Origin of the sequence: Pontibacter mangrovi, from assembly GCF_006385705.1 — a bacterium.
In the GTDB taxonomy this organism is placed as follows: Bacteria; Bacteroidota; Bacteroidia; order Cytophagales; family Hymenobacteraceae; genus Pontibacter; species Pontibacter mangrovi.
Genome location: NZ_VFRQ01000002.1, coordinates 458976 through 516646, shown reverse-complemented (window position 1 = coordinate 516646; position 57671 = coordinate 458976). Strand labels below are relative to the sequence as shown.

The 57671-nt window shown below is 53.0% G+C and carries 51 protein-coding genes (2 of these 51 cut by a window edge); 29 read left to right on the top strand and 22 right to left on the bottom strand.

Translation table 11 applies throughout. The features are described from left to right. Together FJM65_RS05815 and FJM65_RS05810 are read left to right on the top strand one after the other, a co-directional pair. Positions 1–2125, top strand: the 3' portion of a protein-coding gene (locus FJM65_RS05815) for an AsmA family protein (RefSeq protein WP_140620365.1). The gene continues 884 nt to the left of window position 1, outside the view; 2125 of the gene's 3009 nt are visible here — the last part of the coding sequence; its start codon lies beyond the left edge, outside the window; it ends in the stop codon at positions 2123–2125. 179 nt (positions 2126–2304) lie between these two features. Beyond that, positions 2305–3102 (top strand): DUF4382 domain-containing protein, encoded by a 798-nt coding sequence (locus FJM65_RS05810; protein ID WP_239022847.1) that lies wholly within the window; start codon positions 2305–2307, stop codon positions 3100–3102. A 190-nt stretch (positions 3103–3292) separates the two neighbouring features. On the opposite strand, the gene FJM65_RS05805 is transcribed toward FJM65_RS05810, so the two are convergent. From FJM65_RS05805 to FJM65_RS05765, 9 genes are all read right to left on the bottom strand, one after another. Continuing rightward, a complete protein-coding gene (locus FJM65_RS05805; RefSeq protein ID WP_140620363.1) occupies positions 3293–3769 on the bottom strand; it encodes a DinB family protein in 477 nt (158 codons plus the stop codon). Positions 3770–3774: 5 nt separating this feature from the next. Further along, on the bottom strand, positions 3775–4176 hold the full coding sequence (locus FJM65_RS21490; protein ID WP_239022846.1) for a DUF6970 domain-containing protein: 402 nt from the start codon (positions 4174–4176) through the stop codon (positions 3775–3777). A 102-nt stretch (positions 4177–4278) separates the two neighbouring features. Further along, positions 4279–4659 carry a diacylglycerol kinase gene (locus FJM65_RS05795; RefSeq protein ID WP_140620361.1) on the bottom strand — a complete coding sequence of 127 codons (381 nt, stop codon included), beginning with the start codon at positions 4657–4659 and terminating at the stop codon, positions 4279–4281. A gap of 72 nt (positions 4660–4731) precedes the next feature. Beyond that, complete coding sequence (locus FJM65_RS05790; protein WP_239022845.1) at positions 4732–5049, bottom strand: peptide-methionine (R)-S-oxide reductase; 318 nt, start codon at positions 5047–5049, stop codon at positions 4732–4734. A gap of 122 nt (positions 5050–5171) precedes the next feature. After that, positions 5172–5573 carry a methionine-R-sulfoxide reductase gene (locus FJM65_RS05785; RefSeq protein WP_140620357.1) on the bottom strand — a complete coding sequence of 134 codons (402 nt, stop codon included), beginning with the start codon at positions 5571–5573 and terminating at the stop codon, positions 5172–5174. Positions 5574–5650: 77 nt separating this feature from the next. After that, the gene (locus FJM65_RS05780; protein WP_140620355.1) at positions 5651–6220 is read right to left on the bottom strand and encodes a pentapeptide repeat-containing protein; all 570 of its coding nucleotides are present in this window, start codon (positions 6218–6220) and stop codon (positions 5651–5653) included. A 110-nt stretch (positions 6221–6330) separates the two neighbouring features. Further along, complete coding sequence (locus tag FJM65_RS05775) at positions 6331–7350, bottom strand: hypothetical protein (protein ID WP_140620353.1); 1020 nt, start codon at positions 7348–7350, stop codon at positions 6331–6333. A 554-nt stretch (positions 7351–7904) separates the two neighbouring features. Beyond that, positions 7905–9302 (bottom strand): class II fumarate hydratase, encoded by a 1398-nt coding sequence (fumC, locus tag FJM65_RS05770; protein WP_140620350.1) that lies wholly within the window; start codon positions 9300–9302, stop codon positions 7905–7907. A gap of 566 nt (positions 9303–9868) precedes the next feature. After that, positions 9869–10585: a hypothetical protein gene (locus tag FJM65_RS05765; RefSeq protein WP_140620348.1), complete on the bottom strand. Its 717-nt coding sequence runs from the start codon at positions 10583–10585 to the stop codon at positions 9869–9871. A 320-nt stretch (positions 10586–10905) separates the two neighbouring features. On the opposite strand from FJM65_RS05765, the gene FJM65_RS05760 reads away from it, so the two are divergent. From FJM65_RS05760 to FJM65_RS05735, 6 genes are all read left to right on the top strand, one after another. Continuing rightward, the gene (locus FJM65_RS05760; protein WP_140620346.1) at positions 10906–13821 is read left to right on the top strand and encodes a CHASE domain-containing protein; all 2916 of its coding nucleotides are present in this window, start codon (positions 10906–10908) and stop codon (positions 13819–13821) included. Between the two features lie 164 nt (positions 13822–13985). Beyond that, entirely contained in the window at positions 13986–15365 is a 1380-nt protein-coding gene (radA, locus tag FJM65_RS05755) for a DNA repair protein RadA (protein WP_140620344.1), read from the top strand. Positions 15366–15552: 187 nt separating this feature from the next. Continuing rightward, positions 15553–16971, top strand: a complete 1419-nt coding sequence (locus FJM65_RS05750; RefSeq protein WP_140620342.1) for a TlpA family protein disulfide reductase — start codon at positions 15553–15555, stop codon at positions 16969–16971. A 194-nt stretch (positions 16972–17165) separates the two neighbouring features. Next, entirely contained in the window at positions 17166–18353 is a 1188-nt protein-coding gene (locus FJM65_RS05745; RefSeq protein WP_140620340.1) for a baeRF7 domain-containing protein, read from the top strand. A gap of 121 nt (positions 18354–18474) precedes the next feature. Next, a complete protein-coding gene (locus FJM65_RS05740) occupies positions 18475–19497 on the top strand; it encodes an SPASM domain-containing protein (RefSeq protein ID WP_140620338.1) in 1023 nt (340 codons plus the stop codon). Between the two features lie 31 nt (positions 19498–19528). Continuing rightward, on the top strand, positions 19529–20458 hold the full coding sequence (locus tag FJM65_RS05735; protein ID WP_140620336.1) for a mechanosensitive ion channel family protein: 930 nt from the start codon (positions 19529–19531) through the stop codon (positions 20456–20458). A gap of 56 nt (positions 20459–20514) precedes the next feature. On the opposite strand, the gene FJM65_RS05730 is transcribed toward FJM65_RS05735, so the two are convergent. The 6 genes from FJM65_RS05730 to FJM65_RS05705 form a co-directional block, all read right to left on the bottom strand. Further along, positions 20515–20853, bottom strand: a complete 339-nt coding sequence (locus tag FJM65_RS05730; protein ID WP_140620334.1) for a hypothetical protein — start codon at positions 20851–20853, stop codon at positions 20515–20517. Between the two features lie 119 nt (positions 20854–20972). Further along, positions 20973–21158 carry a FeoB-associated Cys-rich membrane protein gene (locus tag FJM65_RS05725; RefSeq protein WP_140620332.1) on the bottom strand — a complete coding sequence of 62 codons (186 nt, stop codon included), beginning with the start codon at positions 21156–21158 and terminating at the stop codon, positions 20973–20975. A 31-nt stretch (positions 21159–21189) separates the two neighbouring features. Further along, on the bottom strand, positions 21190–21993 hold the full coding sequence (locus FJM65_RS05720) for an inositol monophosphatase family protein (RefSeq protein WP_140620330.1): 804 nt from the start codon (positions 21991–21993) through the stop codon (positions 21190–21192). 2 nt (positions 21994–21995) lie between these two features. Next, positions 21996–23225: an Lnb N-terminal periplasmic domain-containing protein gene (locus FJM65_RS05715; protein WP_140620328.1), complete on the bottom strand. Its 1230-nt coding sequence runs from the start codon at positions 23223–23225 to the stop codon at positions 21996–21998. Between the two features lies 1 nt (position 23226). Further along, entirely contained in the window at positions 23227–23937 is a 711-nt protein-coding gene (gene rsmI / locus FJM65_RS05710; RefSeq protein ID WP_140620326.1) for a 16S rRNA (cytidine(1402)-2'-O)-methyltransferase, read from the bottom strand. Positions 23938–24071: 134 nt separating this feature from the next. Then, positions 24072–24326 (bottom strand): 4a-hydroxytetrahydrobiopterin dehydratase, encoded by a 255-nt coding sequence (locus FJM65_RS05705; protein ID WP_140620324.1) that lies wholly within the window; start codon positions 24324–24326, stop codon positions 24072–24074. Positions 24327–24437: 111 nt separating this feature from the next. Here FJM65_RS05705 and FJM65_RS05700 point away from each other — a divergent pair, with 111 nt between their 5' ends. From FJM65_RS05700 to rpiB, 8 genes are all read left to right on the top strand, one after another. After that, a complete protein-coding gene (locus FJM65_RS05700) occupies positions 24438–25295 on the top strand; it encodes an SDR family oxidoreductase (RefSeq protein ID WP_140620321.1) in 858 nt (285 codons plus the stop codon). Between the two features lie 82 nt (positions 25296–25377). Then, positions 25378–25674: a hypothetical protein gene (locus FJM65_RS05695; protein ID WP_140620319.1), complete on the top strand. Its 297-nt coding sequence runs from the start codon at positions 25378–25380 to the stop codon at positions 25672–25674. A gap of 82 nt (positions 25675–25756) precedes the next feature. Further along, positions 25757–25996 (top strand): hypothetical protein, encoded by a 240-nt coding sequence (locus FJM65_RS05690; protein WP_140620317.1) that lies wholly within the window; start codon positions 25757–25759, stop codon positions 25994–25996. Positions 25997–26093: 97 nt separating this feature from the next. Continuing rightward, entirely contained in the window at positions 26094–26789 is a 696-nt protein-coding gene (locus FJM65_RS05685; protein WP_140620315.1) for a metallophosphoesterase family protein, read from the top strand. Between the two features lie 439 nt (positions 26790–27228). After that, complete coding sequence (locus FJM65_RS05680) at positions 27229–33243, top strand: IPT/TIG domain-containing protein (RefSeq protein ID WP_140620313.1); 6015 nt, start codon at positions 27229–27231, stop codon at positions 33241–33243. Between the two features lie 186 nt (positions 33244–33429). Then, positions 33430–34704 carry a serine hydroxymethyltransferase gene (gene glyA / locus FJM65_RS05675; RefSeq protein ID WP_140620311.1) on the top strand — a complete coding sequence of 425 codons (1275 nt, stop codon included), beginning with the start codon at positions 33430–33432 and terminating at the stop codon, positions 34702–34704. Positions 34705–34737: 33 nt separating this feature from the next. Next, the gene (gene tatC / locus FJM65_RS05670; RefSeq protein ID WP_140620308.1) at positions 34738–35583 is read left to right on the top strand and encodes a twin-arginine translocase subunit TatC; all 846 of its coding nucleotides are present in this window, start codon (positions 34738–34740) and stop codon (positions 35581–35583) included. Beyond that, positions 35583–36020 carry a ribose 5-phosphate isomerase B gene (gene rpiB, locus FJM65_RS05665; protein WP_140620306.1) on the top strand — a complete coding sequence of 146 codons (438 nt, stop codon included), beginning with the start codon at positions 35583–35585 and terminating at the stop codon, positions 36018–36020. Before tatC ends, rpiB begins: the two co-directional genes overlap by 1 nt. Before the next feature lie 422 nt (positions 36021–36442). Here rpiB and FJM65_RS05660 read toward each other — a convergent pair whose 3' ends face one another. Continuing rightward, positions 36443–37849, bottom strand: coding sequence for a hypothetical protein (locus FJM65_RS05660; protein ID WP_140620304.1), 1407 nt, complete (start codon positions 37847–37849; stop codon positions 36443–36445). 196 nt (positions 37850–38045) lie between these two features. Here FJM65_RS05660 and rbfA point away from each other — a divergent pair, with 196 nt between their 5' ends. The 5 genes from rbfA to FJM65_RS05635 all read left to right on the top strand — a co-directional run bounded on the left by rbfA (position 38046) and on the right by FJM65_RS05635 (position 44469). Beyond that, positions 38046–38441 carry a 30S ribosome-binding factor RbfA gene (gene rbfA, locus FJM65_RS05655; RefSeq protein WP_140620302.1) on the top strand — a complete coding sequence of 132 codons (396 nt, stop codon included), beginning with the start codon at positions 38046–38048 and terminating at the stop codon, positions 38439–38441. Between the two features lie 22 nt (positions 38442–38463). Then, a complete protein-coding gene (locus FJM65_RS05650) occupies positions 38464–39273 on the top strand; it encodes a class I SAM-dependent methyltransferase (RefSeq protein WP_140620299.1) in 810 nt (269 codons plus the stop codon). Between the two features lie 102 nt (positions 39274–39375). Beyond that, positions 39376–40599, top strand: a complete 1224-nt coding sequence (locus FJM65_RS05645) for an ABC transporter permease (protein WP_140620297.1) — start codon at positions 39376–39378, stop codon at positions 40597–40599. 172 nt (positions 40600–40771) lie between these two features. Beyond that, a complete protein-coding gene (locus FJM65_RS05640; RefSeq protein ID WP_140620295.1) occupies positions 40772–43696 on the top strand; it encodes a DEAD/DEAH box helicase in 2925 nt (974 codons plus the stop codon). A gap of 332 nt (positions 43697–44028) precedes the next feature. Then, positions 44029–44469, top strand: a complete 441-nt coding sequence (locus FJM65_RS05635) for an SRPBCC family protein (RefSeq protein WP_140620293.1) — start codon at positions 44029–44031, stop codon at positions 44467–44469. Positions 44470–44473: 4 nt separating this feature from the next. On the opposite strand, the gene FJM65_RS05630 is transcribed toward FJM65_RS05635, so the two are convergent. Further along, on the bottom strand, positions 44474–45568 hold the full coding sequence (locus FJM65_RS05630; RefSeq protein ID WP_181163652.1) for a tetratricopeptide repeat protein: 1095 nt from the start codon (positions 45566–45568) through the stop codon (positions 44474–44476). Positions 45569–45719: 151 nt separating this feature from the next. Between FJM65_RS05630 and crtD the strand changes: the two genes are divergently transcribed. The 3 genes from crtD (at position 45720) to FJM65_RS05615 (ending at position 48630) form a co-directional block, all read left to right on the top strand. Further along, complete coding sequence (gene crtD / locus FJM65_RS05625) at positions 45720–47216, top strand: 1-hydroxycarotenoid 3,4-desaturase CrtD (RefSeq protein WP_140620289.1); 1497 nt, start codon at positions 45720–45722, stop codon at positions 47214–47216. After that, entirely contained in the window at positions 47209–47889 is a 681-nt protein-coding gene (locus tag FJM65_RS05620) for a carotenoid biosynthesis protein (protein ID WP_140620287.1), read from the top strand. The genes crtD and FJM65_RS05620 overlap by 8 nt, the downstream gene beginning before the upstream one ends. A gap of 129 nt (positions 47890–48018) precedes the next feature. Next, a complete protein-coding gene (locus FJM65_RS05615) occupies positions 48019–48630 on the top strand; it encodes a TetR/AcrR family transcriptional regulator C-terminal domain-containing protein (RefSeq protein ID WP_140620285.1) in 612 nt (203 codons plus the stop codon). Positions 48631–48709: 79 nt separating this feature from the next. Here FJM65_RS05615 and FJM65_RS05610 read toward each other — a convergent pair whose 3' ends face one another. Then, complete coding sequence (locus FJM65_RS05610) at positions 48710–48952, bottom strand: DUF6952 family protein (RefSeq protein WP_140620283.1); 243 nt, start codon at positions 48950–48952, stop codon at positions 48710–48712. 8 nt (positions 48953–48960) lie between these two features. Next, complete coding sequence (locus tag FJM65_RS05605) at positions 48961–49281, bottom strand: thioredoxin domain-containing protein (protein ID WP_140620281.1); 321 nt, start codon at positions 49279–49281, stop codon at positions 48961–48963. A 298-nt stretch (positions 49282–49579) separates the two neighbouring features. Between FJM65_RS05605 and prfA the strand changes: the two genes are divergently transcribed. The 3 genes from prfA to FJM65_RS05590 all read left to right on the top strand — a co-directional run bounded on the left by prfA (position 49580) and on the right by FJM65_RS05590 (position 52738). Beyond that, positions 49580–50656, top strand: coding sequence for a peptide chain release factor 1 (prfA, locus tag FJM65_RS05600; RefSeq protein ID WP_140620279.1), 1077 nt, complete (start codon positions 49580–49582; stop codon positions 50654–50656). Positions 50657–50828: 172 nt separating this feature from the next. After that, positions 50829–52199, top strand: coding sequence for a hypothetical protein (locus FJM65_RS05595; protein WP_140620277.1), 1371 nt, complete (start codon positions 50829–50831; stop codon positions 52197–52199). A 107-nt stretch (positions 52200–52306) separates the two neighbouring features. Continuing rightward, positions 52307–52738, top strand: coding sequence for a secondary thiamine-phosphate synthase enzyme YjbQ (locus tag FJM65_RS05590; protein ID WP_140620274.1), 432 nt, complete (start codon positions 52307–52309; stop codon positions 52736–52738). 111 nt (positions 52739–52849) lie between these two features. On the opposite strand, the gene FJM65_RS05585 is transcribed toward FJM65_RS05590, so the two are convergent. From FJM65_RS05585 to gpmI, 3 genes are all read right to left on the bottom strand, one after another. After that, complete coding sequence (locus FJM65_RS05585) at positions 52850–54352, bottom strand: M43 family zinc metalloprotease (RefSeq protein WP_181163651.1); 1503 nt, start codon at positions 54350–54352, stop codon at positions 52850–52852. Between the two features lie 114 nt (positions 54353–54466). Next, complete coding sequence (locus tag FJM65_RS05580; RefSeq protein WP_140620270.1) at positions 54467–55045, bottom strand: hypothetical protein; 579 nt, start codon at positions 55043–55045, stop codon at positions 54467–54469. Between the two features lie 10 nt (positions 55046–55055). Further along, positions 55056–56582 (bottom strand): 2,3-bisphosphoglycerate-independent phosphoglycerate mutase, encoded by a 1527-nt coding sequence (gene gpmI, locus FJM65_RS05575; protein WP_140620267.1) that lies wholly within the window; start codon positions 56580–56582, stop codon positions 55056–55058. 222 nt (positions 56583–56804) lie between these two features. On the opposite strand from gpmI, the gene FJM65_RS05570 reads away from it, so the two are divergent. Together FJM65_RS05570 and nadC are read left to right on the top strand one after the other, a co-directional pair. After that, positions 56805–57218, top strand: a complete 414-nt coding sequence (locus FJM65_RS05570) for a DUF4783 domain-containing protein (RefSeq protein ID WP_140620264.1) — start codon at positions 56805–56807, stop codon at positions 57216–57218. A gap of 66 nt (positions 57219–57284) precedes the next feature. Next, a protein-coding gene (gene nadC / locus FJM65_RS05565) for a carboxylating nicotinate-nucleotide diphosphorylase (RefSeq protein ID WP_140620262.1) crosses the window boundary here: on the top strand, positions 57285–57671 show its start. Its footprint extends 471 nt past the window's final position; 387 of the gene's 858 nt are visible here — the first part of the coding sequence; it begins with the start codon at positions 57285–57287; the stop codon falls past the right edge of the window.

Genomic DNA, 57671 nt, shown 5'->3' with positions numbered 1-57671 from the left:
GCTGAGCTTCGACGGCTACTTTAAAGGCCGCATGATCGATACGCTGATGCCGGGCTACGGCGTGGACCTGAAGGTGATGGAGGGCTATTTCAAGTACCCGGACCTGCCGGAGGCGGCCCGCAACATCAACGTGGACATGAGCGTGGCCAGCAAAGACGGTACACCGCAGAACACCGACGTCAACATCCGCCAGTTCCACATGGACCTGGGCAAGAACCCAGTGGATGCCAAGGTGATGATAAGCGGTCTGGAGACGATGAAGGTGGACGGCAACGTGAAAGCCAACGTGGACCTGGCCGAGCTCACCAAAGTATACCCGGTAGAAGGGATGACGCTGCGCGGCCTGCTGAAAGTGGACGCCGATGCTAAGGGCACCTACTCCGAAACCAGCATGCCGGTGATCGATGCCGACCTGAATCTGACCAACGGCTACATCAAGTCCAAGGATTTCCCGGCGCCCATCCAGAACCTGAACATGGTGACGAACGTGCGCAACACCACCGGCAACACCGACGATACCCGCATCAACATAGAGCGCTTTAACATGAGTCTGGACGGCGAGCCGCTGGAAGGCCGCATGCTGATAACAGGTATAGACAAACCCGCTTTTGATGGGCGCATCAAAGGTATACTGGACCTGACAAAGCTGACGAAGATCTTCCCGCAGGAGGGCATGACCGTGGCCGGCCGCATCAATGCGGATGTTACGGCCAAAGGCAAGCTGAGCGATATCGAGGAAGAGAAGTATAACAACGTGACGGCGAACGGCACCATGGCCATCAGCAACCTGAGTTATGTGAGCACCGACCTGCCGCAGGGGATGAAGATCAGCAAGGCCAACGCCACCTTCAACAACGAGCGCGTGAACCTGCAGAACATGAGCGGCCACCTCGGCAAGAGCGATTTCCAGGCCAGCGGCACGGTGTCCAACTACATCGGCTATGCACTGGCGGATAACCAGTCGCTGCGCGGCAACTTTAACCTTAAGTCTAACACGTTTGATGTGAATGAGTGGATGGTGGACGAAGCCGGCGCCCCTGCCGAAGATGTGGAGGAAGGCGTGGTGGAAGTGCCGAAAAACCTGGACCTAGCCCTGAACATTGACGCCAAGCAGGTGCTCTACTCCAACCTGAAGCTGAACAACGTGAGCGGACAGGTGCAGGTAAAGGACCAGGTAGCTAAATTGAACAAAGTAACTTTTAACACGCTGGGCGGCACTTTTGCCACCAGCGGCAGCTACAACACCAAAAACCTGCAGAAGCCGCTCTTCGACATGAAGCTGGATATCCAGAACCTGGGTTTTAAGGAGGCTTTCGATGCTTTTAATACGGTGCAGGCCTTTGCCCCTATCGCCAAGCTGCTGGAAGGTAAGTTTAACACCAACTTTGCCTTTGCCGGCGAGTTGGGCCAGGACATGGTGCCTATCTTCCAGACGCTGGACGGTGAGGGCGTGATCAAGGTGCTGCGTGCTGCCGTGGCCAATGTGCCGGTGGTGGAGAAGATCAGCAGCCTGACTCACTTTCAGGAACTGCGCAACTTCGTGATCGAGAACAAGATGATAGATGCGCGCATTATAGATGGTAAACTGGTGGTGAAGCCGTTTAACCTGAACATCGGCGATATCGACATGTCGGTGGGTGGCAGCACGGCCGCAAACGGCAACATGGACTTTACCACCGCCCTGAACGTGCCAACCGGAAAGGTGGGCCAGCAGCTCGGGTCTAGTTTGGCGGGCATACTTGGCGCAAACCAAAAACTGGTGAATACCGAGCGCGTTACCCTGAACCTGAGCGTGGGCGGCACCTTCAACGACCCAAAAGTGGCCCTGGCAGGCGGATCTGTAAAACAAAAAGCCGCCGACATAGTGGAGAATGTGGTGCAGGAGAAACTGAACGTGGTGAAACAGCAGGCTGATCAGCGCAAGCAACAACTGCAGGATAGTATAAATGCCGAGCTGAACCGCAAAAAACTGGACGCCGAGCGCCGGGCGCAACAGGAACTGGAGAAAAAGCGCAAGGAGGCAGAGCAGCAGATAAAGAAGCAGGCCGCAGATAAAGTAGGCGGTTTCCTGAAAGGGCTTACCAAGCCTGCCACGCAACAGCCGGACACCACTAATAAAGAATAAGCAAATTATACTTTATTAATGCTGGCAGATCAGCGTTTTACAGAAATCCAGCGGAGGGAAATGCTTCTGCTGGATTTTTATTTTTTAAGCACTATATATTAAAGTGAAACTTTTGCGCGTTTAGGGATGTAAAAGGAGCTTTTCCGAAAGCATAGTGTTTTTAACTAATGCAATTTAACATGATGAAAAAGAAGTTTTTTATCCCCCTAGTGTTGTGTGGCCTAATAGGATTTAGTTCATGCGATAGCAATGATGACAACGGTACAGGCACTGCCCGCATGGAAGTGCGTATGACCGATGCGCCCGGCGATTATGACGAGGTAAACGTTGAGATTGAGTCGGTGCAGATCCATGCTGAGGACGGTGACAGCGAAGACGGTTGGGTAACGCTGGATGAGATCCACCCGGGCGTTTACAACCTGCTGGATTTTGCCAACGGCAAAGACACTTTGCTGGCCAGCGCCGAACTGCCGGTAGGGCACATCTCCCAGATCAGACTTGTGTTGGGCGATGAGAACACGGTGAAGCTGAAGAACGGTGAGGTGATAAGCCTGAAAACACCAAGCGGCCAGACATCCGGTGTAAAGCTGCAGATCGACGCGGACCTGACGGACGATGTGACGTACATGGTGCTGCTGGACTTCGACGCGGCCAGATCGGTGGTGCCAAAGGGCAACGGCGGCTATAACCTGAAGCCGGTGATCCGCACCATTACGCAGGCTATTGCCGGTGGCATCAAAGGTTCGGTTACCCCAGCGGAGTATAAGCCGGCCATTTACGTAATCTCCGCGGAGAACGACACCATCGGCGGCTATGCCAGCGACAACGGCGACTTCCTGATCAAAGGCGTTCCGGCGGGTACTTACCGAGTGGAGTTCATCACAGAGTACGGTGAGCACAACAAAACGGTAGAGAACGTAAGCGTGTCGCAAGACCAGATCAAAGACCTGGGTGTAGTAATGCTGCCGCAGGAATAGTACGATCTTAAAAGTATAAACATAAAAAAGGGAGCTCCTCAACGTGGGGAGCTCCCTTTTTTGTAAGATGAGAGTGTAAGCTCAGCTGCATCTCCAGGTAAGTACATCTATACTTGCCATTGTTGTAAGCTTACAGCCCAGCTATAGAGGTCACGAGCGCGGACGCTCGCACCATCCTTTCAATTCACACCTAATACACCTGCCCCATCAGTTCGCGCACGTAGGTCACGTAGTCGGTGTTGGGTGGGGTGTGGCCGTTTTTGCGCAGGTCGGTGGCTACCTGGGCGCGGTGATAGGTGGCGTGGTTAAACGCATGCGTCAGGATGTCGAGCACGCGGGTGCTATACTTGTTGCCCTGGCTGTTGGTGTAATCGATCAGGCGGTTGAACTCGGCCTCGTCGGCATTGTATACCAGCTCCTTTATCTTATAGGATGCGTATTCGTGCAGCTTCTTCAGTTCCTCCAGCGTGTGCTCCTGCCATACTTTTACAGGGCTTTGCGTGCCGGTGATGCGGGCGATCCAGATAGCCTGCGCGTTCAGGGCGTGGCTGAACAGGCGGGCTGCGTTGGCTGGTACCTCGGGCAGGCTGCTGAACACATCCAGCATGGTTTGGTTAGCCCAGATATTATACTCTGATAGGTTTTTCAGTACGTCGTTTCCGGTCATTGTAATTAGCTTTCTCTTTTATCTTCCCAAATTATAGTTTCGTTTTGGCGCTGCTCAAAAAAGTCGGTGCAGCGGCCGTCGCCCCTACCTGTTATGCCGCCGTCGGGTTCACAAAGTACATTACCCTCCGCATCGAAGAGCTGGCTCGGCACATCACAGCAGCGGCCGGTGAGGAAGTACACCTCCTGCCCCCGGTAAGTATAACGGTAAATGGTGGCGGGCGGGTTGGCGGGCTCCTCCTGCTTCAGCTCCCCTATCAGCTTGGTTAGCCAGTCCGGGTTTTCCTGCGCTGCGGCTGTGGCTTTTGACCCGTTGCCTGGCGAGCAGGCCACTGCAATTATGGCTATAGCAAGTGCTGCCACCCATACGCTGGCGCTGGCAAGTATGCTATGTCTGTTTTCTTTCATAGAGATTGCAAGTTATTCATTTTTACCTAACATTGGATGTCGCGACATTGGATTGTGTTGGAAAGGCAGTAAAAAGGATGGCTTATGCGTACGTATGTGCGGCTAAAAGTATACTTGGGCAAACGCCAGCAGGTACGGCAGGAAAATGACTGTACCGATAATGGCGGCCGTGATGGCAGTGATGAGCACGGCGCCGGCAGCCAGGTCTTTGGCCTTGCCTGCCAAAGGGTTATACTTCGGCGACACCAGGTTTACCACCGTTTCGATGGCCGTGTTCATGATCTCAGCCGTTACCACCAGCCCCATACTTCCCACCAACAGGCACCACTCCGTTTTGGTCACATCAAAAGCGAAGCCTAAAGCGGCCACCGCTACCGCTGCCAGCACGTGCAAGCGCATGTGCGGCTCGGAGCGAACAGCTGAGCTTATCCCCCTAAGGGCAAACCGGAAGCTGTTGTAGCGTTTCTTAAAGTAGGTGCGCACGAATAATGCTGTTTATCGGCAAAGTATAAGTTTGAGGCTTTGTACGGTTTATACTTTAAAAGTATGCCGATGTTAAAGCTGCCCCGCCTCAAATGTAATGGATTTGGCATTAATGCAGTAGCGTACGCCGGTGGGGGTGCGGGTGTCGCGGAACAGGTGGCCCAGGTGCTGCCCGCACTGCCGGCAGAGCAGCTGCACACGGTGCCGGCCATAGCTGCTAAGCGGGCAGTGCTGCACGTGGTCTGCTGCCTGCGCCCAAAAGCTCGGGAAGCCGGAGCCAACCTCAAACTTATGCTTTGCCTCGAACAAAACCTGCGCGCAGCCGGAGCAAGTATAAAGGCCGCTCTCCTGCGCGCGCTGCGCCGGGTCTACTTTCTGGTTACGAACCAACAGTTAAGCGTTTAGATATTGAATCTATGTATGCGTGCAGGAGGCAGATCGAATAGAAAGCCTTTATACATAATAGAAAAGCCTATGCAGCTGCAGTCCTCTACATCAACCTAATCCCTTTATCACTGATTCTTCTCCAACTCCTCCACCGGCACAAACTTCATCGACAGGGAGTTTACGCAGTGGCGGATGTTCTTGGGCGTGAGGTATTCCCCTTCAAACACATGGCCCAGGTGGCCTCCGCAGTTGGCGCACACAATCTCGGTTCTTCTGCCGTCAGGGTCTGGCAGGCGCTTTACCGCACCCGTTATCTCATCGTCGAAGCTCGGCCAGCCGCAGTGCGACTCAAATTTATACTCCGATGTATAAAGCGGCGCGTTGCAGCGGCGGCACAAGTATACGCCTTCGGCTTTGTTGTGCTCATACTCGCCGGTGCCCGGGTACTCGGTGCCCTTATGTACAATAATGCGCTCCTCCTCCGGTGTCAGCTTGTTGTAGTCCGATGGGTCTTTTGCAATCTTCATAGGTCAATACGTTGGGTTGATGCTTGTATACGTGTGGTTGTAAGAACAGCGAACGCGGCACGAAGGTTTTGAGAAAGCTAGCTGATGCTGATGTCATACTTGTGCAGGAGCCCGACCGCTTCCGGCAGCGAGAACTTAGCTTTCCGGATGCGGTTGCTTTCAGGGTCTATCTGGTAGTTATAGGCTGTGCGGAGGTCAGCTTTCTCCAATATGGTCTGGTCGAAGGTGGCGTTGGCCAGGTCGCAGCTGCTTAAAGTAGCGCCTGTCAGGTCGGCTCCGGCAAAATCGGCCTCGCGCAGGCTGCAGTTGCTGAAGGTTGTCCCTTTCAGGCTGGTCTTGTAAAAGGACGATAGGTTGAGCTGGCAGTCCTGAAAGCGCACGGAGAGCAGGAATTTGTTGCAATCCTCGAAGTGCAGCCCAAGCAGCTTACAGCCCGCAAACTGCACCTCCCGAAAAGCAGTGTCGCGCAGGGTAGCCATACTTGCATCGCAGTTCCTGAACTCGCAGTCGATAAACACCAGCCCGGAAAGATCTGCGTTAAGAAAGATGCAGCCGTCGAACACGCAGTTTTCATACTCCCCTTTCGGAAAACCTTGTGTGGTATAGTCAATGCCTTTAAACGTCTCGCCTTCGGTGTATGCTTGCATGTTGCTTTCGTTTATACTTATGTTTTGCAAGTTAACAAGAAACAAAAAAGCAGCCCCCCGTAGGAGCTGCTTTTCCTTTTATCTGCCAAGAAGCAGCATATAAGTATAATTTACTCTTCCAGCTGCAGCGGATAGTCGCTGCAGCGCGCCTCTACCACCCTAAAGCTACCATACTGCGCCTTTAGCGAGGCATTCGGGTTTGCGTTCGTCGGAATGATATCCTGCTCCTTATGGTTGGTGCTTATCTCCAGCGCCTCTCCCAGCGAGCCGTTTGCCGAGGCCGAAAGTTTAAACATTGTGCCTGGTTTCATACCTTTTGCGGTAAAGATGGCGTTGCTGCTTTCGCCTTCCTTGGCGCGTACAGCCACATTGGCTGGCTTATCACCGGTATACTCCAGCCAAAGCGATTGCACGTTGTTAAAGCGTGCCTCGTCGCGGCGACCCACGCCCTCTACGCACAGCTGCAGCCGCGCCACTGCCCCGGAGCCGGCTCTGCGGCGGTCTGCCCCAAAGGTTACCACAGCCTTTGCTACGCCTGGTACATTGTCGAAGCTCAGAATAACGGCCGCCTTGTCGCCTTTTGCAGGTATTAGTTGCTCATCCAGCCGCTGTCCGGTTTTGCTGAACAGCTCCACCTTCGAGCCTGCCTCGTCTTCATCAATGTCGGTCAGCACCATGGTTTTCATGGTAACGCTGCCTACCGGTGAGAAGTCGAGTATCAGGCGGCCGCCCTGCTCGTTTACAGCTTCGCCAGATGCGTCTCCTACCGTCAGCAGGCCATACACGCCCAGCATCTGGGCATCAAAAGGGTTTATCAGATTGGTTGAGGGGGTGCTTGGGTCCAGCAACAGACCTTCCGTCTCCTCCAGGTACTTTCCGTTGTGGCCCCTCCTTTGCGCTTTCACAATCATCACGGCGCCGTCTTCTTCAATAATGTCTACTGCGCGCGGCAGCTCTCCGGAGCCAAAGTTCTGCACCAGGTTACAAGTAGTGGGGTCGTAGCCCACCAAGTCAGCTTCCTGCGAGGCTTTCATCGGTTCAACTAGCTCCTGCTCTTCTTCTGCGTTGCAGGCAAACAGGGATATACTGGCCAATGAGGCGGCGATAATTTTTGTACTGATTGTTTTCATATAATAGATCATGATTGGATAAAAGTTATAATTTTAATTTAGGATAATAGGAAGTATAGCGACGGTAATGACAACTGAGCATAGGTTGCCCTCTTATGGATTTGTCGCTTTATTTGCTTTTGGGGATGTTTTTACTGGTGTGGGATAAGCTAAAGGTGAAAAATTAGTAGATAGTATGGGAATACGGGCATCTTCTGCCGGTGGTTGTGGAATTGGACTATAAAATTAAAAGAAACTGTTTGCCTGGTGTTATAGGGCTTCTGGGCGCACTGCACCGGCAATGAGGAATGAGGAGGAATAGCAGCAAGTATAAAGTGACAGTTCATACTTTAAAAGCTGCTGAGAACGTTGCTTTTCAGCACAACTGCTACCTGTAGGGTGATGGAGTAACTGCCTGCAAAGTATAATCTCATGTCGGGTTACCGTTATACTTGCGGGATTTGGAAAGCATAAAACATAGGTTATTGCATCAAACAAAAAAGCAGCCCCCGCAGGAGCTGCTTTTCCTTTTATCTGCCAAGACGCAAAGTATGGCGTCTCTATAAGTATAAATCTTACTTCTTTAGGCTGCCGATCATGTCTTCTGGCTTCACCCACTCGTCGAACTGCTCGTTAGTGAGCAGGCCAAGGTCGATGGCTGCCTGGCGAAGCGTGGTACCTTCTTTGTGGGCTTTCTTCGCGATTTTGGCGGCGTTGTCGTAGCCGATGTGCGGGTTCAGGGCCGTTACCAGCATCAGCGAGTTCTCTAGGTTGTGCTTGATGCGCTCTCTATTTGGCTCGATACCCACGGCACAGTGCTTGTCGAACGAGTCGCAGGCGTCGCCGATCAACTGGGCGCTCATCAGCAGGTTGTAGATCATCACCGGCTTAAACACGTTCAGCTCGAAATGGCCGTTCATGCCGCCCACCGAAATGGCCACATCGTTACCGATCACCTGCGCGCATACCATCGTCATGGCCTCGGCCTGTGTTGGGTTCACTTTGCCCGGCATGATAGAAGAACCCGGCTCATTCTCCGGGATTGTGATCTCCGCGATACCGGAACGCGGACCGGAGGCCAGCAAACGGATATCATTAGCGATCTTCATCAGCGACACGGCCAGCTGCTTCAGAGCGCCGGAAGTTTCCACCATGGCATCGTGTGCGGCAAGCGCCTCAAATTTGTTAGGAGCCGTGCGGAACTCGTGGCCGGCATACTTCGAGATCTTCTTCGCTACCAGCTCAGCGTAACCTTCCGGGGTGTTCAGGCCGGTACCAACGGCAGAGCCGCCCAGCGCCAGGTCCTTCAGGTGGTCCAGCGTGTTCTCCAGCGCCTTCATGCCATACTCCAGCTGCTTCACGTAGCCGGAAAGCTCCTGGCCCAGCGTCAGCGGCGTAGCGTCCATCAGGTGTGTGCGCCCAATCTTCACCACATCCATAAACTCCTCCGACTTGGCCTTCAGCGTATCGTGCAGTTTCTTCACCATCGGCAGCGTGTGCTCCACCACTTTCTTGTAAGCGGCAATGTGCATGGCCGTCGGGAAGGTATCGTTAGAAGACTGCGACTTGTTCACGTCGTCGTTCGGGTGCACCTGCTTCTTTTCGTCGGTCAGTTGGCCGCCCAGCAGTACGTGGGCGCGGTTAGCTACTACCTCGTTCACGTTCATGTTAGACTGCGTGCCCGAGCCTGTCTGCCAAACCACCAGCGGGAACTGGTCGTTCAGCTTGCCCTCCAGTATCTCGTCGCATACTTTAGAGATGATCTCCGCCTTCTCCTGCGCCAGCACGCCCAGCTCCGCATTGGCCTGCGCGGCAGATTTTTTAAGTATGGCAAAGGCCTCAATCACCTCCTGCGGCATGTGCTGCCCCCCGATGGTGAAGTTTTGCTTTGAGCGCTGTGTTTGCGCCCCCCAGTATTTTTCTGCAGGCACCTCTACAGGGCCCATCGTGTCTTTCTCAACGCGAACTTGCATATCGATTTATGTTTAGTTTAAAGGATTACTCTGTACGTAGCAAAACTATAAAATATTCTGAAAAGAGGCTTTTAGGGGAAAGGTTTTCTCAGATAGCTCTACCCCTGCTTTGCCTGTTACCCCACCCCGGCCCTCCCCTAAGAACAGGGGAGGTATTCTTTGAGAACGATTGTCATCCCCCTACCCCCGGCAGGAGGGAACACAGCGCGATGCCAAAGGACGAGGCCTCCCGGCCTGGAGAGCACCGAAGTATGAGATGCAACTGTAGACTTGTAAGACTGAGGATGAACAGAAGCTAGAAAGTGTAGCTTGGTTCTAACTGCAGTAAGCAGACGCTAAAGCAGGAGAAGGCACAAGCGGACGCTTGCGCCATGGAAAGTATAAAGTATAGCGCAAGTATAAAAGCACAAGCGGGCGTCCCGAAATACGCCGGGATCTCCAACTTGCGCCAGGGAAGGTTGGGGAAGGTGTGGCTAAAATATAAACGGTATACGCCAATGCTCAAACAATTTCAGCTTACGCCAGAAGCCAATAAATCAGAATGAACTCCTGCCGGAAAGCTACAACTACCGAATTACCCGGTGCCCCGATCTCTCGGCCAGCAGCGCGATCATCTCCAGTTGCACGGGCTTCAGGTAGGTGGTGTTCAGGTTGGTGTTGTCGGAGAAAGTTATCAGGTACTCCCCTTCCGCGCCCAGAAAATGTATGCTTTCAATCTCCTGCATCTCATAAGCGCGTTGCTGCAGCAGCAGGTTCGTGATTTCAATTTTCTCTTCGCTGATCGCTACGTGCCAGCGCATGGCATACCAGCCGATGGCGGCGGAGAGCACCAGCATCAGCACTATCAGGATATTGTAGACCCGGTTGGAGTTCTGCCCTTCTACCTGCGCAGTGTAAGTTTTATACATGTCGTAGTCGTGGCCCAGCAGCGAGCGCTGCACCAGGCGCAGCGGCAAAGCGGCCAGCGTTAGGCCCATCAGCAGGCCCGGCGCAAACATGGCCCTGAAGTTAGGCGTGAGCACGTGCATATAGCTTTTTGACGCGTGCAGGATGCTGGAAACCATCGCCAACACTCCTGCGCTGAACACCGACAGCATACACGCAAAGACAAAGTATGCGATCATGAGCTTCAGTTCCTGCTTCTGCATGTACTTCTGCTCCTCTGCCGTTAAGGCTACAGCAGGCGGTGCCGGCGACAGGCGGCGCAGCGCATAGCGCACCACAGGCAGCAGTACAGCTACGGCAAAAAAGGCAATCAGCAGGCTTTTAAGTATCTCCAGCATACACTAAACAGAAAGCGGTAACGCTGCAAAGGTAACATGCTCCGCCCAATTTTCGATACGATGGCCCTTCTAAAGCGAAACCACTTAATATGGCCGTTCCATGAACCTGCGGTTATGGAAAATAGTATACCTTTAAACGCTTTATAAAATTATAGCGCTATTTCTCAAATGTATACCGCTAAAACCACGGATACTATTGAACCTTTTCCGATAGAAAATAGATTGGTTTTTTGTACATTTGAAGAAGAACGAAAGAAGGTGTCGGACGGAATTTGTGAGGGCGGCAGTACCTACTTTCTACTGTTTTTAACGCAACGCACATGAAATTCGCCAAACTGGCTGCCTTTGTCAGAGACTACTTTATCGCGATCTTCTCTTTTCTCCTCATCTTTCTGCTTACTATTTTTACCTATACAGAAACCAGGAAAAAAGGCGAAGAGCGCAGCGCCAAGCTCTTTGCGATTCGTGCCAACCAGGTAACGGAGGCCGTGGAGAAGCGCATGCAGGACTACATTCAGATTCTGGTGGGCGGAAAGGCTATGTTTACCTCTTCTGATACCGTTACCCGGGCAGACTGGCGCCATTATTACGAAGCCCTTAACCTGGAGGAAAACTACCCCGGCCTGCAGGGCTTCGGCTACACCCAGGTGGTGAGGCCCGAGGAAATGCAGGCGCATGTGCAGCAAATCCGGCGCGAGGGCTACGAGAGCTACCGCATTGAGCCAACCGGCGACCGCGAATTTTATACTTCTATCATATACCTGGAGCCATTTACGGGCCGCAACCTGCGCGCTTTCGGCTATGATATGTTCAGTGAGCCGGTGCGGCAGTCGGCCATGCGCATTGCCCGCGACACACGCCAGCCCACCCTGTCCAGCAAAGTGCGGCTGGTGCAGGAAACAGGCCAAGATGAGCAGGCTGGCTTCCTGATCTACCTGCCGGTGTACAAGAACAATGCGCAGCCGGAGTCTATACAGGAGCGGCAGCAGCTCATCAAAGGCTTTGTGTATAGTCCATTCCGGGCCAAAGACCTGATCACATCCGTCCTCACCGACGACTTTGACGACATTAACGTAGAGATATATGACGGCGCAGAGCCTACAAAAGACGGCTTGCTGTTTAGCACCAGCCCCACCCCATACTATGGCCAAAACAACCGAGATTTTGAGGTGCTGAACACTGTCAGCTTCGGCAACCATACCTGGCGGCTTTACATCACCAGCAAGGATAGCTTCGGCAGTTCAGCTGATTCGGAATTACCATACTTTATACTTTTGGGCGGCTTTATCATCAGTATGCTCATGTTCTTCATTATCTGGTCGCTTACCATTACCCGCCGCTCTAACCACCTCAAGCAGACCATTACCGATAACGCCACGGCCGCCCTGTTCATTATCGACTCTAAAGGCTGCATCACCTTTATGAACCCGGCCGCTGAGGAAATGATCGGCTATACGTTTGAGGAAGCAAAGAAGCGCACCCTGCACGACCTGGCACACTATAAGCACCTGGATGGCACGCCTTTCCCGGCGGAGGAGTGCCCGATCCGGAATGCGCTGGCTGTGGTGGAGCCGATGCGGGCCTACGAAGACGTGTTTATACGGAAAGACGGCAGCTTCTTTAACGTGTCCTGCGCGGTGCAGCCAATTGTGGAGAGCGGCAGCGAGAGCTTCGCCATCATAGAAGTGCGCGACATAACCGACGAGAAACAGGCGCACCAGGCCATCATAGAAAGTGAGGCGCGTTTCCGTACCATGGCCGATAATGCCCCGGTTATGATCAAGATCATGGACGAGGTCACCAACTTTATGTATGTAAACAAGCAGTGGCTCGACTTTACCGGCTGCACGTTTGAGCAAACCATCAACATGAGTTGGAAAGATGTAGTGCACCAGGAGGACATTGCGCGGAAAGAAGAAGTGACCCAACAGGCGATTGAAAGTCATAAAGCCTTTAGGATAGAGTACAGGATGCGCCGCTTTGATGGTGAATATCGCTGGGTGGTAGCCACTAACACGCCTCGCTTTGGGGCAAACGGAGAGTTTCAGGGGTATATCAGCTCCATCATCGACATTACAGAAATAAAGGAGGCTGAGCGGAAAGTGAAGCAGAACGCAGAGCTGCTGCAGAAGCTGTTCCTGGAAGTGCCGGCCGTGGTAGGCCTTGTACGGCATACTGATTTCCAGTATGTGCTGGCCAACCCGGAATACCGCAAACTGTACGGCAACCGCCCGCTGGTAGGCAAAACCATTTATGAAGCACACACCGAAGAAGAGGGCAAAGGCTTTTTCGACCGCCTGGAGGAAGTGTTCCGTACGGGTAAGCCATTTGTAGGCAATGAGGTGTCCACGGCTATCTACCTGAACAGCGGCGAAACCACGTATGCCTACTTTAACTTAGTATACCAGCCGCTGATGGACACACAGGGCGAAGTGGAGGCCGTGCTGTTGTTTGCCGTGGAGGTGACAGAACTGGTGAATGCCCGCAAGGCGCTGGTGCTGACGAACGATGAACTGAGCGGCAAAAACGATGAACTCCAGCGCATCAACAACGACCTCGACAACTTTGTGTACACCGCCTCCCACGACCTAAAATCGCCGATTGCCAACATGGAGGGGCTGGTAACGCTCCTGCGCGATATTCTGCAGGGCAAGCTGGATGGCGAGGATGCGGAGCTGCTGGATATGGTGCAGGTATCGATCAATAAACTAAAAGGCACCATAGCCGACCTGACCGAGATTACAAAGGTGCAGAAGGAGCTGCAAGCTGCCGTAGAGCCGCTCTCGTTTGAGCACATGCTGCAGGATATCACCACTGATCTGGCTACCACCATAAAAGAGTCTGATGCGGTGCTGACAACCGATCTGCAGGTAAAAGACATACTATATGCCCGCAAAAACCTGCGCAGCATTATCTACAACCTGGTAAGCAACGCCATCAAGTATAAAGACCCTGACCGTGCCCCGGAAATCAGCCTGAAAACCTATGAGGAGGACCAGTATGTGGTGCTGGAGGTGCAGGATAACGGCCTGGGTATAAAGAAAGAGCAGCAGCACAAGCTGTTTACCATGTTCAAGCGCCTGCACACGCACGTGGAGGGTACCGGTATCGGCCTATACATCGTGAAGCGCATTATAGAGAACAACGGCGGCAAAATTGTGGTTAACAGCGAGCTTGGCAAGGGCACAACCTTTAAAGTATACTTTAAGCAGGTGCCCGTAGCGCAGGAGGTATAGGTTGATGATTTGAAGATCGTTCCTTCCTCATACACTCTTTAAAATTCACCCGTTCGCAGGTCAATTATTCTTTAAAATCTGATCCTTCTGGGGCGCATTTTTGTTCTGATTAGTTGGTAACACCCTTCTGAAAACGAGCAATCAATAACGAACAACGACATTTCATGGCTAAAATAAAAACATCATACTTCTGCCAGAACTGTGGCGCCCAATCGGCCAAGTGGATAGGCAAATGCCCGGCCTGCGGCGAGTGGAACACCTATGTGGAGGAAGTAGTGCAGCGCGAGGAAGTAACGCCTACCACCGCCTGGAAAGTGGGCAGCAGCACCGCGCAGGTATCCAACAAACCCAAACCCATTGCCGATATCAGCTATCAGGAGCAGCAGCGCATCATCACCCAGGACCAGGAGCTGAACCGCGTGCTGGGCGGCGGCATTGTGCCGGGCTCGATGGTGCTGATCGGTGGGGAGCCGGGCATCGGCAAAAGTACGCTGATGCTGCAGATTGCCCTGAGTCTGCAGGGGCTGAAGGTGCTGTACGTGAGCGGCGAGGAGAGCGAGCAGCAGATAAAAATGCGGGCTGAGCGCCTGATGGCGCAAACTTCTGATGCATTTATACTTACCGAGACCGGCACGCAGAATATTTTTAAGCAGGTGGAGCAGGTGCGCCCGCAGGTGCTCATCATCGACTCCATCCAAACCCTCCACTCCTCTTTTATAGAGGCGGGCGCGGGCAGCGTGAGCCAGGTGCGCGAGTGCACGGCCGAGCTGCTGAAGTTCGCCAAGGAGAGCGGCACCCCTGTTTTCCTCATCGGCCACATCACCAAAGAGGGCAACCTAGCCGGCCCGAAGATACTGGAGCACATGGTGGACACGGTGCTGCAGTTCGAAGGCGACCGCCACATGACCTACCGCATCCTGCGCACCACCAAAAACCGCTTCGGCTCCACGTCAGAGCTGGGCATTTACGAGATGATGGGCTCCGGCCTGCGCGAGGTAAGCAACCCGTCAGAGATCCTGATCTCGCAGCGCGAGGACGCCTTTAGCGGCATAAGTATAGGCGCGACGCTGGAGGGAAACCGCCCGCTGCTGATCGAGGTGCAGAGCCTGGTGAGCCCGGCCACATACGGCACGCCGCAGCGCACCAGCACCGGCTTCGACGGTAAGCGCCTGAACATGCTGCTGGCCGTGCTGGAGAAGCGCGGTGGCTACCGCCTGGGCGCTCAGGACGTGTTCCTGAACATCGCCGGCGGCCTGAAGGTAGAAGACCCGGCGCTGGACCTGGCGGTATGTGCCTCCATCCTTTCCTCCTTCGAGGACATGCCGATTCCGAGCACGACCTGCTTTGCCGCAGAGGTAGGCCTGGGCGGCGAGGTGCGTGCCGTGAACCGCGTAGAGAACCGCATTACAGAGGCCGAGAAATTGGGCTTTACCGATATCTACATCTCCAAGTATAACAAGAAAGGCGTAGACCTGAGCAAGTTCTCTATCAACGTGCATGCCTATGGCCGCCTGGAGGAGGTGTTCTCCAGCCTGTTTGGGTAAGGTGAATAGGCTCTAACAAAGTATAAATTTGTATTTTCTGGTTAAAGAAAGAAAATCGCATCGCCCCGGAATTATTTGCCAGGGCGATGCTGTTAAGGGGCTTGTTGCTGCAGATGCTGCTACCGCCAAGTATGGCAGGCAAGCACGGGCAACAATCTGATAGCCAAAGAACTCGTTTAACCAACCCATGAGAAAGCTTCTCCTCCTGTCGCTGATGCTGACGCTGGTTTTTAGCCCGGCCTTTGCCCAGGGAACAGCAGTAATCAGCGGCAAAATCTCCAAACCGTTATCGGATGTGGTGGAGGTAGCGCTGCGGCCTAATCCGCTTGTGCCGGAAGAGTTAAAGCTGGAGGCAACGCTGGAAGGCAACAGCTTCAGGGTTGAAGTGCCGGTAAACCAGGCGGTGGTGGCCGAGCTGCTGCACGGCGACGAGGTGGTGCCAGTGTACCTGGAGCCGGGCTACGACCTAAACCTGAGCGCCAGCGGCGGCAAATTTCTGAAGACGCTGAAGTATGCAGGTACGGGCGCCAACGAAAATAACTACCTGGCAGCTTATACTTTGCGCTTTGAGGAGGAGGAAGAGTACCAGGCCCTGCCCGACAACATCAAGCAAGAAGAAGAGGAGTTTCTGGCTTTCCTGGACTACCGCCACAACGACCAGTTGGAAAGCCTGGAAAAGTATGCGGCCAAAAATGCTGTTTCGGAGCGGTTTAAGCACATGATGCTGGCCGAGGCGGAGTTTAGCTATGCCAACGACGTGATCAACTACCACCCGTTGCGCCAGCGGATACTGCAGGTGACGCTCACGAAGCCTTCGGCTGCTTTTTATACTTGCCTGCAGAAGCTGAACCTGCAGCGCCCGGAAAACCTGCTAAGCACCTCCTTTCATCGTTTTTTGCAGCACTATACAACCTATCTGGCACAGGAGGCTGGCTTTGATGAGAAGCACCCGCGGCATTACCAAAGCCGCTATGAGGCCGCTGCGCAAAAGCTGCAAGGGCAGGCAAAGCAGCTGGCGCAGGCGCAGGTGCTGCAGCAGTCCATCCGCAAAGGACATGCAAAGTATACCGAGCAGATGCTGCAGGACTTCCTCTCTCAAAAGCCGGACCCGGCGCTGACAGCCTACTTAAACAAGCTAAGCAACGGTAAAAGCAGCCTCTCGGCTGGCAGCCAGGCCCCTGACTTTGCGCTTGCAAGTATAACCGGCGACTCGGTGCGGCTAAGCGACTTTGCCGGAAAGCTGGTGTACCTGAACTTCTGGAGCAGCGACTGCGGCCTTTGCCTGGTGGAACTGCCGGCGCTGCAGCAGCTGACAAACAAGCTGAAGGGGCACCAGGCGGTGGTGCTGAACGTGGCTGTTGGCGCAGACGAGGCAAATTGGCGCAAGCTGGTGCAGGAAAAGGAATTGCAGGGTGTGCAGGCTTACCTGCCCAACGGGCTGGAGGCAAAGCTGGCAACGGATTACCAGCTAAAAGAGCTCCCTGCCTACTTCCTGATTGACGGTCAGGGCCGCTTTATTTCCGTAAAGGCCCGCCGCCCCGGCCACCCGGAGGCCCTCAACAACATACTGCAGCACCTGAAAGCGGCGCAGGCATCCTTAAAGTAATTTCGTTCACAGTTTATACCCCGGCCCGGCATGCATTCGCGTGCCGGGCTTTTTTTGTTGTGCGTGCCCGTAGCGTGGCTAAATAACCGTTGCTTGTTTTGCTGCGTACTTAATTCCTACACCGCTATGGGCTGCAGAGGCAGTGCAAAGCGGTGTTTAAACTATGTATACTCTACTTTTAATCATAAAATCCTATGGCATTAATCAATAAGAACGACATTGAGAAGCTGCTAAATGTGCAGAACAACACGCAGAATGCTTTGTGTATTTCTCTCTACATACCCACGCACCGTGCCGGCCACGAAACCCTGAACGGCCAGGACCACATCCTCTTTAAAAACAAGCTACGGGAAGCCCGAACCCTGCTGCAGCGCCACGATGTGCAGGAGGCGGAGATTGAGCAGTACATGAAGCCGGCGGAAGACCTGCTGAACGATAACGGCTTTTGGCGCCACCAGGCAGAAGGCCTGGCCGTGTTCATCACGAAAGGTTTCTCGGCGCACTATACCCTGCCCATCACCATGCCAGAGGTAGTGTATGTGCTGGATGAGTTTTACCTGACGCCGATCCTGCCGATCCTGAGCCAGAACGGCCGTTTCTTTATCCTGAGCCTTTACCGTGAGAAGGTGGCCTTTTACGAAGCGACCATCGAGACAATCAGGCCGATAGACATAAGCGCCTTTGTGCCGGAGACCATGAACAAGGCGCTGAAGTTTGATGTGAAGGGACACGACCAGGACTTCCACACCGGGACAACCACCGTTAACGGCACCAACATTGTGCACGGGCCGGGCAGCACCAAAGGCGACGAGGAGCACGAGCGCGTGCGGGAGTTTGTGATTGAAGTAGATAAGAGCATGCAGAAGATATTGCACGATGCACACGAGCCGCTGGTTTTGGCCGGTGTGGACCACTACTGCAGCCTCTACAGGCAGCACAGCAAGTATAAAAACATTGTGCCGCAGAACATCAACATAAACGAGAACGCCGATGTGGTGAACATGAACTCGCTGCACGAAAAGGCGCTGAACGTTGTGAAGCCGCTGATGCAGCAGAGCCATACAGATTCGCTGTCGCGCTACCAGAACGTGGCTGGCACCGGCGTAACCTCTGAGGACATTGCCACCGTGGCCGCCGAGGCGGTGCATGGCCGCATAGACACGCTTTTTATTACGCCGAGCCAGCCTGTTTGGGGCCGTTATAATGCCAAGAGCGCTGTAGCTGAGGTGCACAACGAGTACCAGCGCGGCGACCATGACCTGGTAAATCTGGCGGCCACCAAAACGCTTGCCCAGGGAGGCAAAGTGTTCGTGAACAGCTACAACGGCCTTTCGGAAAATACAGAGGGCGGTGCCAGCGTAAAGGCGCTCTTCCGGTACTAAGCGAGCCTCCTATTTGGCTGTTAGCAGCAGAAAGTATAATTTAGTGGGGTAGCCAGTGTGGCTGCCCCATTTTTCTTTGGGAATAACCATAGCTGGCTACCAAACCTGCCCCCGCGCTTATATGGCACTGCAACTCACCGATGGGTTAAACTTTTTATCGAAGCTGACGCCACTGCGCACTATAAATGCACTGCAGGTGGTGGCTAGTTACCTATACTCCAAGCTCACCGGCAAGGCTACGCACTGGGGCTACCCGCTTAGCATCTCGCTGGAGCCCACTACCTCCTGCAACCTGCGCTGCCCCGAGTGCCCCAGCGGCCTCCGCTCCTTCTCCCGCCCCACCGGCATGCTGCAGAACGAGCTCTTTAAAAGCACCATCGACCAGCTGCACCGCCGGCTGCTGTACCTTGTGTTTTACTTTCAGGGGGAGCCATACTTGCACAAGAGCTTTCTGGAGTTGGTAAAGTATGCCTCCGACCGCGGCATCTACACCGCCACCTCCACCAATGCCCACTTTCTGGATGATGAAACGGCCCGAAAAACGGTGCAATCCGGTCTGGACCGCCTGATCGTATCTATTGACGGCACCACGCAGGAGACCTATGCAGCCTATAGGGTGGGCGGCAAGCTGGAGAAGGTGCTGGAGGGAACACGCAACGTGGTGAAGTGGAAAAAAGAGCTGAAATCGCGAACGCCGCACATCATGTTTCAGTTTCTGGTGGTGCGGCCAAACGAGCACCAGCTGCAGGACGTAAAGGAGCTGGCACAGGAGCTGGGCGTGGACGAGGTGGTGTTTAAGACCGCCCAGATCTACGATTACCAACACGGCTCGCCGCTCATCCCTACCATTGATTATTACTCCAGGTACCGCAACAACGGCGATGGCAGCTACAGCATTAAAAACAAGCTCCTGAACCACTGCTGGAAGATGTGGCACTCCTGCGTGATCACCTGGGACGGGCTGGTAGTGCCCTGCTGCTTTGACAAGGATGCCGAGTACCGGCAGGGCGACCTGCAGCAGCAGAGCTTTGCCCAAGTATGGCGCGGGCAAAAGTATAACACGTTCCGGCAGAAGCTGCTGCGCTCCCGCAGCGAGGTGGAAATGTGCCGCAACTGCACGGAGGGTACCAAAGTATGGGCTTAGATTTTAGATTGAATTCAACTTGAACATATTTATGAAAGACATTAACGATGCAGTGGAGCTGCTATGGAGTAAGCTAGAGGCCTGGGGAGAGCACATTGTGCTCATGCTCCCGAACATCTTTGTGGCACTTGTGCTGTTGGTCATCACCTTTTACATCGCGGGTTTTGTGCGGAACTGGCTGGGCAAGTTCATCAACAGGTTCTCGCACAGCGCCGCCCTCAACAACCTTATACTTACCATGCTGCACATCGGCATGCTGATGATCGGCTTCTTCTTTGTGCTCAGCATCCTGAACCTGGACAGGGTGGTGATCTCGCTTCTGGCTGGTGTCGGTATCGTCGGTTTGGCCTTGGGCTTTGCTTTTCAGGATATTGCCGCCAACTTTATCTCAGGCACCATTATAGCAGTGCAAAAGCCTTTCGGGGTAGGCGACATGATCGAAACGAACGATTACTTTGGCGTGATCGAGCGCATCACCCTGCGTACGATAGACATCCGCAAAGTGACAGGCGAGCTGGTGCGTGTGCCTAACAAAATGGTGTTCGAAAACCCGCTTACCAACTACTCCATCCATGGCACCCGCCGCATAGACCTGGAAGTGGGCGTGTCGTATGCCGAGGATCTGGAGCAGGTGCAGCAGGTAGTGATTGAAGCGCTGCAAGACGTGAAAAACCGGGTAAAGACGCGGGACATCGAAGTGATGTACGATGCCTTCGGCGACAGCTCCATCAACTTTAAAGCCCGCTTCTGGGTAAGCTATAGCCGGCAGGTCGATTATGTGTCAGCCAAAAGCGATGCCATCATTAAAATTAAGAAAGCCTTTGACGCCAACGATATTCTCATCCCGTTCCCGATCCGGACGCTGGACTTTGCCATAAAAGGAGGCGAGAAGCTAAGCGAGGAGCTGCAGGCCGTAAACGCTGTGCTGAAAAACGGGCAGCAGCAGGGCGGGCAGAGCTGATGAAGTATACTTTGAGTAGCAGCAGAAAGGGCCGGTACTACACCGGCCCTTTCTTTTTACTTGTCTTTTTTATCCAGGTTCTTGCCCAGGTCCTCTACCTGTTTCAGGAAGGTGTCCACGTTCTCGTCGGCATAGGGGCCATAGGAGTTGGAGATGGTGCCTTTCAGGCCGTTGTTTGTCTCCAGCGCGTATAGTATCGACATGTCGTCCGGGTCGCTTTCGCCCTCAAAGCGGTAGTGGTCTACAATGCGTACCTGCTCGGGCGTGAAATAGTCTTTTTCCTCCATGGTGCACATTCTGCCGTCCTGACTAACTTTAAAGTCATACTTATAGCCATCTTTACGCAGGCGGTTCAGCACGTTCACCAAAGATCTTTCTTCAACTTTATCTTGCATAGTATACTGTTTTAATAAGTTCTCATACGTCTAAGTATAGAACTATACGCAAAAACAGAGTTTAGATACAAAATAACGCTCGGTAATAAGGCTGGGGAGGAGTTGAGGCGGCCAACTGGCTACACACTTGGCGTACTGGCTTTGCGCTTTTCCAGCTCCTGCTGTATCTTTTTCAGGTCGATGGTGGAGCAGCCGCCGCAGCTCTTGGCGCATCCGCTTTTGGCCGTAAAGGTTTGGTAAAGGATGCGCAGCATGTAGGCCACCGCTGCCAGAAAGATGAACAGGATAAGGATGTGCTGTATCATACTTTAGAAACCGTGTGAAAGTATAAAAAGTTTAGGACTGCGCCTTTTTCCAGAACTCGCCGATGGTTTGCTGCATTTCGGGGTGTACCTGGCTGTTGCTGGCCACAATCTCGCCCCCGAAAACATAATCGCCCTCTTCGGTAAATTTGCTGAGCCTGCCGCCGGCCTCCTGCACAAGTATGGCGCCTCCGGCCACATCCCAAGGCTTCAGGTTATACTCAAAAAAACCCTCAAAGCGGCCACAGGCTACATAAGCCAAATCTATGGCGGCAGAGCCCATGCGGCGCACCCCATGCGAGCGCGACATGAACGCCCCCAGCACCTGCAGGTACTGCTGCGTCAGGCCGAAATCATAGTATGGAAAGCCGGTAGCGATCAGGCTGTCTTTCAGGGCAGGTGCTCCCGATACGTGTATGGGAGTATCGTTGCAGTAGGCGCCGCCGCCTTTGTAGGCCCAGAAGCACTCGTCGCGGTTAGGGTCGTACACAGTGCCCAGCACCACCTCGTCGCCATCCAGCAGGCCCACGCTAACGCAGTAAGCCGGAAGCCCGTGCGTAAAATTGGTCGTTCCGTCCAAGGGGTCTACCACCCAGTTAAAGCGCTCGCCCTTTGTAGAGTCGGTGCCTTCCTCTGCTATAAAGCCGGCCTCGGGCAAGAGTTTCCGCAGGCCCTCTACCAGTTTCTGCTCCGCCTCTTTGTCTACGTAGGATACCAGGTCGTTAAAGCCTTTTTTCTCTACTTTGGAGCTGTCGAAGCTTTCGGACTCCTTCTGTATAAAAGCGCCGACGTTGCGGCAAAGTATGGTCAGGTTATTGGCTAGCTGTTTCAGGTTCATGGTTAGTTTGCTATACTTTGTGGAGGGGCAAGGGCTGCCGCCTTTTTAGAGAACCATACGGCGTAGGCGCCTCTAAGTATGGATGCCACCATAATCGGCAGAAACGCGGCATGGTACATTTGCGGCCACACCGGCCAGCCCAGCAACGCTATGGCCGTGATAGCGGTGGTAACCAGCATATACTTGCGCACCCACTCCCGTAGCACGTTGCGGCCCAGGAAAACCGAAACAACCGCATGGGTAGGTATGGCCCAGAGCAAATTAAAGTTATAAGCCGTAGCCTGGTGGTCGGTGGCGAACCAGAGCAGCAGGATAACGATACCCAATAGGCCCAGCAGCAGGAAGAACACCATGTCGAACACGCGGCTGCGGCGGCGCTTGATCATATCGGCAACGGTTAAGGCAACCACCACTGCCAGAAAAACCCAGAACACGAGTTGTGGCGTCAGCCAGCCGGCTTCAAGGGGCACCGATGGGTCGCGCTCAAAAATTACCTTCTGCTCCAGCGTGAGCGGTGCCGGCTGCCCGTTCTGGGCAATGGTGGCGTTGCCCAGCCCTTTGGCCAGGTAGTCCGGCAGGAACATGTACTGGTATGGCGTTGCCTCCTTGTCTATGCGGGCGCCCAAGGCAGTGTCTATCCCGAAATCGCCCCAGGGCTGCGGGCCCAGGTATAGGTCGATGAGGTTCCGGAAGCTGTAGTCTTTGTCAAACTGGCTGATGTTGAAGGCCAGCTGGTTCGGGAAAGTCGCCTCCAGGCCGTCGCGGATGCGGGTGGCGCAGTTGTCGAAGAAGAAGTCGTAGAGGTAGAAACGGTTCTCGGGCAGGTAGTTGTGCGTCAGGAAGTTCCAGTACTGCTGCTTCTGCTCCTCGGTTAGGTTCAGCTGCTGCTCAAACACAGAGCGGTTGTCCATGGAGTAGCTGTACACAAAGTCGCGAAAGTAGGCCACCGACAGCTTGTACCGGAGCTTGCCCTGCGCGAACTTGAGGTAAAAGTTGGGCTCGTTAAAGTCGAAGGTGCCGTAGTTAAACACCACGTCCATACCGTTTGCGGGGTCGTGCACCCGCACCGCGCTATGCCCGAAAATAGCGTACAGGTCTGGCCCCGGCGAGCAGGTAATGAGGCTGATCTTGGCCTGCGGCGACAAGGCTATACCGTCAAACTGCGCCCAGGCGGGCAACGTGCAAACGCTGAGCAGTAGGGCCAGCGCCAGTTTCTTTATAAATGCTTTCATGTTATTCTTTCTCGGCTTTTCCGCCTTTGGTGGCCCCGGAAACCACTACCACAAACTCGCCTTTTATACTTTTGTTGCTGAAGATCTCGATCAGCTCATCCAGGTTGCCGTTAATGGTTTCCTCAAACATCTTCGAGATTTCACGTGAAACAGAGGCCTCACGCTCGCCCCCGAAATACTCCTTAAACTGCGCAAGCGTTTTAAGCAGGCGGTGCGGCGACTCGTAGAAGATCATGGTGCGCTCCTCGCTGGCCAGGCTCTGCAGGCGCGTCTGGCGGCCTTTCTTCACCGGCAGGAATCCCTCAAACGTAAAGCGGTCGGTGCTGAAGCCGGATTTTACCAGCGCCGGCACAAAAGCCGTGGCTCCCGGCAGGCACTCTATCTTGATATCGTTTTTGAGGCACTCGCGCACCAGGTAAAAGCCAGGGTCCGATATGCCCGGTGTGCCCGCGTCCGAGATCAGCGCCATCACCTCCCCGGCCTTCAGGCGGTCTACCAGGTGGGCGGTGGCCTTGTGCTCGTTGTGCAGGTGGTGGCTGTGCATGCGCTTCTCAATGCCCAGGTGCTGCAGCAGCTTTCCGCTGGTGCGCGTGTCCTCGGCAAGTATAACGTCCACCTCCTTCAGCACACGGATGGCCCGCAGCGTAATGTCCTCCAGGTTACCGATAGGCGTCGGCACCAGGTATAAACTCGTCTTTTCCTGTTCCTGCATGGGGCAAAGATACGACTTAATTGCTTGTTGTTAAATTGCTGGTTGCTTGGTTTAAAGTATAACCGCCCAGTTTGGTATATTAGAAAATCAGCAGAGAAGGGGCAAACAGCCCAAAAACAATCAACAACTAACAATTATCCATTACTTGCCTTCATCCTGTCGTAAATCTCGTCGATCCGCCTGGCAAGCTTAAAGTCTTTCTCGGTTACGGTGTTGCCGGCGTCGTGGGTGGTGAGTTCTATCTCTACCTTGTTGTACACGTTGCTCCACCACGGGTGGTGGTTCAACTCTTCGGCTACTTCGCCAACTTTATTTATAAAAGCCAGCGCCTGCTTAAAGTCTTTAAATGTGAGGCTGCGCGTCAGTTTGTCGTCTTCTTCTTTCCACATAAGTATAAATCTTTAGGTACAACCAATGCTGTAAGTATACCAGCATAACCAGGCCAGGGTGCTGGCGTATAGGTTAAACAGTTTATTTATACCCGTAAACCTATAAAAGCTATGGATAACAAACCAAAATCTTTTCCGCCGCAGGAGATGGAGCAGCCGGGCAAGGAGCATAAAATGACCCCGGAGCCGGAAATAATACGCGACGGCTATAAAGGCAGCGACAAACTAAAAGGTAAAGTGGCCCTGATAACTGGCGGCGACAGCGGCATTGGCCGCGCCGTGGCCGTGCATTTCGCCCGCGAGGGAGCCGACATTGCCATTGTGTACCTCAACGAGGACAAAGACGCCAAAGAAACCAGGCAGCTGGTGGAGAAAGAAGGCCGCAAGTGCTTGCTGATCTCGGGAGATGTGGGCAAAGAGGACTTCTGCCGCGAGGCCGTGAAGAAGACCGTGAAGGAACTGGGCAAGCTGGATGTGCTGGTGAACAACGCCGGTGAGCAGCATGCCCAGGAGGACATCCGGGATATTACCGAAGAGCAGCTGAAACGCACCTTCGACACAAATATCTTCTCGATGTTCTACTTTGTGAAGGAGGCCCTGAACCACATGAAGAAAGGCAGCGCCATCATCAACACCACCTCCGTTACGGCCTATCACGGCAACAAGCTGCTGCTCGATTACTCCTCCACTAAAGGGGCCATACTTACCTTTACCCGCACCCTGGCGCAAATGGTGGCCGACAAAGGCATCCGGGTAAATGGCGTGGCGCCGGGCCCGATCTGGACGCCGCTCATTCCGGCTTCTTTTGATAAGGAACATGTGGAGAAGTTTGGCCAGAAAACACTGCTGAAACGAGCCGGCCAGCCCTCGGAGGTGGCGCCCGCTTACGTATATCTGGCCTCCGACGACTCCGCCTTTACCATAGGCGAGGTGATGCACATAAATGGCGGCGAGATGGTAACAACCTAAACCAAAGCAGCCAGAAAAGAGTAAAACCAGGTATAAGCGCCTTTGAAACAAAGCGCAGTGTTAACTAAAAAAGAAAGCTGTTATGGCTGAAGATAAAGAAGATAAACTAAAGAACCAGCTGCCCGACAAGCGAGGCTTCCGGGAACTGGACGACGATACAGGAGAAGCAGAAATGCGTGCCGGCCACATCATTCCGGGCGCAGACCCGCCTAAGAACGAGCACCAGCGCGGCGGCTTCGGTAACCGCGACGGCAAAGAAGGCTACGGTAGCGACACCGCCTCCGAAGGGCCAAGCGCCACTGGCGTAAATGACTTTGCCGACGATGGCATCCAGCCACCAGACAACATGCGCACCGAAGAAGAGGGCCGCGGCTCCTGACCAAGTATAAACCAAGTATAAAAGTATGGCCGGCAAGTATGCTTAGCCGGCCATACCTTACATTTAAAAAAAGGAGGACATCATGCCATCATACAAGCACACACAACCAAGCTCTGAGAACGAAGGAAAGCCAAGCGGACGCGGACAGGAAAAGGCAGCGGGCGGCAAGCCTGTAGACCCTAACCAAACGCGTGCAGAGCACGAAGAACTGAAGAAGAAACATACAGAAGGCCCTGACAAGGCGGCGGGGAAAAACACCATGACAAACAACCCGAACCGCAACACGCAGAAGCCTGAGATTGACAACAACAAGTATAACTGAGATCTGAAATAGCACTTACAGAAATAGCACCTGTACCGCGGGTGCTATTTCTGTATTATCTTTGCCTGCCCACTTAGGCTGTGCCATACATTACTATATGCCCCGCTACGCCCTTACAGACATACATGGCTGTGCCCAAACCCTGAAAGCCATGGTGCACGATCAGCTTCGGCTTACCAAAAAAGATGAACTATACCTGCTCGGCGACCTGGTGAACAAAGGCCCCGACTCAAAAGAGGTGCTGGATTTTATACTTCATCTGCAAAAGCAGAAGTACCAGGTGCACTGCCTGCGCGGCAACCACGACCAGATGCTGCTGAAAGGTATAACAAAAGGGCCCAAGCACCTTAGCCTTACCCCCACCGAACAAGAGCTGCTGCTGGAAAGCTTTAAGATAAGCAGCGTGCAGCACCTTCCTGAAAAGTATGTGAGTTTCCTGAAAAGCCTTTCCTATTACCTGGAGCTGCCGGATACTTACCTGGTACACGCAGGCTTCGACTTTAACCAAGACGACCTTTTTTCGGACAAAGAGGCCATGCTCAACATCCGGGATTACAAACCTGATTGGGAGCGCCTTGGGAACAAGAAGCTGCTGCACGGCCATACCCCCACCCCCCTGCATGCCATTAAGAAAGCCGTAACGCACAAAAGCCAGAAACTGAACCTGGACGCCGGGTGTGTCTACTACAAAAATGCCGCCTACGGCAACCTCGTAGCTTTAGACCTGGATGCGCAGGAGCTCTTTGTGCAGCCCAACATCGACAGGCCTTACCCGGTTGCCCGCAAAGGGTAAGGTTGCGCTTTGCACATATTCCTCATTAACAGGTGTTTATGGTGTAACAGCGTTTTTTGGATTATTTTTCAGTTAGTGTATGTAAACTTTGTATTTTTTTATTTTTACTAAGATTGAACTCATTTAGGATGGTATCGTAAGTGTCTCAAACAATAAAATAGGACTGAATTGTTATCCAATGTTAAGAAGCAGGAGGAGAGTTAAAAAAGATGAAGGCCCCCCAGCTTTGTTTCTGCCGCAGAATACAATAACTAATATAGTGTCACATCTATATATTCAAAAAAAGCTTATATACATATTTCCAGGCATATTCAGGAAATTAGATTAAAAATTAGATAACTAAATTGCCCAAATGATAGATAAATTATCTTATTTTGTGGCAATTACGAATCATTTAAAATAGCACAGGAAAATTTTATTATATTATTACACTTAAGCTATGGCACAACTCTACGCTCCCCCTTTTACACGATTCCTCCGGTCACTGCTGTTGCAGTGTGTTTTCCTGCTTGGGATAGTCTCCCTCAGCTTTGCGCAAACAACCAAAACTTACGACGGTCCCTGGCGCAACAATACGGCCGCGGATGTCACAACCTCCGGCCTGAGCATCGACGGTGCAGACCTGGAGACTGACGGCAGTGGCGGCTCCGCACAGCTCAGAACAACGACGGCTTTTGTAAACATAAAGCTGAGAAACGCTGATGGGACCTTGGCAACAGGCTTTAAGGTAAGCTACAGTGCAGAGTTGTCTACTACCCGCGGGGGCAATGCAACAATGCAGGTGCAATACAGCACCGATAACGGCGCCACCTATACCTCAGGGAATTCAAATGCACTGACACTTGAGGTTATCCGCGATAGTGTGTATCTGCCAGGAAATGCCACAGACGTTAAGTTCTCCTTGAGCAGCGTAACGAATGCGTATGCGTTCTTGGATGCCATTGAGGTAACGCAGGCTCCAGAGATTTCAGGCTTCACGCCAGACCAGGGAGTGCCGGGCACACCGGTTACCATCACAGGTAACATTTTTAACGGTGTTTCAGAAGTATACTTCGGAGATGTGCTGCAAAATACTTTTACTGTAAATACGGCGGGCACCGAAATTACGACAACCGTGCCAACCGGCGCTTCTACTGGTTTTATCAAACTGGTTACGCCATATGGCGATGAGGCGACTTCTGCCACGGAATTTGTAGTGCCAGCTCCTGTTATTTCAGGCTTCATGCCTGCCGCAGGTGGCGCCGGCGATGTTATCACCATTACGGGCCAGTATTTTACCGGCGCAACGAGCGTAGCATTTAACGGTGTAGCAGCCACGCCAACCTCTGTAACAGACACAGAAATTACCGTAGCCGTGCCTGCAGCCGCCACCGATGGCAAACTTACAGTAGTTACCCCTGCCGGCTCCGACGAAAGCGAAACAAGCTTTGATGTGCTGGCGCCAACCATTACAGCATTTTTACCGAGTGAAGGTGGCCCAGTGGGTACCTCTGTAACCTTGCAAGGTAATTACCTGGCCTCTGTTACAAAAGTATACTTTAACGGCGTAGAGGCGCAATTCACCATTACAGATAATAACATCGCTACTACAGTGCCACTTGGCGCCGGCACCGGCTATATTACCGTGAAAGCCCCTGCAGGCAACGGGCAAAGCGACATAATGTTTAATGTTCCGGCTCCTACTATTACAGGCATTGCCCCTACTGCCGCTGGCCCTAACATGACCCTTACCATTACAGGCACAAACCTATCGGGCGTAACGCAGGTGGTGTTCCTGGGAGATAGTGAAGGTGCAACAGATGACAGAACAGTAGCAGTTACGGCTATACCTGCCACAGATGACCAACTGACAGTAGCCGTGCCGGCTGATGCCAGCACAGGCAAGATACAAGTAGTAGCGCCGGAGGGAAAAGAAGACACAAGTGATGAAGTCTTTACCTTTGTGCCGGCACCGGTTATTACCAGCGTTACCAACACACAGGATGCGCTGGAAGTAGCAGATGCAAGAACCTATGGTATTGTAGGAGACGAAATCACGATTACAGGTGAGAACTTCGGAACAGCTACGGAAGTGGTATTCGGCGGCGTTACGCTTACCGCAGCGGCGACAGAATTTACGGTTAGCCCTGAAGGCACAGCGATTACATTTAACATTCCGACAGGAGCTACAACAGGTGCCGTAACTGTAAAAACACAAGGCGGAACTGCCACCTGGAACGGGCCATTTGAAGTAGTGCAAGCGCCGGTTTATACCAGCATGGATCCTACAGAAGGTCCTCTTGGAAGACAAATCACCATTACCGGTGAGAACCTGAAGTATGTAAGCGAAGTTGTTTTCCCGGGTGCCGACGGTGCGGAAGTGCCAGCAACGGTCTTCTCCGCCTCCAGCGACACAGAGCTTCTGGTTACCGTGCCGGACGGAGCAGTAACAGGTCCGCTTCAGATCACGAACCCTGCAGGTTCTGTTACTACGACAGATTCCTATACCGTTATCCTGATCCCGGTTATCGAGAGCTTTGACCCGGTGCTGGGAGTTGCCGCCAACACCGTAACTATCACAGGCTACAACTTTACGGGTACTACAGCCGTGACTTTCGGCGACAGTGCTCCAATAACAACTGCCTACGACGCAGACACGAATCCAGGCGGTTTTAATGTAGTATCAGATGCAGAGCTGACGGTGCAGGTGCCAATCGACGCGACTACAGGGGTTATCACAATAACAAATGCGGAAGGTTCTGGCAGCAGCGAAGAAAACTTCACCATCATCCAGACTCCAACCATTACGGACATAGACCCTGTTAAAGGCAAAGTAGGTGACCAGGTGGTAATTACCGGGACAGAGTTTATCGGTGAAGGCATTGTGGTTACGTTCCTGGGCACAGGAACAGGAGATGAGGTAGTAGCTGCAACGTTCGACATGAACTCTCCTACACAGATTACAGCCACAGTGCCTACCGGTGCTGTAACAGGTCCGTTAATGGTAACCAATGCCGCAGGTACCAGCGAACCTAGTACTGAGAGCTATGAGGTAGTGACGGTGCCGGAGATCACCAGCTTCAGCCCAACACAAGGCAAAGTAGGTGACGAAGTAGTGCTTACTGGCTGGTTCCTGAACCAGGTAGAGGGCGTGCAGTTTAACGGTACAGCAGCAGAGTTTACGCTGAACCCAGATAACACTATCACAGCAATCGTGCCGGTGGGTGCTACAACAGGCAAACTCAGCCTGGTAGAGGGTAATGAAACTGTTTTCACAACAGAAGCAGACTTCACTGTTTTCCCTGCCCCAATTATTACTTCTTTCGACCCAACGGAGGGAGTAGCTAATACCCTGGTAACCATTACAGGTGAAAATTTCCAGGGCTTGTCTAAAGTAACCTTCCTGGGAACAGAGGCAGAAGGTGACGAGTATGATGCAAACCTGACAGCTGTGGACCTGGCGACAGTTTCTACAGAGTTTATGGTGCCTGTGCCAACCGAAGCTGTTACAGGTAAAATACAGGTAACAGCGGCAGGTGGTACCGCTACCAGCGAAGCAGACTTTGTAGTGCCAGCTCCTACTGATATTACATTTGAGCCAACTACTAGCTATGCAAACCAGCAGGTAACGATCAGAGGCCGCTACTTAGAAAATGCCAGCGAAATAACATTCAATGGAAGGCCTGTTGCAAACATAGGGATTGTTATAGACGAATTGGAAGACGGAACCGGAAACTTTACCGGGTACCAAACTGTAACTGTAAAAGCACCATTTGACGCCGGAACAGGTCCAATAGTAGTAACAACCCCTGCCGGTAAAGGTACCAGCGAAGATAACTACACAGTTATTGAGCCAAACATCATAAGCTTAACTTCAGAGGAAGGTACAGCTAAAGGGTATGCAGGCAGTACAGTTCTAACGATTACAGGTCAGAATCTAAGCTCATACTATAACGGAACCACATCTAGTGTGGAATTGAAAGCGCCGACTGTAACATTTCATGGGAATGAAGGTTCTGTTGCAACAGCTACACCGGCAGAGGGAAGCTATTCTGATACGGAAGTAACGGTTGTGATTCCATCTACTGCGAGAACGGGCACAATGACAGTAGCATCCGGTAGTGGAATAAGTAATCCAGTGGCAATCGAGATTCTGAAGCCTACTATCTCATCTGTAAATCCAACGGCTGTTTATGCAGGTGAATGGGTTGATGTAACTGGTACAAACTATATAGAGCCAATAACTGTCAATTACGGAGGAATAGATATTCCTTTGAATGATGTTGATATTGTTAGTGAAACATCGCTAGCTTTTATAGCTCCAGTTGTGGATGTTACGACGTCTAATGCTTTAACAATTACCACACAAAGTGGTTCAACCGATTCCTATGCTCTAACAGTATATAAGCCTTTAGTCTCTAACCTTAATAAAAATAGAGTATACGCTGGTGTAAACACTGTCACTATATCAGGTACTAGATTAGATGAATATTATCAGCAAACAAGATCAGGCGGCGAAGTAAGAAGAACTGCTCCTTCAGTCACATTCGCTAGCACAAATGGTAATCGTATAAATGGCACTATCTCCAGCGCGACTTATAGCACCACTGAAGAAGGAACGGATATAGTAACCGTGAACGTACCGGCTGGAGCTGTAACTGGTAACGTAAGAGTGTCAAGCCTAAGCGGCACCGGCGAGTCAACGCAAACGCTGACCATCATCGGCGCGCCGACCATTACTGGTTTCTCAGTAAGCGGCGGTGTGGTAGGCACAACGTTTACAATTACGGGTACCAACTTCGATGAGGCTACTGCTGTTGCATTTACTGGAAGCGCATCAACAATACCAGCTACATACACAGTGCTGTCGCCGACAGAAATTCAGGTGACGGTACCAAATGACGCGCTTGCAGGCCAAATTGCAGTAACTACGCCATATAATGGTGGAACTACAGTAACAAGTAACGAAAGCTTCAGAGTAGTATACGCGCCAGTATATAGCTCCTTTAGCCCTGCATCAGGACCGAAAGGAACGGAAGTAACCATTTCAGGTGAGAACCTGTGGGACGTAGATGGTGCGCTGGAAGTATACTTTAAAGGACACGGCGGCGCAACTATCCCGGCAGCAGACGCAGACAAGATTGACCTGGCTGCCACAGTAACAAGCTACGATGAGGTAGGCGGTACCTGGGTGAAGGTAACGGTGCCAGACGATGCTATTTCTGGAACTGTGACTTTAACAAACGCAGCAAATACGACAGAAGCAGGAGCCTTTGAGGTGACAAGCCCGGTAATCGTGCGCTTTGAGGATGCAGATAACGTTGAGATCACCAGCAGTAATCCGGCGCGCATTAAAGAGACTGTATTTGCAAAAGGCTATCAGTTGCAAGACATAGGGGTAGCAAAAGTTGGAAGCATTACCGCCAGCTTCCTGGAGAGTGATGTAAACACCCTGGAGATGCTGGTGCCAAGATCCGCCACAACCAATACGGTTTCCATAACGGCGGCCGAGGCAAACGAAGTAAGCTCAGAACTGCTATACATCCAGCAGCCGATCATTACGGTTACGCCAAACAGTCTTAGCTTTAAAGCGAAGGCCGGAGAAAATTCAGCAGCGCAATCTTATACAGTAAGCGCTCAGTACCTGCCAGTAGGGGAAAACCTGAACATTGCAGTGGCGTCTAAGACCGACTACTACTATATTACAATGGACTCGACTGATACCACAACCTGGGCTAAGACAGTGACAGCGCTGACTACCGATGGAAATGGAACAGTTGCAGAAACAATAGTGTACGTAAGGGCACAGCCGGCAGAAGACGTTGCCACAAACCTGAGCGGCACGATTACCAACAGCAGCTATTCAGTGTATAGATCAACAGTAGCCCTGAACTCTATAATTACACCGCTGCCAGTAGAGCTGATGTCATTTGATGCGGCGCTGCAGAAGCGCAACGTGGTGCTGCGATGGGTAACAGCCTCTGAGGAAAACAACTCGCACTTCGAAGTTGAGATGTCCACAGATCCGAAACAGGGCTTCGAGAAGATAGGTGTGGTAGAAAGCAAAGTGACCAACAGCGTGCTCAGAACAGATTATACGTTTACGCACAAACTCGGCAATGCCAGCGGCACCATCTATTTCCGACTGAAGCAGGTAGACCTGGACGGAACGACTGACTACAGCAAAGTGATTGCCATAAACGTGAAGGCGCTGGAGCTGGTACAGAAGCTACTAGTAGCGCCTAACCCGATCAACTTTAACTCTAAAGTATACATTACAGCCGAAGTTAGCGGAAAGGCAACCCTGACGCTGCACAGCATCACTGGCCAGCGTGTGTACAGAGCAAGCCTGGAGTTGGAAGAGGGAGAAAACGAAGTGCAGCTGCCTGTTTACGACAAGATAACCAAAGGCATGTATGTGCTGACGGTAGAGCTAAACGGACAAACCTCACAAGTGAAAGTGATAAAAGAATAGCAAGTAGATAGAAGCTATACTACAAAGGCCCGGTGCAATAGTACCGGGCCTTTGTTTTTAAATCTGAAAAACGCAAAGAACAGGAAATCTAGCTGCAGGGCCTGCTTCGTATATAAACTTCTGAAACATTGGTTTATTCCGGCGCATACTTTAATTTTGAGCGCTCACTAAATCCAACCAGAACGAATGCAAAAAGATACAGCCATATTTGACCTGATTGCTAAAGAAAAAGCCCGCCAAATGCATGGCATTGAGCTGATTGCCTCTGAGAACTTTGTGTCGGAGCAGGTAATGCAGGCCATGGGCAGCGTAATGACGAACAAGTATGCCGAAGGGCTGCCGGGCAAGCGCTACTACGGTGGCTGTGAGGTGGTAGACCAGTCGGAGATGCTGGCTATTAACCGGGCAAAGGAGCTTTTTGGAGTGGAGTGGGTAAACGTGCAGCCACACTCCGGCGCGCAGGCAAACGCAGCGGTGATGCTGGCGGTGCTGCAGCCGGGAGATAAGATATTGGGTTTCGACCTGTCGCACGGTGGCCACCTGACGCATGGCTCGCCTGTAAACTTCTCAGGTAAACTATATAACCCTTCTTTCTATGGCGTAGAGCAGGAAACAGGGTTAATCGATTTTGATAAAGTAGTAGAAACGGCTCGCCGCGAGCAGCCAAAGCTCATTATCTGCGGCGCCTCTGCCTACAGCCGCGACTGGGACTATAAAAAGCTGCGTCAGGCTGCTGATGAGGTTGGCGCTCTGTTGCTGGCCGATATCTCCCACCCTTCCGGACTTATCGCGCGCGGCCTGCTGAACAACCCGTTTGAGCATTGCCATATCGTAACCACCACGACGCACAAAACGTTGCGTGGCCCACGGGGCGGCATGATCATGATGGGCAAGGATTTTGAGAACCCATTCGGGCTGAAAACGCCTAAAGGTGAAATACGCATGATGTCATCGCTGCTGGACGGCGCCGTTTTCCCGGGTACGCAGGGCGGGCCGCTGGAGCACGTGATCGCAGCGAAGGCGGTAGCATACTTTGAGGCTCTGTCTGATGATTACCTGGGCTACGTGAAGCAGGTGCAGCAAAATGCACAGGCAATGGCTAAGGCGTTCCTGCAGCGCGGCTACGACATCATCTCCGGTGGCACAGACAACCACATGATGCTGATTGACCTGCGTTCTAAAGGTATAACTGGCAAGTTGGCCGAGAATACCCTGGTGCAGGCAGACATCACCATCAACAAAAACATGGTGCCGTTTGATGACAAGTCGCCATTCGTTACCTCGGGCATGCGTGTGGGCACGGCAGCCATTACAACCCGCGGCCTAAAAGAGCAGGATATGGAGCGTATCGTGTCATACATCGACACGGTGCTGGCTAACCATGGCGATGAGAGTAAAATAAAGAGCGTGCGCAGCGATATCAACAACTGGATGCAGGAATATCCGCTTTTCGCTTATTAATAAGAACAGAACGTATAGGAGGAACCGCTTTTGATGGACCAACCGTTTTTGGAGGAAAAAGAGCCGCAGGAGATGTCCTTTGTGGACCATCTCGAAGAGTTAAGATGGCATATCATCAGGGCGCTAGGCTCCATCTTTGTATTTGCTACCGCAGCTTTTCTGGCGAAAGGCTTCGTGTTCCACGACATTATACTTGCCCCCTCACGCACTGACTTCTTAAGCTACAGGGTGATGTGCGAAGTAGGCCAAAGGTTGGGTTCAGAGGCGCTGTGCTTTGACGAGATGGGCTTTACCATCCAGAGCCGGCAGATGAGCGGGCAGTTCACGATGCACTTGCTGGTGTCGGCGGTGATAGGTTTGGCCTGTGCCTTCCCGTATGCGTTTTGGGAGATATGGCGCTTTGTGAGGCCTGGGCTCTACCCGCAGGAACGCAAAAACTCACAGGGAGCCGTATTCTTTGTGTCCATACTTTTCGTGATGGGCCTGCTGTTCGGATACTATGTGGTTTCGCCGATCTCCATCAACTTTTTGGCGGGCTACCAGGTTGACCCCAGCATTATTAACGAGTTCGACCTGTCGTCGTACGTTTCCACCCTTACCACCCTCTGCCTGGCTTGCGCCTTTATGTTTGAGATGCCCGTCATCGTCTTCTTCCTGACAAAGGCTGGCCTGATTACGGCAGAAACCATGAAGCTGTACCGCCGCCACGCGCTGGTGGTTATATTGGTAGTGGGTGCCATCATCACGCCGCCGGATGTGGTGAGCCAGCTATTAATTTCCCTGCCGCTGATGCTGCTTTATGAGGCCAGCATCCATGTATCGCACTCGATACGTAAAAGTGACCTGAAGCGACTTAACGAACAAAACAACGAATCCTAATGGCTCTTAAAATTGCAATTGGCGGCGACCATGCCGGCTATACTTACAAGAACATGCTGAAAGAGGTGCTGGCCGAGATGGGGCACCAGGTTCAGGATTTTGGGCCGGGCTCTGAGGCTTCCGTGGATTACCCGGACCATGTGCACCCGCTGGCCAAGGCGGTGGTAAACAAAGAGGCCGATTATGGTATCCTGATCTGCGGAAGCGGAAACGGCGTAGCCATGACGGCAAACAAATACCAGGAAATCCGGGCGGCCCTGTGCTGGCTGCCGGAGCTGGCAAAGCTGGCCCGCGAGCACAACGACGCCAACATACTGTGCATCCCTGCCAGGTTTGTGTCAGAGGACGTGGCCAAAGAAATGGTAAGAGCCTTCCTGAGCACAGCGTTTGAGGGCGGCCGCCACCAGAACAGAGTAAGCAAAATTGCCGCCTGCTAAGCTGCGGGAAAGTATAATTTTTATATAACAGAAAGGCCGCTCTTGTATAGGGCGGCCTTTCTGTTTCAGAAAAAACTATAGAGCCGTTGCAGCCCCTTTTATACCAATATCAGTTGGTACGTACGCAATATTCTTGATAAGGCTACAGGCAGACGCCCCTCCTTATAAGAGTTAGAGGTGGGTTTATAAGCTGTAGGTAAGCTATAGAAATGAAGCAGGCGCATCATTCCATTTGTCTAGACCTATACCACTATCAGTTAGTTCGTGCGCAGTGCCTATTACAAATTTACAGGCTGATTCCCCTCCTCTGGACTAGCCAAAACGAGAGTTTTGAGCTAGCGAGCGTAGCTCATAGGGGTGGGTTTTAGACTTTAAATAAACTGTGGAACCAATCCATGCGCAATAATCAATCAAGATTAGTATTATGGTTGCTTTAGCTGGTAAACCCCAGCGTCTTCCGTTTCCTCATACTTGCCAAAGATAGTGGGCAGCTTGTAAGAGAGCTCCGGCATCAGTCCCGCCTTATCGACCAGGTACTGCGGCATTTCGTTGCGGAAATTCTCGTGCAGTTGCAGCACCGCCTGGTATTCGTTTAGCTTGCCGAAGTGCCGTTGCGCCAGCTCCCAGTTAAGGTATGGCGTAACAGGCTTGTTTTGCATATAGTAGCGGATGTCGTTGCCCAGCACCAGCACCGTGCTGTGCTGCACCGGCAATTGCACCTGCTCAGGCAGCAACAGCGGCGACTCATCCATCTGCAGCACCTGGTTGATGCCCAGCACAAGCCGGTAGCGCAAAATCAATACTCCGGCCAGCATTACCATAAATACTGTGTTCAGCATCCACCCTTTACGGCCGGAGGTAAAGAAAAACTCCCCGAAATAAGCAATGGGCGGAAGAATGATCACAAAAGTAGCCACCGTGATCTCGTCGCGGGTGAAGATGACCAGCATGCTTGCCACCAGCCACACCCACATGAGCTGCTGAAACTTAACCTGAAACACAAGCCGCTGCGGCAGCGAGGCCGCGCTCAGCAGCGAGAGCAGGAGTATGATACCCGGGATCGTCATGATTTTGGCTACGTCCGACGGAGGGCGCAGAAAGGCCACCTGCAGTTGCCACGGGCGCAGCAGGTGGAGCTGCAGGAACTCCTGCCCGGTATTGGTATACAGGTAGAAAGTCATCAGCACGGCATACGGGAAGGCAAAGCCGCACAGCATTAGCATGGCGCTCCGAAAGGTGTTGGACGCAAAAAAGATGACCGCGAAAACCCCTACCAACAGAAATACGGCCAGCGGCAGGTAGCACATGGCAGCCAGGCCCAGCATAAACCCACCTATAAACAAGCGGTTGTTCTCAAAGCCCTCTCTGGAGAGGGTGATGATGTAGGGTAGTGAAAGTATGAGGAACGTGTTGCCGATAAGCAGCGGGGTAAGCATGTTAAACTCAAAAGAGAGGCTGCCCAGCAGCAGGTATAGCAGCGCCGGCAGGTAGTTCTTGCTGGCGTATACTTGGTGCCGGTTCAAGGTATTGTTGAGCAGGAGGGCCTGAAGCAGGAGCAGCCCCAAGGCCGTAAGCCTGTACGCCATAAAAGAGCGGCCGGCCAGCAGATCCAGCAGCCAGAACACCAGCGCCGAGATAGGAGCCGTGTTATCGTAGATGTCGCGGTACATGGCGTGGCCTTCTGCCAGCCGCTCCCCCACCAGCATGTGCAGCAGCTCAGGCGCCGTGCCCGGAAAGCCTAGCAGCAGCAACGGCAGCTGTATTCCGAGGAACAGCAGCACCAGCAAAAAAATACGGGAAGGCAGTATACTACGGAAGTAACTAATCAAGGAAAGACAGAGTTATAGAAAACGGTAATATAAAAAAGCCGCCGGGCAAAGTATAATGGCGGTGCCGTGCAAGCGCATCCAGGCAAATAAGCAAAAGCCTTTGCCTCAGAGGCGTCTGCAAAAAGCGCCTGACCCGAAATGAGTGAGGCACTTTTGGGGTAAAAATGCGAAATTAATATGATATTTGCATCTTCGTATGGAAAGTAAAAGACAACAGAAATTCTCGCGCCTGATTCAGAAAGAGCTGGCCGACATCTTCCAGAGGGAGGTGCCGCACCTGTTCGGGGGCGCTTATATATCGGTGAGCGTCGTGCGCGTATCGCCAGACTTGGGTGTGGCCAAAGTATACCTGAGCATCATGATGGCTAAAAACAACGAGGAAGTGCTGCAGGAGGTGCGGCTCAACGTCAAAACCATCCGGCACCAACTGGCCCAGCGCATCAAGAACCAGGTACGCATCATCCCGGAACTGATCTTCTACCTGGATGACACGGCCGAGTATGCAGCCAAAATCGACAAGTTATTTGAGAACATCGACATCCCGCCGGCGCGTGAGGACGACGAGGACGACGAAACATACCCTAACAAGTAGGCACTAGCCGCACAACACCCTTATGCAGTACGACCCTATTAAGCGGGCGCTCGGCAATGTGTTTAACAAAACGCCTTTCCTGCGCCGCATCTTCTATAACCTGCTGGACCTGCTGCTGCTACGCGCCTGGCACGTGCACAAAGAGCTAAACGAGTGGGCCGCCAACCGGCGCAGCGAGGAGCAGCACATCCTGGATGCCGGCTCCGGCTTTGGGCAATATACCTATAAGCTGTCGGGCATGAGCAGCAAATGGCGCGTGCTGGCCGTTGACGTGAAGGAAGAGCAGGTATCGGACTGCAACCGGTTTATGCGGGCCATCGGCCGCCAGAATGTACTGTTTAAAATAGGCGACCTGGTAAAATTCCGGGAGCCCGAGAGCTATGACCTTATCCTTTCGGTGGATGTGATGGAGCATATTCTGGAGGATGTGGAGGTGTTCCGTAACTTTCAGGCCTCACTGCGGCCGGGCGGCATGCTGCTTATCTCTACCCCATCCGACCAGGGCGGCTCCGATGTGCACGGCGACGACGAGACTTCCTTTATAGAGGAGCACGTGCGCGACGGCTACAACATCAGAGAAATAGAGGATAAATTAAAACTGGCTGGCTTTAGCAAAGTAGACGCGCGCTACTCCTACGGCAAACCGGGGCAGGTCTCCTGGCGGCTCTCTATGAAGTACCCGCTGCTGATGCTGAACGCCTCTAAAATTTTCTTCGTGCTGCTGCCGTTCTACTACCTGGCCACCTTCCCGGTAAGCCTGGTGCTGAACTGGATGGACGTAAACGGCAAGCACCCCTCCGGTACCGGCCTGATCGTAAAAGCGTGGAAATAATTTAATTGTTGGATTGCTGATTGTTAAATTGTTAACTCAAGATGTGTAATAATGAACGTTTAACCTTCAAGCAATCACCAACAAACAATTAGCAATTAAAAGATGAACGTACCTTTTCTGATAGCGAAACGATATTTTTTCTCTAGAAAGAAGAGGAGCATCATTAGTATCATCTCCAACATCGCGATGATCGGGGTGGCGGTTGGCACGGCGGCGCTCATCATAGTGCTGTCGGTGTTCAATGGCCTGGAAGACCTGATCCGCGAAATCTACTCCAGCTTTGACCCGGACCTGAAGATAACCGCTGCGGAGGGCAAGTCCTTTGAGACTGATACCGAGTTCATGAACCGGATTAGGCGCACGCCAGGCGTGGCGGTGGTATCGGAAGTGATAGAAGACAATGCCCTGCTCCGCTACAATGACCGCCAGATGGTGGTAAAGGTGAAGGGCGTGAGCGAGAATTTCTTTGAGCAGAACGAGATCGACTCCTCGGTGGTGGAAGGCTCCAGCGATTTATACTTTAAAAACGCCTACCGTGCGCTGGTAGGGCGCGGTGTGCAGTATCAGTTGTCCATCAGGCCCACCAATCACCTGGTGGCAATGCAGTTTCTGTATCCCAAAAACGTAAAGTTCAACCCCCTAAACCCGGAGGGCTCCTTTAACAGCCTGAACATTATGCCCGGCGGCATATTCGCTATTGAGCGGCAGTACGACGACTCGTATGTGTTTGTGCCGCTTAACTTTGCCGAGGAGCTGCTGGACTACGGCCGCCGCCGCACCGCGCTGGAGCTGAAAGTGGGGTCAGGGTACCGGATTGAGGAGGTGAAAAAGGAGCTGCAGCAGCTACTGGGCAACGGCTTTAAGGTGCAGAACTCCGATGAGCAGCACACAAGCCTGCTGCGCGCCGTGAAAGTCGAGAAGCTGTTCGTGTTCATCACCTTCGCATTTATACTTGGCATCGCCTCCCTCAACATCTTCTTCTCGCTCTCTATGCTGGTGATAGACAAGAAAAAAGACATTGCCATACTTGCCTCTATGGGTGCTACGGCCAAAACCATCCGCAATGTGTTTTTGATGGAAGGCGCGTTGGTAGCCTTTATCGGGGCTTCTTACGGGCTAACGCTGGGCATGCTGGTGTGCAACATGCAGCAGACCTTCGGCTTGGTAAGTATGGGCATGGCCACCTCGGTGGTAGAGGCCTACCCTGTAAAAATGGAGGTCAGTGACTTTGTGTTTACCGGTATAGCCATTGTTGTCATCACACTGTTGGTGTCCATCAGGCCAGCCAACAAAGCGGCTGCCATGTCGGTTACCGAGAACATATAGCGCTCCTCCCCTTGCTGTAATACAATTCCGAAAACCCGTAAACATCCGAGCGGCAATCCTGTTTATCCCGGAAACTACGCCAACCTCTCCAAAGTGCAAGCCAAACCCCGCAGGTTTGATAGGAATTATGCGGCGTAATGGTTAAATTTGGAGTCCGAAAAATGTCTTTGGCATGAATGTTTATACCACGCAGCCTTTTCAGGTAATCTATTCACTTTTCGAGCACGAATACCTGGGTTACCTGTTCGAGTCATTTGTGGTACAGGTTAACTCCAAAGGGCATCTTACCCTGCAGCACCAGAACATCTCGGCTAAAAACGCGGCCGAGTTTGCGGCGCGCCTCGATGCAGATGACTTTAAGCTGATTCCGCTGATAGACCAGGTGCAGCAGGACGCGGTGCTGAAGAAGTTCTCGCCGAAGAAGAAAATGTCGGCGGCAGACTTTTTCCTGAAAGTATACGACCCCGAAAAAGGCGACAAGGCGCTGCAGGAGGCAATTGCCCATTACGTGCAGAGCCGCATGGGCAAGATTCTGGAGCTGCTCCGCCACAACAAGATGACCTTTATTATGGGCAAGGACGGAGACCCGGCCTGGCGCAGGATTGAGATTGCGCCGGAGCGGGCTACGGTGCTGTTCCATTTTATGCGCAACGCCGATAACACGCACTACTTCCCCACCATTAAGTATAACGGCGAAAAGCTGGACTTCCAGTACAAGAACGCGGCGCTGGTGTGCCACGAGCCGGCCTGGCTGCTGCTAAACGAGAAGATCTACAGCTTTGAAAAGAATGTGGACGGCAAAAAGCTGCAACCTTTCCTCAACAAGAAGTTTATCGCCATACCTCGCTCCATAGAGGAGAACTATTACCGCAAGTTTGTGGCCCCGCTGGTAGAGCAGTTCGATGTGAATACCAGAGGCTTCGACATCAAGTCAGAGAAATTTGTGCCTAGCCCATACCTTACCTTCTCGGAGATTGCCGGAGCGGATGCCCCTGCTGTTCGGAGAAATGAGGCGGAGCAAGCCGATGCCGAGGGCAAAAAGATACTTTTCGACCTTGCGTTTAAGTATGGCGATTACATGGTGCAGACGCAGGAGGCCCGGCGCGTGAGCGTAAGTATGGAGAAAACGCAGGACTCCTACATTTTCCATAAGCTGATACGTGACCTGAACAAGGAGAAAGAGTATGTAAAGGAGCTGAACAAGCGGGCACTGGAAGTAAAAAACGGGCAGGCAGTGCTGGAGAAAAGTGCAGCCTTCTCGTGGCTCAACAGCAACCTGCAGGAACTGCAGGGCATGGGCTTTACCGTGCAGCAGAGCCAGCGCAACAGCAAAAGCTATTTTATAGGCGAGATAACGCTGGATGTAGGCATCACCGAGAAAAACGACTGGTTCGATATCTACGGCACCGTGCGCTTCGGCGAGTTCACTATTCCGTTCATCAAGCTCAAGAACCACATACTTACTAAAAACAGTGAGTTTATACTTCCGAACGGGCAGGTGGCCATTATTCCGGAGGAGTGGTTTACGCAGTACATAGAGCTGTTTGCCTTTGCCGAGGGCGAAGAGCACCTGACGCTGAAGAAGCACCACATGGCGCTGGTAAACGACCTGCAGAACGGCAACCTGGCCACCGTGACCATGAGCCGCAAGCTGGAGAAACTGCGCGAGTTCGAGACCATAGAAGACCAGCCCCTGCCGGCCGGCTTTGTGGGAGAGCTGCGCCCGTACCAGAAGGCCGGCTACAACTGGCTGCACTTTGTGCAGAACTATAAGTTTGGCGGCTGCCTGGCCGATGATATGGGCTTGGGTAAAACCGTGCAGACGCTGGCCATGCTGCAGCACCGCAAGGAGAACGGGGCTGAGTCGGCCTCGCTGTTGGTAATGCCTACCTCGCTGGTGTACAACTGGATGAACGAGGCACAGAAGTTTACGCCTAGCCTGCGCATCCTAAACTATACCGGCACCTACCGCGACAAAAACGTGGAGCTGTTCTCGGATTATGACGTGATCCTGACCTCCTACGGTATTGTGCGCCTGGATGCGGAGCTGCTGCAGAGCTACTATTTCGACTACATTATTCTGGACGAGTCGCAGGCCATCAAAAACCCGGACTCCAACACCTCGCGCTCGGTGCGGGCGCTCAAGTCGCGGCACCGGCTTATACTTACCGGCACGCCGGTGGAGAACAGCACCATGGATTTGTGGTCGCAGATGTCGTTCATTAACCCTGGGCTGCTGGGCAACCAGCACTTTTTCCGAAACGAGTTCCTGAAACCGATCGAGAAGGAGAAGGACGAGCAGAAGACGCGCCGGCTGCACGCGCTCATCAAGCCGTTTATACTTCGCAGGCACAAGTCGCAGGTGGCACGGGAGCTGCCGGCCAAAATAGAGCATACCGCCTTCTGTAAGATGACGGAGGAACAGGAGCATGCCTATGAGGAGACGAAATCGTTCTACCGCAACAAAATCCTGACGAGCCTAGAAGAGAACGGGCCGGGCAACACGCAGTTTATGCTGTTGCAGGGCCTCACCAAGCTGCGCCAGATAGCCAACCACCCGCTGATGACGGACCCTGGCTACGAGGGCAGCTCCGGCAAACTGAAGGAGGTGCTGCACAAAACCACCGATGTAGTAAGCAAAGGGCACAAGGTGTTGATATTTAGCCAGTTCGTGAAGCACCTGGAAATTATCAAAAATGCTTTGGACAAGCGGGAGATAAAGTATACATACCTGGACGGCAACACCAAAAATCGCCACGAGCAGGTAGAGCGCTTCCAGAACGACCCAAGCATACAGGTGTTCCTGATCTCGCTGAAAGCCGGTGGTGTGGGCCTAAACCTAACCGCTGCAGACTATGTGTTTATACTTGACCCTTGGTGGAACCCAGCCGTGGAGGCGCAAGCCGTAGACCGCGCGCACCGCATCGGGCAGCAGAACACGGTATTTACCTATAAGTTTATTACCAAGGATACCGTGGAGGAGAAAATACTGGCGCTACAGAACCGCAAAATCCAGCTCGTAACCGACCTTATCAGCACCGATGAAGCCGTTATCAAGAGCCTGACGAAAGAGGATATCGATAACTTGTTGAGTTAAATTGTTGAATGGCTCAATTGTTAAATTGTTGAGCACACAAGTATAAAACGCCGCTGCAAAGTATAAATGCAGCGGCGTTTCTTTTTCCGGGGAAGTATAACTTTAGCGCCTGAAGGAGGTTAAAAGGAGTAGCAAGTATAAATTCCTCCTCCATCGACAGGTCGCAGACCTCGAACTTGTTTCGGGGAAGGGACAGGGGTGGTTTGATCGAGTGCTGGAGGATCGCGAATCTGGATATTCGCTTCTTTAACCTTGGCACGGAAGCAACTTCCGCGGCAGGTGAAAACTTTCGTTACTGAGGTCAACAATCCAACAATAAAACAATTTAACCCATGCAGCTCCACCTCAGAACCTACGTCAGCCAGGACTACCTGCAGGTGTTCCATGCGTTTGATGAGCGGCTGTTCCGGAAGCTGTCTCCGGCTTACCCGCGGCTGAAGCTGCTGCGCTTTGATGGCTCGGAGCCCGGCGATGTGGTGGAGGTAGAACTGCAGACAGGCATCAAATCCTTCCGCTGGACCAGCCTGATCACGGAGAGAAGTATAACCGACACTGCGGCATATTTTGTAGATGAGGGGCAAGAACTGCCGCCACCGCTAAAAGTATGGCACCACAAACACCTGGTCTCCAAAAACGGCAGCGGCGCCGTCATTCACGACATCATCACCTTCAGCACCGGCCTTAAACCGTTGGACCTGCTGCTCTACCCGCTCATGAAGCTGCAGTTTGGCATGCGGAAGCCGGTTTATCAGCGGGAGTTCGGGAAAGTATAAGGTCTTACTCGCCAGCCGTTAAAGAAATATTATCTAGCTTGGAGCGATGGACGTAGCTATCTTTCGAAATAGGCTGCCCGTTTTCGTTGAACCATGCGACAAAGGCATCGAGCTGTGCCTGGTTCTGCTCCAGCCAGCTATTATACTGCTCAGGGTTGCCGGCCTGCAGCAGCCAGTAATTGTAAGCCTCCAACTGCTGCTCGTTTAGCAAAGTCTGCTGCCACTGAAAAAGCGGGTTATCAAAGCGCGTATTAATCTCGTTTTTGTAGAAGTTCTGCACAAAGCTTGTCCTGATCTTGTTAAGCGAGGCCAGGTCGATTTGCCGGGTGCCCGCGGCAGACATTGCCAACGTTGTTTCGTAAGCCACGGTGCCGAACGGCAGGTTTAATGAGGAGCCCTTTTTGCTGAACCCGATGATGTTGTTCTTGCTGAAGCTCACAGACATGGAGGTGTCTGAAGTATACTTTATCTCACTTTTATAGGTGTCGTAAAGCAGCTTGCTTATTTCGGTGCTTCTTTCAGAGTTAGGCTCCAGTACCCGGAAAAGCTCGCCGTACAGCATGCCCCATACTTCCTCCTCGGAGCCCAGGAAAAGCTTTGCGGCCCAGTAGTAGTTAGACGGATGCAGCGGCGCCGCGGCTATTCCTGCCTCAAAGGTGGCCAGCGCCTGCTCGTTCTGCTCCTCTTTCAGCAGCACAATGCCCTTCTCCAGGTATAAGGGGCCGGAGGAGGGGAACTTCTTCAGGCCGGCCTCATAGGTTTTAAGCGCCTTGTCGCGGTTACCCATCATGTCGTAGCTGTTGCCGCGGAGCTGGTAAACCTGGTCAAAGGCCTTTTTGGTCTTTATAAGCTTCTTTGTGGCATCCAGGGCTTTAGAGTAATCTTCTTTGAGGTAATAGGCCAGCGCCAACTCATACTCAATATTTGGGTTTTTAGGGTCTAGCACAAGCGCTTCTTCCAGCGTGGCGATGGAGGCGTCGTAGTTGCCTTCATCCATCAAGGCAATGGCTTTTTGTACCAGTTCCTTCGGGCGCTCGCTCTGCGGAAAGGCAGGAGCGGCGGCAAAAAGCAGGAGCAGGAATAAGAGTTTGTGTTTCATAGCGTGTATAACCGTTAATATCTTGGTAATAAATATAGAAGAAAATATATACATTATGGCAAAGCAGCGGCTATTTATGTAGCATGTATAAAAACCTTTCCCCCACCCCATCAGTTTACAGCACACAGAGCTAAAAGCAGTATATTAGGGTATGAGGAAAGCAGCCGTTATTGGGGCAGGAATTGGAGGCATCGCCACAGCCGTGCGCCTGGCCGTGAAAGGCTACGAGGTAACGGTGCTGGAGGCGAACCACACGTTTGGCGGCAAGATGCACGAGTTCTGGCTGGGCAAGTATCGGTTTGATGCCGGACCCTCCCTGTTCACGCTGCCGCACCTGGTGGATGAGCTGTTCACGCTGGCTGGCCGCACCCCCTCCGACTACTTCCGCTACTCCCGCCTCGACCCGATTACCCACTATTTCTGGCCCGATGGCAGCCAGGTAAAGGCGTGGGCCGATACCGGGAAATTTGCCGAAGAAGCGGAGCAGCAGCTGGGCGTGCCGAAGCAGGCTGTGCAGGAGGCGCTGCAGAAAAGCGCCCGTCTCTACAAAGGCACGGCTGATACGTTCCTGCAGAAGTCGCTGCACCGGCTGGATACTTACCTGAGCCCCGACGTGCTGAAAGCGCTGGGCTGCCTCTCCGACCTCGGCCTAACCACCACCATGCACCAGGCTAACGCCAATGAGTTCTCCGACCCGCGCTTTGTGCAGCTGCTCGACAGGTTTGCCACTTACAACGGCTCCGACCCGTACCAGGCACCCGGCACGCTCAACATCATCCCGCACCTGGAGCACAACATCGGCGCTTTTTACCCGGAGGGCGGCATTTATAGTATAGCGGCCAGCCTGGTAAAGCTGGCCGAGGAGCTTGGCGTGGAGTTTAAGTATAATGAGCGGGTGGAGCGCATCATCACTGAAAAAGATAAAGCTGTAGGCGTGGAAACCGACAGCGGCAAGTATAAAGCCGATGTGGTAGTGAGCAACATGGATGTGGTGCCCACGTACCGCCGGCTCCTGCCCGACCAGCCTGCGCCGGAGAAAACGCTGCGGCAGCCGCGCTCCAGCTCCGCGCTCATCTTCTACTGGGGCATCAAAAAGGAATTTGAGCGACTGCACGTGCACAACATCTTCTTCAGCCAGGACTATAAAGCCGAGTTTGAGCACATCTTCAAGTACAAAACCGTGAGCCCGGACCCGACGGTATACATCAACATTACCTCCAAGGCAGACCCGCAGGACGCGCCCGAAGGCGGCGAGAACTGGTTTGTGATGGTGAACGTGCCGCACAACCAGGGGCAGGACTGGGCGCAGCTAACAGTGGATACCCGGCAGGCGGTGCTGCAGAAGCTGAGCAGGATGCTAAAGACCGATGTGGAGGCGCTGATAGAAGAGGAGCAGCTGCTGGACCCGCTGCTGATCGAGAGCCGTACCTCGTCGTTTGGCGGGGCCTTGTACGGCAGCAGCTCGAACAACCGCATGGCCGCGTTTCTGCGTCACCCCAACTTCAGCTCCAAACTCAAAGGCTTATACTTCTGCGGCGGCAGCGTGCACCCCGGCGGCGGCATTCCGCTGTGCCTGCTCTCCGCTAAAATCGTGGGCGAGCTAGCCCCTGCCCCTTCACCCGCTAAACCTCATCAACGCCATGCCTGACACCCCTACTGCGCCCACCCTAGCACCCGTTGCTACAAAGTATAAAAAGTATGCGCTGCCGCTGGCCATGGCTATACTCTTTATCTTTCATGCCGTTGGGTTCTGGGGGCTGATGTTCAGCGGTAGGCCGGCGTACTTTCAGGAGCTCACGCCCATGAACCTGCTGCTCACCAACACGCTGCTCTTCGCCTTTCTGCGCCGCTGGGATGCCGCTTTCATACTTTTTGCCGCAGTGGTGTTTGCCGTAGGCTTTTTCTCGGAGGTGGTGGGGGTGCACACGGGGCTGCTGTTCGGAAACTATACTTATGGCGCGGCGCTGGGCACCAAACTATGGGACGTGCCGCTGCTCATTGGCCTGAACTGGCTGATGCTGGTCTATACCACCGGCCAGATTAGCAACTACACCCGCCTGCCGTGGTGGGGCAAAGCCATACTTGGTACCATGCTGATGCTGGTGCTTGATTATTTTATTGAGCCCGTGGCCATGGCGTTCGACTTCTGGGACTGGCAGGGAGGGCATGTGCCGCTGAGCAACTACATCGGTTGGTTTGTGGTGGCGCTAGCGCTGCAGGCATACTACCAGTGGGCACCTATCTATAAAACAAACCGCCTCGCCCCTTACGTGTACCTGGTGCAACTACTGTTCTTCCTGAGCATTTTTATACTACTGTAGCCTGCTACAGCACAAGCGGGTAGGGTTTCCCGAAACCGAGAAATAGCTTTTAGTATTGGTTGTAAAAGTGTAATTTTACAATTATGCAAACTGCGACGCACCACATACGGAGCGCAGTTCAGAAAAGACATGATGATACCAGAGACAATTTTAGAGCGGCTTCACGAGGTTTTCAGGAGCGAGGGGATAGAGCGGAATTCGGAAGAGGAGTTGATGCAGCAGCTAAGAATCTCGGAGGGTGAGTACAGGCAGCTGTTTGCCAACAGAGCGGACATGGTGCAAAAGGTGGTGCTGCACGATCTCAGCCTGCAGGAGGCCCGCGACGATGAGCGCATCCGCTACGCCAAAAACCCTGTAGAGAAAATCATCCTGCTGCTTCAGCACGGCATCCAGGACCTGAAAATGGTCAACCCGGCCTTTATCATAGACCTGCAGCTGCACTACCCGCAGGTATGGGAAATGGTGCTGCAACACCTGGAAAGCTACAACCACGACCTCGACCTTAGGATCGTGAACGAGGGGGTAGTGCAAGGCTACTTCCGCAAAGACATTAACCTGCAGTTGGTGGCCAAAATTATCATCGAGCAGTTCAACATGGTCATTAACCCAAACATCTTTCCGCCGGAGCGCTACAACCTGGGTGAGGTCTTCCGCAGCGTGTATTTATACTACGTGCGCGGCCTCTGCACCGATAAAGGCGCCAAGTTGGCAGAAGAATACTTCGCTAAAAACAATATCTAACAAAAGTATAGAAAGCATAAAAAGCGGCGGCCAAAGTATAAGCTTTGGCCGCCGCTTTTTATAGTATGTTGCTCAGGTGTTAGCTGATGGACACGCGCACTTTCTGCGTGTACTGGCGCAGGGCCGTTTTAAAGTCGGTGCCGTTATCCTCCATCTCGTTCAGTATCCAGATGGCGGCCAGCACATGCGTCAGTTGCTCGCCTTCGTCGTCGCCCCCTACCTCAATGGCAGGCTGTTGCTCGTCTACAATGGCGGCCTCTGCGGCCATCAGCTCGTCCAGTTTGTGGTTTTCTACCAGGTTCTTTATTGCAGGTATCTTCATGTTTATACTTAGGCGTCTAGTTTATGGATCAGTTCACGAACGGCGTCTTCCTTGCTGGCGGCCACAGAGTCTACGAATTGGCCGTTCTTGAAGATGGCGAAGGTAGGCAGGTTGTTAACATTGGCCAGCTTGCGCGCCTCCGGGCTTGTCTCGGCGTTCACATCCACAAAAGCCACGTTCGCAAAAGCCTCGTCGTCAGACATGCGTTTGAACTTTGGCGCAAACAGGCGGCAGCTGCCACACCAGTCGGCAAAGTATTTCACCACCACTTTCTGGTTCGAGTTTAATACATCTTTAAAATCGTTATCAGTTGCTACTATAACAGCCATATTTCTTCTTTTTGTGATTTACTTGATCAGATTCTATCCCTATTAAACTACTGTCAAAAGTAAATGTTTCAGCCGAAAGTATGGCAATAGCTTCGATAGATTTAATTTATCCGTTTATAGATGCTGGCTATAATCACAGCTTCTACTTATCCGCATGGCCTCTGAAACTATACCTGTGGCTTTAAAGTTATAGCATAGAACAGATTAAGGCGGCAGATTTATACTTATGCGGCAAAAATGGATGGCAGAATCTAGGAGCCAATTTTGTATCTTTGCAGCCTAAAACCAGAGAAGCACGATGTTAGATAAGTTAGAAGCCATAAATGAGCGTTTTGAGGAGGTAAGCCAGTTGCTTATCCAGCCGGATGTGGCCAGCGACATGAAGAAGTTCAAGGCGCTGAACAAAGAGTATAAGGATCTGGACAAGATCGTAACCGAATATAAAAAATACCTGAACATCCTGAGCAACATCGACAACGCCAAGCAGGTGATTGCCACGGAGAAGGACGAGGATTTCCGGGAGATGGCCAAGGAAGAGCTGGACGAGCTGATTCCGCAGCGCGACGAGATGGAAGACACCCTGAAGGAGCTGCTGATCCCGAAAGACCCGAACGACAGCAAGGACATCATCATGGAGATTCGTGCCGGAGCGGGTGGCGACGAGGCCTCTATCTTTGCCGGCGACCTGTACCGCATGTACAGCCGCTTCGCCGAGAAGCAGGGCTGGAAAATGGAGCTGATGGATGCCACCGAAGGTACATCGGGTGGTTATAAAGAAATTATTGTGGGCGTATCGGGCGAGGACGTATACGGCAAGCTGAAGTTCGAGTCGGGTGTGCACCGCGTGCAGCGCGTGCCGGCCACTGAAACGCAGGGCCGTATCCATACTTCCGTAGCCTCAGTGGTGGTGCTGCCGGAGGCCGAGGAGTTTGACGTGGAGATCGATATGAACGACATCCGTAAGGACCTCTTCTGTTCGTCAGGCCCGGGTGGCCAGTCGGTAAACACGACTTACTCTGCCGTGCGCCTGACGCACCTCCCAACCGGTATCGTGGCCCAGTGCCAGGACCAGAAATCGCAGCTCAAGAACTACGATAAGGCGCTGGCGGTGCTTCGCTCGCGTATTTTTGAGGTGGAGCTGGCCAAGAAGAACGAGGCAGAGGGCGCCCAGCGCAAGAGCATGGTAGGCGGCGGCGACCGCTCCGACAAGATCCGTACCTACAACTATCCGCAGGGCCGCGTAACCGACCACCGTATCGGCTACACCGTGTACAACCTGCCAGCCGTAATGGATGGCGGCATCGACGACTTTGTAGAGCAACTGCGTATTGCCGAGAACGCCGAGCGTTTGAAAGAAGGCGCCGCAGCAGAGTAAGCTGTTAGCTAAAGTATAAAGCAAAGGATGCAGTGAAGCAAGTATAGCGGCGCTGCATCCTTTTTCTTTTTAATTGCTATATTGTTGAATGGCTAAATTGCTGTTCAGCTAAGTATAGCTATACTTTATCATCGTATTTATACTCCCAACAACCAATAACGAATAACTAAAAGTGAGATACCTGCTCGCCATACTGCCCCTCTTGCTGCTACTGTCGGTGTTCGGCTGTGAACCGAAGGAGGAGATGATCACCACGGATCCGAACGCGGTGCTGGCTTTTTCGGCAGACACCGTACTGTTTGACACCGTTTTTGTGAGCCGGGGCAGCGTAACCAAGCGCCTGAAAGTATACAACCGCAACGAGAAGGCCGTGCGCATCAGCGAGGTTACCTTGGCTGGGGCGGGCAGTTCTCCTTACCAGCTGACCATAGATGGGGTGCAGGCGCCGCTGGCGAACAATCTGGAACTGCGCGGCGGAGATAGCCTGTACGTGCTCGTGAAGGCCAATATCAATCCTACCGACCAAAACCAGCCTTTCCTGGCAGCCGATTCCATCCTTTTTACCACCAACGGGCAGCAGCAGAACGTGAAGCTGGTGGCCTATGGGCAAAATGCCTACTTCCACCGTAAAGGCAGCACGGGCACCACCACCTGGCCCGCCGATAAGCCCCACGTGCTGCTGGATTCGGTGCTGGTGCGCGAGAATGAAGTGCTAAGTATTGAAAAAGGCGCCCGCATCTATGGCTACAACAAATCGGTGCTGCTGGTGGCGGGGCAGCTGCAGGTGGAGGGCACACCGCAGGAGCGGGTGAGCTTCAATGGCTACCGCCGCGAAGAAGAGTACCGCACGGCGCCAGGCCAATGGGAAGGCATCCGGATTTTGGCAACCAGCGGGGGCAACAGCATAAAGTATGCGGATATAAAGAACACGGTCTATGGCGTGCGCATCGGCAACCCGGGCAAGGCGGGCACGCTGATAGAAGGAAGTATAGTGGCGCATGCCATGTTGGGCGGTGTAGTGGCTTTTACTTCGGAAGTGCAGCTGGTGAACACGCTTATCTACAATTGTGGCAACCATGGTTTCCAAGGCTCTGGCGGAGGCAAGTATGAGTTGCTGTACTCTACTATTGTGAGTTATCAAAACCCGCTGGAACGTGCCGCGCCGTTGCTGGCAGTAACCGGCTTTATACCAGAAACGGAAATCGAGAACCAACCCACTTCGCTGCGGCTGGTCAACTCTATTGTGTATTCGGATGGCTATACGACGGATGAGGTGCTGGTAGAGCCAGCCAGTGCCGCCACCGAGGTCAGCAACAACCTGCTGCGCACTGAGCGGCATAAAACTTTATTTGAGGGCCAGGGCAACATCCTGAACGCCGAGCCAAAGTTTAAGGCACCCGCCAAGTATGATTTCAGCCTCGACACCCTCTCCCCCGCCAGCGGCGCGGCCAAAGTACTGCCAGCCATACTTCAGGATATCAAAGGCAGCCCCCGCAGCAGCACCCAACCCGACGCAGGCGCGTATGAACGTACGATAGATTAATTTTGAGGAGTTTAATTGTTGATTGTTAGATTGCTAATTATTAAAAGTAGGATTTAGGTTTCCTGCTTCCCATGCGATCAAACCATTCATTCACTCATTGTAAAGCTATGTGGTTTCAGAAAGAGATAAGGCTACCGGCCGTTAAGCGCGGCTTTCATTTGATAACAGATTTGCTGGAGGCGCAGCTGCCGGAGCTGGAGGAGATGTATGTGGGGCTGGCGCACATCTTTATCAAACACACCTCGGCCAGCTTAACGATAAACGAGAACGCAGACCCGACCGTGCGGCTGGACTTCGAGAGCCACTTCAACCACATGGTGCCCGAAAACCAGCCCTACTACCGCCATACCTTGGAAGGCTCCGATGATATGCCCGCGCACCTGAAAGTATCCATACTTGGCGCTTCTGTCACTGTGCCTGTCCGGGAGGGGGAGTTTAACCTGGGCACCTGGCAAGGCATTTACCTCTGCGAGCACCGCGACAACGCCTCCAAGCGCACCGTGGTCGTCACGCTGCATGGCGAGGGCCAGCATGGGTAAAGGTCTGATTCTGACTGAGTGAATGTGTGGCTGGGTGAATGGGAGAAGTTGTAAACCCATACTTCTAAATTCTCTCCCCTGCATCGAACATCACACAACGAATAACCATGCTTACCGCACGATGCTTACCCTTCTAATCTCGGTGCCGTTGGTGCTGACCAGGCGGAGGAAGTATATACCCGGCGGCAGGCGGTGCACGTCCAGCTGCAGCGTTCGGTTGCGGACTTCGGCGGTGAGTACGGTTTTGCCCACACTGTTCAGTAGCTCTACGTGCCGCACAAGTATGCGCGCAGGCTGCTCAATGTATAAATAATCAGAAGCAGGAACCGGGTACACCGTCAGGTCGCTTACCGTTACGTGCACAAAGTCTTCCTTCACCTCCGTGTCGCTGGTGCTGCCGTTGCTTACGGTTAGTTTTACGCTATACTTTCCGGGGCGAGGGTAAGTAACCTCCGGGTTCTCTTGAGTGGATGTGCCCGGCACGCCCCCTTCAAACTCCCAATGCCACGCAGTTGCCCGCACACCCTCAGGGGCAGCGGCAAACTGCACACTTTTCCCGGCTACAGTTAAGGTGTCGCCTTCCTGTGCCAGGCCAAAGTCGGAGCGGATGGAGGCAGAGCAGGCCAGAGAGCTGAGCAGGCGGTTGCGGCTGGTGCTGATCACGGCGTTCATGTAAGCGGCCTGCCCATGGGTAAACAGGTTCATGCAGGCATCGTTGCTGTAGTCCATGTAGTTCTGGTACATGTTGCCGTAGGGGCCGTTGTCGCAGGAGATTTGGATGCCGCCGGTGCAGTCGGTGGTATAGGTTTCCTGGTTAGGCGTATCGCTGATGCCGTCGGAGTCGGAGCAGCTGGCGTCCTCACCGCCCCAGATATGATCCAGGCCCAGCCAGTGGCCTACTTCGTGTGTGGCCGTGCGGCCCAGGTTGTAGGCTGTGTTAAACTGGTTGGCGGGCGCGGCGCCCACGGCCGTGTAATGCAGCACCACCCCATCCAGTTGCGGCAATGTGGTGCCGGGCATGGTGGCATAGCCCAGCACATCGTCTTTGATGTCTCCTATCCAGATATTGAGGTAACGGCTCGTGTCCCAAGCATCCTTGCCGCCCTGGGGCGATTTTTTAATATAGTCGGAGGCAAAGCTAAATGCTGCCTGAGAGGTTTGTGTGCGGGTGATGCCGGTGGTGGGGTCTCCGTTTGGGGACAGAGCAGCCAGACAGAACTCGATGCGGGTATCCGCGGCATAGGGCGCAAAGTAGGAGGGCGTGTTCACGGCATCCGCGTTGTGCCTTCTGAAGTCGGCGTTCAGCACCTCCAGCTGCGACAGGATCTGCTCGTCTGAGATGTTCTCTTCCTCGCTTCCATACACCACATGAAACACTACCGGAATCGTGACGGTGTTAAGGGCGCGCATATTCTGCCACTTTCGCTGCTGCTGTAGTTTATCCTGCACCGCCTGCTGCACCTGTTGCTGCTCCTGCTCTAAGTATGGGTGTGCGGCTTTCTGAGCGCTGACATAGGCAGCGGTGGCACAGCCTCTGTTGCCCGCCATCTGTTGGGCAGAGCTGCTAAAGACAAAACCCAGGCAAAAAAGAGCCAGCAGGGCAAACGTGCGCATGTGGTAAAGGTATGGGCTTCGAAACGGTTTAGGGGCAGGCAGAGCGCCTGTAACCATGCAAGTTAAGGAAAAAAGGAAAAGTTCCTACCCCGATAAGTAGCTTTTAAGGGATAGCTATAGCCTTGCCTGCACCTCGTAGCGCAGCGAGTCCCCGAAGATCATTTTCTGCACGCCCTCCACCCGATAGTCCGAAATGTTGCCGGTTTGGGGATTGGTGCTGAGCTCAATGGCGCGCCGTGAGAAAAAGATGATGTTCTTGTCCTGCAGGCGGGCGTTTAGCTGCTTTAGCTTTCCTTTGGGTGTTATAACGAGGCGGAGGTACTGCACCTGCGGTTCGGCATCCTCCAGTTTCGTAAATTCTATGGCCTTGGAGCCATCCTCCAGCACCTGCTCCTGGCGGGTGTAATACTCCTGCAGCGACGGGCGACTTAGGTCTGCCTGCTCAAACACAGTCAGCTCGTCTTCCCAGTCAATGTCGGGTGTTTCCACTACCTCCGGCTCGTGGTCCTGCGTGGCGACAGACTTCAGCACCATGGGCTGTTCTTTCTCCAGCCTTAGCCGCTGCTCCTGCAGGTAGCTAGACAGGTTAAAAGTGCCCGGCCCTGCCTCTTGGGCAGCAGGCGGAACCGGGCGCTCACAGGCAACAGTGGCCAGCAAAAGGCCTATCCATAAGAGAGGTTTATACTTGGCCACAGGTATGGTTTTAATGGTTGATCAAGGATTCGCCGGTCATCTCCTCCGGCTTTTGCAGCTGCATCAGCTCCAGTATAGTTGGGGCGATGTCGCCGAGCTTGCCCGGGTGCAGCTCACCTTTAAAGTCGTTGCTTACCAGCACGCACGGTACCAGGTTGGTAGTATGCGCCGTGTTTGGCGTGCCGTCCTCGTTTATCATCATGTCGGCGTTGCCGTGGTCAGCTATCACGATGGTGTCATAACCGTTTTCCAGGGCGGTGTTGATGACTTTGGCAGCACATTCGTCTACTACTTCACAGGCCTTTACGGCGGCCTCAAACACGCCGGTGTGGCCTACCATGTCGGGGTTTGCAAAGTTCAGGCAGATAAAATCAGCGCTCTTCTTCTCCAACTCCGGCACAATGGCGTCGCGTATGTCGTAGGCGCTCATCTCTGGCTTCAGGTCGTAGGTGGCTACCTTTGGCGATGGGCACATAATGCGGCTCTCACCCTCAAACTGCGTTTCGCGGCCGCCTGAGAAGAAGAAAGTGACGTGCGGGTATTTCTCCGTTTCGGCAATGCGGATCTGCTTTTTGCCGGCGTTGGCCAGCACCTCGCCCAGCGTGTTGTTCAGGTTGTCCTTCTCAAAGATCGCCTCGGTGTTCAGGAAGCTCTCGTCGTAGTTGGTCATCATCACGTAGCGCAGGTTCAGCTTGTGCATGCCCTGCTCCGGGAAGTCACGCTGCGTTAGGGCTTGGGTAATTTCGCGGCCGCGGTCGGTGCGGAAGTTAAAGCAGATCACCACGTCGCCATCCTTAATGGTGGCAACCGGCTCCTGGCGGTCGTTCACCTTCACGATCGGCTTGATGAACTCATCCGTCACGCCGGCGTTGTAAGAGTCCAGCATCGACTTGATCAGGTTTTGTGAAGGCTGCCCCTCCCCTTTTACCATCAGGTCGTAAGCCAGTTTTACGCGCTCCCAGCGGTTGTCGCGGTCCATGGCGTAGTAGCGGCCCACGATCGAGGCAATGGTGCCGGTGGTATGCTCCAGGTGCTCTTCCAGCTCATTTATATACTTTACGCCACCCTTCGGGTCGGTGTCGCGGCCATCAGTAAAGGCATGGATGTATACATTGTGCAGCTCCTGGTCGTGGGCCACAGTGCACAGGGCCTTCAGGTGATCTATGTGCGAGTGCACGCCGCCATCCGACACCAGGCCGATGAGGTGCACCGCTTTCTTGTTTTCTCTGGCATAAGCATAGGCATTGGCCAGGGCTGGCATAGTGGCCAGTTTGCGCTCGGCAATGGCTTTGTTGATGCGCACCAGGTCCTGGTACACCACGCGGCCTGCGCCAATGTTCATGTGCCCCACTTCCGAGTTGCCCATCTGCCCTTCCGGCAAGCCAACTGCCTCGCCGGAGGCTTGTAAGGTGGTGGTAGGGTATTTCTCAAAGATAGAGTCGACGTAAGGCGTGTTGGCTTTAGAAATAGCCGAAACGTCCGGGTTGGTGCCGAGGCCCCATCCGTCCAAAATCACTAAAAGTACCTTCTTGTTCATGGTGCAAATATAGCTATTATCTTTGAAGCTTCCGGCTGATTTGCTTTGGTCTTCTTATACTTGCCGCGGCATGTGCAGCGGCGGTTAGTAAAAGTATACGTGCAGGAGGCCCCGAGTTTTTTCTTTATCAGGATATTCGTGTTATATTAGAGACATCAAACTTTGCAGGGGCACTTGGCATAGTTTTGGCTCTTGGAAGGGCAAGTATTACAAACAGCACTTATGAAAAACTTTAAACACCTTGCACTTGCTTTCACGATAATGTTAGTAGCCGTTTTGATGACGGCAGGACAGGCAGTTGCGCAAGGCGACGCGATGAACAATGTGAAGCAGGCCATGAAAACAGGCTCAGCCAAGGAACTGTCAAAAAACTTTGGCAGCATGGTAGAGATCACCTTGGATGGCTCTGAAGCTACCAGCTACAGCAGCACGCAGGCAGAGTTCGTGATGAAGAACTTCTTCTCCAAAAACGCACCTACCGACTTTAGCGTGAACCATAACGGTACTTCCGACAAAGGCCAGCTGTACGCCATCGGCACGTATACTTCTAAGGGCGGCTCCTACACCGTGCTGATCCGGATGAAGTCCTCAGGAGGCAAATACCTCATCCATTCGATGAACTTTATCAAAGATTAAGACGATACTAATGAGATTTTTACAAAGGCTCGGAGTTTATACCGAGCCTTTTTTTATTTTTGCACCGTGAAACCGACATACCTGACCGAAAAAAGTATAAACGCGTTCATTGCGGCGGCGCTGGCCGAGGACGTGGGCGACGGAGACCACTCCTCGCTGGCGGCCATCCCGGCCGACGCGCAGAACCAGGCGCGGCTGCTGGTGAAAGGCGATGGCGTGCTGGCGGGTGTAGAGCTGGCCGGCTATATTTTTAAGGCCGTGGACCCTAACCTGCAGCTGGATGTGCTGATGCACGACGGCGACCGGATGAAGTATGGCGATGTGGCCTTTACCGTAAGAGGCAAAGCCCAAAGTATACTTACCGCCGAGCGCCTGGTGTTGAACTGCATGCAGCGCATGAGCGGCATTGCCACGTATACAAACTATATGGCGAGCCTGATTGCCGGCACCGGC

Bases quoted from the DNA above. Each gene is read 5' to 3' on its own strand.
- FJM65_RS05760 (WP_140620346.1), top strand. From the start codon at position 10,906: ATGAAATTCGCCAAACTGGCTGCCTTTGTCAGAGACTACTTTATCGCG.
- FJM65_RS05700 (WP_140620321.1), top strand. From the start codon at position 24,438: ATGGATAACAAACCAAAATCTTTTCCGCCGCAGGAGATGGAGCAGCCG.
- FJM65_RS05610 (WP_140620283.1), bottom strand. From the start codon at position 48,952: ATGAAGATACCTGCAATAAAGAACCTGGTAGAAAACCACAAACTGGAC.
- FJM65_RS05605 (WP_140620281.1), bottom strand. From the start codon at position 49,281: ATGGCTGTTATAGTAGCAACTGATAACGATTTTAAAGATGTATTAAAC.
- FJM65_RS05775 (WP_140620353.1), bottom strand. From the start codon at position 7,350: ATGAAAACAATCAGTACAAAAATTATCGCCGCCTCATTGGCCAGTATA.
- rpiB (WP_140620306.1), top strand. From the start codon at position 35,583: ATGGCTCTTAAAATTGCAATTGGCGGCGACCATGCCGGCTATACTTAC.
- FJM65_RS05810 (WP_239022847.1), top strand. From the start codon at position 2,305: ATGATGAAAAAGAAGTTTTTTATCCCCCTAGTGTTGTGTGGCCTAATA.
- FJM65_RS05705 (WP_140620324.1), bottom strand. From the start codon at position 24,326: ATGTGGAAAGAAGAAGACGACAAACTGACGCGCAGCCTCACATTTAAA.
- FJM65_RS05715 (WP_140620328.1), bottom strand. From the start codon at position 23,225: ATGAAAGCATTTATAAAGAAACTGGCGCTGGCCCTACTGCTCAGCGTT.
- FJM65_RS05650 (WP_140620299.1), top strand. From the start codon at position 38,464: ATGCAGTACGACCCTATTAAGCGGGCGCTCGGCAATGTGTTTAACAAA.
- FJM65_RS05725 (WP_140620332.1), bottom strand. From the start codon at position 21,158: ATGATACAGCACATCCTTATCCTGTTCATCTTTCTGGCAGCGGTGGCC.
- FJM65_RS05740 (WP_140620338.1), top strand. From the start codon at position 18,475: ATGGCACTGCAACTCACCGATGGGTTAAACTTTTTATCGAAGCTGACG.
- FJM65_RS05640 (WP_140620295.1), top strand. From the start codon at position 40,772: ATGAATGTTTATACCACGCAGCCTTTTCAGGTAATCTATTCACTTTTC.
- rsmI (WP_140620326.1), bottom strand. From the start codon at position 23,937: ATGCAGGAACAGGAAAAGACGAGTTTATACCTGGTGCCGACGCCTATC.
- tatC (WP_140620308.1), top strand. From the start codon at position 34,738: ATGGACCAACCGTTTTTGGAGGAAAAAGAGCCGCAGGAGATGTCCTTT.
- FJM65_RS05630 (WP_181163652.1), bottom strand. From the start codon at position 45,568: ATGAAACACAAACTCTTATTCCTGCTCCTGCTTTTTGCCGCCGCTCCT.
- FJM65_RS05635 (WP_140620293.1), top strand. From the start codon at position 44,029: ATGCAGCTCCACCTCAGAACCTACGTCAGCCAGGACTACCTGCAGGTG.
- gpmI (WP_140620267.1), bottom strand. From the start codon at position 56,582: ATGAACAAGAAGGTACTTTTAGTGATTTTGGACGGATGGGGCCTCGGC.
- FJM65_RS05805 (WP_140620363.1), bottom strand. From the start codon at position 3,769: ATGACCGGAAACGACGTACTGAAAAACCTATCAGAGTATAATATCTGG.
- FJM65_RS05765 (WP_140620348.1), bottom strand. From the start codon at position 10,585: ATGCTGGAGATACTTAAAAGCCTGCTGATTGCCTTTTTTGCCGTAGCT.
- FJM65_RS05620 (WP_140620287.1), top strand. From the start codon at position 47,209: ATGCCTGACACCCCTACTGCGCCCACCCTAGCACCCGTTGCTACAAAG.
- radA (WP_140620344.1), top strand. From the start codon at position 13,986: ATGGCTAAAATAAAAACATCATACTTCTGCCAGAACTGTGGCGCCCAA.
- prfA (WP_140620279.1), top strand. From the start codon at position 49,580: ATGTTAGATAAGTTAGAAGCCATAAATGAGCGTTTTGAGGAGGTAAGC.
- FJM65_RS05730 (WP_140620334.1), bottom strand. From the start codon at position 20,853: ATGCAAGATAAAGTTGAAGAAAGATCTTTGGTGAACGTGCTGAACCGC.
- fumC (WP_140620350.1), bottom strand. From the start codon at position 9,302: ATGCAAGTTCGCGTTGAGAAAGACACGATGGGCCCTGTAGAGGTGCCT.
- FJM65_RS05685 (WP_140620315.1), top strand. From the start codon at position 26,094: ATGCCCCGCTACGCCCTTACAGACATACATGGCTGTGCCCAAACCCTG.
- FJM65_RS05570 (WP_140620264.1), top strand. From the start codon at position 56,805: ATGAAAAACTTTAAACACCTTGCACTTGCTTTCACGATAATGTTAGTA.
- glyA (WP_140620311.1), top strand. From the start codon at position 33,430: ATGCAAAAAGATACAGCCATATTTGACCTGATTGCTAAAGAAAAAGCC.
- FJM65_RS05615 (WP_140620285.1), top strand. From the start codon at position 48,019: ATGATGATACCAGAGACAATTTTAGAGCGGCTTCACGAGGTTTTCAGG.
- FJM65_RS05585 (WP_181163651.1), bottom strand. From the start codon at position 54,352: ATGCGCACGTTTGCCCTGCTGGCTCTTTTTTGCCTGGGTTTTGTCTTT.
- rbfA (WP_140620302.1), top strand. From the start codon at position 38,046: ATGGAAAGTAAAAGACAACAGAAATTCTCGCGCCTGATTCAGAAAGAG.
- FJM65_RS05590 (WP_140620274.1), top strand. From the start codon at position 52,307: ATGTGGTTTCAGAAAGAGATAAGGCTACCGGCCGTTAAGCGCGGCTTT.
- FJM65_RS05695 (WP_140620319.1), top strand. From the start codon at position 25,378: ATGGCTGAAGATAAAGAAGATAAACTAAAGAACCAGCTGCCCGACAAG.
- FJM65_RS05780 (WP_140620355.1), bottom strand. From the start codon at position 6,220: ATGCAAGCATACACCGAAGGCGAGACGTTTAAAGGCATTGACTATACC.
- FJM65_RS05680 (WP_140620313.1), top strand. From the start codon at position 27,229: ATGGCACAACTCTACGCTCCCCCTTTTACACGATTCCTCCGGTCACTG.
- crtD (WP_140620289.1), top strand. From the start codon at position 45,720: ATGAGGAAAGCAGCCGTTATTGGGGCAGGAATTGGAGGCATCGCCACA.
- FJM65_RS05785 (WP_140620357.1), bottom strand. From the start codon at position 5,573: ATGAAGATTGCAAAAGACCCATCGGACTACAACAAGCTGACACCGGAG.
- FJM65_RS05750 (WP_140620342.1), top strand. From the start codon at position 15,553: ATGAGAAAGCTTCTCCTCCTGTCGCTGATGCTGACGCTGGTTTTTAGC.
- FJM65_RS05720 (WP_140620330.1), bottom strand. From the start codon at position 21,993: ATGAACCTGAAACAGCTAGCCAATAACCTGACCATACTTTGCCGCAAC.
- FJM65_RS05735 (WP_140620336.1), top strand. From the start codon at position 19,529: ATGAAAGACATTAACGATGCAGTGGAGCTGCTATGGAGTAAGCTAGAG.
- FJM65_RS05690 (WP_140620317.1), top strand. From the start codon at position 25,757: ATGCCATCATACAAGCACACACAACCAAGCTCTGAGAACGAAGGAAAG.
- FJM65_RS21490 (WP_239022846.1), bottom strand. From the start codon at position 4,176: ATGAAAGAAAACAGACATAGCATACTTGCCAGCGCCAGCGTATGGGTG.
- FJM65_RS05745 (WP_140620340.1), top strand. From the start codon at position 17,166: ATGGCATTAATCAATAAGAACGACATTGAGAAGCTGCTAAATGTGCAG.
- FJM65_RS05645 (WP_140620297.1), top strand. From the start codon at position 39,376: ATGAACGTACCTTTTCTGATAGCGAAACGATATTTTTTCTCTAGAAAG.